Below are 57671 nucleotides of genomic sequence, written 5' to 3' on the forward strand. Positions count from 1 at the left end.
CCTCGTCGGAGTATCCGAACACGCCCACAACGTCCAACCGGGCGCGCGAGAGGAAGTCGTCGAGCTCGGCGACGTCGTCGTCGGTCTCGCCAGGAAACCCGACGATGACGTTGGAACGGATACCCGCGGTGGGGACCTGCTGGCGGATCGATTCGATCAGCTCCAGGAACGGTTCGGTAGACCCGAACCGGCGCATCCGCCGCAACACCGGGGCACTGGCATGCTGGAACGACAGGTCGAAGTACGGCACCACACCCGGCGTCGACGTCATCGCTTCCACCAGCGACGGGCGCATCTCCGCCGGCTGGAGGTACGACACCCGCACCCACTCGATGCCGTCGACGGCGGCCAAGTCGGGCAGCAGAGACTCGAGCAGCCGGATGTCGCCGAGGTCCTTGCCATACGACGTGGAGTTCTCGCTGACCAGGAACAACTCCCGACTCCCCTGCTCGGCCAGCCACCGGGCCTCGGCGAGGATGTCAGCTGGACGACGGGACAGGAACGAGCCACGGAACATCGGTATCGCGCAGAACGAACACACCCGGTCACAGCCACTGGCGAGCTTCAGCGGCGCCGTGGGACCACCGTCCAGTCGCCTCCGGACCGTTCTGGGCCCGGAGACCGGCGCCAACCCAGCGGGGAGGTCGGGCGCCGACGGAACAACCGTGTTGTGCCCCGGAACCGCCCCGGCGGCGTCCTGGCGCTCGACCGGAGCCACCGGCAACAGCTTGCGGCGGTCTCTGGGGGCATGCGGCACATGTGTGGTCCCGCCGAGAATGCCACGCAGCCGCTCGCCGATGTCGGTGTAGTGGTCGAAGCCGAGGACGGCGTCGGCTTCGGGGAGGGAATCGGCTAGTTCCTTGCCGTAACGTTCGGCCATACACCCGACCGCGACGACGGCCTTGGTGGTGCCGTCGTCCTTGAGGTCGGCCGCGGCCAACAGCGAGTCGACCGAATCCTTCTTGGCCTGCTCGATGAAGCCACAGGTGTTGACCAGGACGGTTTCTGCCTCGGCGGGGTCGTCGACGAGTTGAAAACCCTCAGCGTCGAGGCGCCCCGCGAGTTCTTCGGAGTCGACCTCGTTACGAGTGCAGCCCAGCGTGACGATTGCGACGGAGTGTTCGCTCATGAGAGTCACCAGGTTACCGGGATGAGGCTCGATGGGATTAACCCTGGTGCGCTGAGCGCTCGCCCCATCCACCCAAATAACGGTTTCCAACGAGCGTTCACCGCACCAGGCCAGAACGATCGAACGCGACGGACGGCACGCCGAACATCTTCGACGCGATCTTCGACTGCCGAACGATACGGTCCAGCACGGTCCGCGGCTGGTACATCATCTCGGCCGGCGTCCACCGCACGACGACGAACCCGGCCTCCTCGATGCGCATCTGCCGCTTCTTCTCCTCGACCAGTACTCGGTCCCGCGGCCCGTACAACGACTCACCGTACTTGACGAACCCGTCGACCTCACCGACCAGCCGGTGGCGCCGCCAGAGGAAGTCGGACCGGACACCGCCCCAGCCGTCGCCGATCACCCACGCGTTGCATTCGGGAAGCGGGAAACCGAGCTCGACGAAGACCGCGAAAGAGGCGGACTCGCCAGGCGACTCCCGCAGTCCAGACGCGTGTTCGGTCACCAGATGAACCTGCCGTGTGTTCGACCAGCCGGTCATCCTGTCTCCGACCCTGACCAGCTCATCCGAGTCGATGGCCTGACGGCGCAGTCCGGCGTCGGCAACGACCAGCCCGGCGGCAAACCCCTGATTGCGGGCGATATCCAGCGATGTTCGTGCCGGCGATGCGCAGGGCACGTTGCGTGCCACCACCATTTCACCTTCGCGCAGCCCGCTCGCGGTACGCACTCGGAGGCCGGGGTAGGAACGCTGGCCACGTGCCCGCGGGATCGCGGACAGCTCAGCCACGTCCGGTTGGCCTTTCGGCACCGGCAGGTCGTTCAGCAAGGCCGCCGAGTAGCCGCTGGCCCAGCCACGCTTGCCAATGGCGAGCCAAGCGGCATAGACCTCAATGGCGTGCCGGTCAGCCGGCGTGGTCGCGCTCTTCTCCCACATGGTCCGATCGCAGTAGACACCGCGGCGAACCCGCACGATGGCGCCGGTCCGGTAGGCATGCTCGATGGCGGCTTTGGACAGTCCGTTTGCGATCAGGTCCGCGACCTTGCCGACCCCGGCAATACCTATCATGCCCGCCGATCCTTCCCGGCAGAGCTCGACACCGCAAATGGCTATCCACAAGTTATCCACAGGAGCGCCGCGGCCAACTCCGCCGTCAGTGGGCAGGTGGCCAGCCTGGTGCGCTGAGCGCTCGCCGCATCCACGCAGAGAGCGGTTTCCAACGAGCGCTCACCGCACCAGGCACCAGACGTCGACGTCACGAGCCGTCGCGCTGGCCTACCGCGTCCAAGAGATCGAAATAGCCGTCGACCGCATTCCAGAGATGGTTCTCCGGATAGATGCCGTACCCCTTGTGCTGGGAACGCCATCCACGTTTCCAGTACTCATCACGCACGTGCCGGAGGTAGACCCGGCTAGCATCAAGTTCCAACGCAAGCTGAGCCGCTTCCTCCTCCGGCGACGGCGCAGGCAACCGGTAAGACTCGGCGTCACCAGCCGACAATGCCACCAGCGCTTCGGTCTCCGTCCCGTCCAGCGACCAAAACTTCAGTGGACGTCTGATGTGCTGATTCCACACCGGCCAAGCCGACGGCCTGAGCCGATATGACACCGGAGTCCGATCCAGCCGAAGCTGGTACTCAAGCCACGACGTGTGCTCCGGCGGGTATGTCCCCCACACCAGCTCGCTGGCCGGCACATCGAGCACGAATACGACGTGCACGAACTCGATCTCCGGCACCGCTTCGAGAACATCACCGGTTGCATAGGCGGCGATCAGCACCGGCTTCTCGACCGGAAACCTGCGGACCTGCTCGCAACCCTCGGCGAGCGTATACAGCCGGCGGATCGCTGTCGCACGACGCATACCGGCATTGTGCCCGACATTCGGTGGTCCGTCATTGGCCAGGTGCGCTGAACGCTTGCCGCCCCCACCCAGATAACGGTTTCCAACGAGCCCTCACCGCACCAGGCACCAATGGTTGGCGCGACAGGCCCTAGTCGCCGCGCAGCGTCGACAGCACCTCGGCGAGGTCGTCCGGCTTCACCAGCACGTCGCGGGCCTTGGAGCCCTCCGACGGACCAACGATGCCCCGGCTCTCCATGAGATCCATCAGCCGGCCCGCCTTCGCGAACCCGACCCGCAGCTTGCGTTGCAGCATCGACGTGGATCCGAACTGGGTGTTCACGACCAGCTCAGCCGCCTGACAGAGCAGATCGAGGTCGTCGCCGATGTCTTCGTCGATCTCCCGCTTGGCCGTGGTCGGCGCGGCGACGTCGTCGCGATACGACGCGGCCAACTGCTCCTTGCAGTGGTCCACCACGGACGCGATCTCGGACTCGGTGACCCACGCACCCTGCACGCGGATCGGTTTGCTGGCTCCCATGGGGAGAAAGAGCCCGTCGCCCTGACCCACCAACTTCTCCGCACCCGGCTGATCCAGAATCACTCGGGAGTCGGCCAGCGACGACGTGGCGAATGCCAGCCGCGACGGCACGTTGGCCTTGATCAGGCCGGTGACGACGTCGACCGACGGGCGCTGGGTGGCCAGAACCAAATGAATGCCGGCGGCCCGGGCCAGCTGGGTGATCCGCACCACCGCGTCTTCCACGTCGCGGGGGGCCACCATCATCAGATCGGCCAGCTCGTCGACGATCACCAGCAGGTACGGGTACGGCGTGAGGACCCGTTCGCTCCCTTCGGGCACCTTCACCTTGCCCGCACGGACCGCCTTGTTGAAGTCGTCGACGTGCCGGAAGCCGAACTCGGCAAGATCGTCGTAGCGCATGTCCATCTCGCGTACGACCCATTGCAGCGCCTCGGCGGCTTTCTTCGGATTGGTGATGATCTGGGTGATCAGGTGCGGTACACCCTCGTAGGCGGACAGCTCCACGCGCTTCGGGTCCACCATGATCAGGCGTACCTCGTCGGGTGTGGCCCGCATGAGGACCGAGGTGATCATCGAGTTGATGAAGCTCGACTTACCCGACCCGGTGGCGCCGGCCACCAGCAGGTGCGGCATCTTGGCGAGGTTGGCGACGACGAACCCGCCCTCGACGTCTTTGCCCAGGCCGGCGATCATCGGGTGGTGATCCTTACGCGCCACCGACGATCGCAGCACGTCGCCAAGGCTGACGATCTCCTTGTCGGTGTTCGGGATCTCGATGCCGATCGCGGACTTCCCCGGGATCGGCGACAGGATCCGGACGTCGGCGCTGGCCACCGCGTAGGAAATGTTCTTGGTCAGCGCGGTGACCTTCTCCACCTTCACGGCTGAGCCGAGCTCCACCTCGTAGCGGGTGACCGTCGGCCCACGCGTGTAAGTGGTGACCTCGGCGTCGATGTTGAACTGCTCGAACACCCCGCGCAGCGCCTCGACAACCGCGTCCGACGCCGGCGTGCGTGCTTTGTGGGCGCTGCCCTGGCGTAGAACGTCGCTGGACGGCAACGTGTAGGTGATGTCCCCCGAGAGGGCGAGTTGCTCCACGCGCTGAGGCACCGGAGTGTGAGGAGGTGGCTCTTCCACCACCGTCGCCGCGGTGTCCTCGGGCGCCGGATCCGGTGGGGGCGGCGGCGCCACCTGAGTAGGAGTCTCGGCCTCCGGCTTCTTCTTCGGCTTCTCGCGAAGCACCGGTGAGTCGTACGGCTCCTCGTCGGTGGGAACGAGGGCGGCTTCTTTCTGTTTACGCCGCCGTGGGCTGATCGGCCGCTCTTCCTCTCCGTCGAGACGACGGAACCCGAGGACGACGGAGATCCGGTCCCAGGCGACGGCAGCGTAGCTGGGAACCTCGTAGAGCGGGATGCCGGTGACGACGAGGATCCCGAAGAGGGTCAGGAGAATCAGCAAGGGGACCGCGACCCAGGACGTGAGTAGGTCGGCCAGCACCGTCGACGCGACGTACCCGACCGCACCGCCGGAGCGTTGCAACGCCTCCGCACCGTCGACCGGTCGAGGCATTCCGCCGGCCAGGTGGGCCAGGCCGAGCGCACCGAGCGACAAACACGTCCACCCCACCACCTGTTGGCTGGTCGGCCGGTTGACGTCGGGCCGGCGCATCGTCCGCCACGCGGCCATGACCAGCAATACGGGCACCACATACCCGGCGGTGCCGACCGCGCCGGCCACGGCATCGTGGATGACGCCGGCCACAGCTCCGTCGACCGACCACCACATCACCGCGGCGACAACCACCCCGACGCCGATGAGCGCGAGACCCGCGCCGTCGCGGCGCTGCTCGGTGGGGATGTCTTTGGCGGTGGACCCCAGCCGCCGCGCCACCCCACCGATGAGGTGGGCCAGGCCCATCCAGATGGCTTGGATGCCCCGCCCGATGGCGCGGAACAGCCGGATGCCGGCACCGGGCTGGGCCGGCCGGCGAGCCGGTGGACGGCGGGCCGGCGGCCGTCGCGAGGACGTGCCGCGCGATGCGGGGCGTTTCCGCGCCGCCCCGGCATTACCTCGCGATCGCGCGGACGCGGCGGGTGCGGTGGTGGTACGGGTCGCCATAAAGATCAGGCTACACGCGACACACTCGTATCTTCAGTCACACACGCCCCGGCGTGCCCGGTTTGCGTCACGTGCCCTCGGCGAACACGGCCTTTCCTGGGCACTAGCTTGGCTTAAGGTCCGGCTCATGGTGTTCATTCCCGTACACGGCACTCAACTCGCCTACGACGAGGCCGGTTCCGGCCCGGCCGTCATATTCGTCCACGCTGGTATCGCAGACCGACGGATGTGGGAGCAGCAGTTCACCGCACTCGCCGCCGGCCATCGCGTCGTCCGTTATGACTGGCGCGGCCACGGCGAGTCCGCGGACGCCACCGGCGCTGCCGCCCACCACGACGACCTCATCGGTCTGATGGATGCCCTCGACATCAACCGTGCGGCCCTGGTCGGATGCTCCTACGGGGGTGCGTACGCCGTCGACGCCGCCTTGTCCGCACCGCACCGCGTCACCTCCCTCACCCTCATCTGCTCGGGCCTGTCCGGGCACGTTTGGCCACCGGAAATGCAGAAACTGGCCGAAGAACATGTCTACGGCGCGGTGCCCGCTGAACGGCTACGCCAGTATGCCGACGGAACCGCCGAGCACGTCGACCCCGATGACGTCGAAGCGATGGCGCGGGCACAAGCCAGCCTGATGGTGGCCGGGCCGGACCGGAGTCCGGACGCCCTCTCCCCCGAGGTGTGGGAACTGGCGGTCGACATGTGCCGGGTTGTCTTCCGCCGCATGTGGAGCCGCGGCTCCGCGCTGGTCCCGCAGTGGACCGAACCACCAGCCGTAGGGCGCCTCGGCGACGTCGCGGCTGCGACACTCGTCGTTAACGGGCTGGCCGACATCCCACCGGTGCAGGAGGTGTCCGGGCTGTTGGCCAGCGGTATCCCCGGTGCGCGCCGAGTGGACCTACCGGACACCGGCCACCTGCCACCCGTGGAGCGCCCCGCCGAAACGACCCGGCTGATCGCTGATCACCTTGCCCAGCAGGGTTGACGCGGCCCAGTGACACGGACCCGGCCCCTGCGGCGATGCCTAGGATTCGACGACCACCGGAATGATCATGGGTCGGCGGCGCAACCTGCCGCCCACCCAGCGGCCGATGGTGCGACGCATGGTCTGCTGCAGCTGGTAGGTGTCGGCATTGCCACCTTCCGCAGCCTGCTCGACCGCCTTCACCAGCGCGGGCCGGATCTCGTCGAACACGCTGTCGTCCTCCGCGAACCCGCGTGAATGGATCTCGGGGCCACCGGTGACCTTGCCGGTGACGGAGTCGATCACGACGACCACCGAGATGAACCCCTCCTCGCCGAGGATCCGGCGGTCTTTCAACGACGCTTCGGCCAAGCCACCGACGTTGGAGCCGTCGACGTATACGTAGCCACAGGGAACCGCACCTACCACCCGGGCCCGGCCGTCGATCAGATCGACGACGACACCATCCTCGGCGATGGCCACCCGCTGCCGCGGCACCCCGGATTTGATGGCGATCTCGGCGTTGGCGTGCAGGTGTCGGGCCTCGCCGTGGATCGGCATCACGTTGCGCGGCTTGACGAGGTTGTACGTGTACAACAGCTCACCGGCAGCGGCGTGTCCGGAGGTGTGGACCATGGCGTTGCCCTTGTGCACAACCGTGGCGCCGGCGCGGGTCAACCCGTTGATCACCCGCGACACGGCGTTCTCGTTGCCGGGGATGAGCGAGGACGCGAGAATCACGACGTCGCCGTCGGTCACCCGGATCGCCGGGTGGTCGCGGTTGGCGATGCGGGACAACGCCGCCATGGGTTCGCCCTGCGAACCGGTCGACATCAGCACCAACTTGTCCGGCGGAACGTCGTCGATACTCTTCAGGTCGACCAGGGTCTTGTCCGGCACGGTGAGGTACCCGAGGTCGCGGGCGATTCCCATGTTGCGCACCATCGACCGGCCGACGAACGCGACCTTGCGGCCGTGTCGTACGGCGACGTCGAGCACCTGCTGGACGCGGTGGACGTGGCTCGCGAACGACGCGACGATGACTCGGCCCGGCGCGGCGGCGAACGTGCTGTCGAGCACCGCGGCGATGTCGCGTTCGTGTGGTGTGAACCCGGGCACCTCGGCGTTGGTGGAGTCGACCAGGAACAGGTCTACCCCGGCGTCGCCCAGCCGGGCGAAGCCATTGAGGTCGGTGAGCCGGCCGTCGAGCGGCAGCTGGTCCATCTTGAAATCGCCGGTGTGCAACACGACGCCGGCCTCGGTGTGGATGGCCATCGCCAGACCGTCCGGAATCGAGTGGTTGACCGCGAGGAACTCGACGTCGAACGGGCCGAATCGTTCCCGCTGCCCCTCCTTGACCTCCAGCTGGTAGGCGTCGATCCGGTGCTCTTTGAGCTTGGCCTCGATCAGCGCCAGGGTCAGCCGGGACCCGACCACCGGGATGTCGGCCTTCTCCCGCAGCAGGAACGGCACCGCGCCGATGTGGTCTTCGTGGCCGTGGGTCAACAGGATGGCCTCGACGTCGTCGAGCCGGTCCCGGATGTACTCGAAGTCCGGCAGGATGAGGTCGACACCCGGCTGGTGGTCTTCGGGAAACAACACACCACAGTCGACGATCAACAGCCGACCGGCATGCTCGAAGACCATCATGTTCCGGCCGACCTCGCCGAGACCGCCGAGTGGCACCAGCCGCAGCGCCCCCGGGGCGAGTGGTGGCGGTTCGGGCAGCTCGGGATGCGGGTGGCTCACAGGAGGCCCGCCTCGGCGAGGTCCGCGCGCAACTGCGCGACCTGCTCGTCGGTGGCGGGCGGAAGGGGCGAGCGGGTCTGCCGACTGGGGATGATCCCCAGGGCTTGAGCAGCGGCCTTGGCCATGATAGCTCCTTGTGTTCGGGTCATGATCGCGCGCACTGCCGGGATCAGCTGCCGGTGCAGGCGCAGGGCTCGAACCAGGTCGCCGGAGTCGACGGCGCGGGTCATCTGCGCGTATTCGCGGGCCGCGACGTGCGCTACGACGCTCACGACACCCACCGCGCCGTGGGTCAGCAGCGCCAGGTTGAGTGCGTCGTCACCGCTGTAATAGGCCAATCCGGTCCGGGCCATCACCTCGGAGGAGGCGAAGACGTCGCCCTTGGCGTCCTTGACCGCGACGATCCGCTCATGTTCGCCCAGCTGGTACAGGGTTTCGCTCCGAATGGCGACCCCGGAGCGGGCGGGAATGTCATACAGCATGACCGGAAGGTTGGTGGCGTCGGCCGCGGTACGGAAGTGGTGGACCAGCCCTTCCTGCGGCGGCTTGTTGTAGTACGGCGTGACGACCAGCAGGCCGTGCGCGCCGGCCTTCTCGGCCGACCGGGCCAGCTCGACGGTGTGGTGGGTGTCGTAGGTGCCCACCCCCGCGACTACCTTGGCCCGGCCTTTCACCGAGTCGACGACGGCACGGAGCAGCGCGTCCTTCTCCGCGTCGGACGTGGTGGGGCTCTCGCCGGTGGTGCCACTGATCACGAGACCGTCGCAACCACGCTCGACCAGGTGCTCGGCTAGCGCCGCCGCCCCGTCGAGGTCGAGGCTGCCGTCGTCATGAAAGGGGGTGACCATCGCCGTCAGGACCCGTCCGAACGGCGCCGACGCGGGCGTGCCGGTGGTCGCCGCGGCGAGGGTGAAGAGCTCGTCGGCCATGCACCGAAGGGTACCGCGTCCCTGGTACCCCGCGAGCGGCGCGTCCCTCAGCCCGGCGTGCCGCGCGGTGTTAGATTGCCAGGCGTGCGGCAGTATCTCGACCTCCTTCGGCACGTGCTGGACCACGGCACGCGCAAAGCCGATCGCACGGGCACCGGCACACTCAGTGTTTTCGGGCACCAGATGCGGTTCGACCTCGACGCTGGATTCCCAGCGGTCACGACGAAGAAGTTGCACATGAAGTCCGTGGTCCTCGAGCTGTTGTGGTTCCTCCGTGGTTCGACGAACGCTCACTGGCTGCGGGAACGTGGTGTCACCATCTGGGACGAGTGGGCCGGCGCCGACGGCGAGCTCGGGCCGGTGTACGGCTTCCAGTGGCGGTCATGGCCCGCACCCAATGGCCGGTCCGTCGACCAGATCGCCCAGGTCATCGACTCCATCCGCACCAACCCGGACTCTCGGCGGCACGTCGTCAGCGCGTGGAACGCCGCCGACATCGACGAGATGGCGCTGCCGCCGTGCCACACGCTGTTCCAGTTCTACGTCGCCGACGGCAGGTTGTCCTGCCAGCTGTACCAACGTTCGGGCGATGTCTTCCTCGGCGTTCCGTTCAATATCGCGTCGTATGCGCTGCTCACCCACATGGTGGCGCAGGTGTGCGGGTTGCGCCCGGGAGAGTTCGTGCACACGCTCGGTGATGCTCACCTGTACCTGAACCACGTCGAGCAGGCCCGCCTGCAGCTGAGCAGAGAGCCGCGGCCGCTGCCCACACTCCAGCTCAACCCGGAACGTCGCAGTATCGACGAGTTCGAGTATGACGACGTGCATCTCCTCGACTACCACCCGCACCCACCTATCAAAGCGCCGATCGCGGTATGACAACGGAGCACCCCGGGGCCACGGTGACGCTGATCGCGGCCGTCGCACGGAACGGCGTGATCGGCAGCGGCGGTGACATCCCCTGGCGCATACCGGAAGACTGGCGCCGGTTCAAACAGTTGACCATGGGGCACGTGCTGGTGATGGGCCGGCGGACGTATGACTCCATCGGCCGTCCGCTCCCCGGCCGCACCACGGTCGTGGTCACGCGGCAACCGGGATGGGTGGCCGACGGCATTCACGTGACGACGTCGGTGGCCGACGCGATGGAGTTGGCCGCCTCGATCGACGACACCGTGTACGTGCTCGGCGGGTCGCAGATTTATACGCAGACGTTGGGTCTGGCCGACCGGCTGGAGCTGACGGAGGTCCATGCCGAGCCGGCCGGCGACACGTTCTTCCCCGACGTCGATTGGTCGGAATGGGACGAGGTGTCGCGGGAGCCGCATGACGGATTCGACTTCGTCACCTACACCCGCAGCGCGCGGCGGCCAGTTCGTGCATGACCTCGGCATGCCAGCGTGGCGCGTCATGCCCGACCATCCCGCGCGAAATCCGGTCCGACAAGAAGGCAAGCTCGGTGACGACGGTCTGATAGGCCGCTACCGCGCGCACCGCGGAACGCCCGCCACGCGCCCCCGCGGCCAGCCGCCAGCGGCGCCGAGCCCGCATCGAACTCAACCACGCCACCTCGTCCGCGCCGATCCAGCCGGCCGCCGCGAACCGGGGCAGTTGCTCAGCGACGATGCGCCGTTCCCGACGCCGCTTCCACAACGCCAACACCACCATGCCGACGAACAGCGGCACCATCACCAAGAAGTAGATCGAGAAGAACGCACTGCCGTCATCCCACACGGCGGCCCCGTTCCACAACGCGTGCAGCGCCACCGCCACGACATAACCGGCCGCCGGTAGCAACACCGCGTTCCAGAAGCCACGCCGCCGCGCGGCCAGGCCGACCGCGACGCCGATGAAGACGGTGAACAGCGGATGCGCGAATGGCGTGACCACACCACGCAGCACAAAGGTCAGCCACGCGTCGGTGTAGACGGAGTCGAAGGCGCGGCCCAAGTACAAGATGTTCTCGACGAACGCGAAACCAGCCGCGACCATCCCGGCATACACAACACCGTCGACGATGCCGTCGAGCTGACGACGGTTGAACCACAACATGCCGACCAGGAACGCCCCTTTGAGGGCCTCCTCCACGACCGGGGCCGAGATCACCGCGGACGCCGCTGGACCGTAGGTGACACCCACCGCCGAGTTGATCAGCAGCGCACCCAGGGTGGCTACTCCGGCGCCCCACATGAAGGCGAACAGCAGGTTACGGCCGGGCTCCGGCTCCCATCGGTCCAACCATAGGAAAGTCCCGATGAGCAGCATCACCGGCAGCAACGCGAGCACGGCAGCGGTGACCACCGCGTCTCTGGACACCTCGGTAGCAGCAATGCCGATCACCGCCACCGCACAGACGGCCGCCACCACCATGCCGAGAATGGGCCAGAACACCCATCGGCGTTGCTGGACCACGAACGGCTCGTGGTGTCGCTGAACGGTTCCCCCCGTGATAACCACGCCGCAGAGCGTACACGGGGGGTGACGGAGGACTCCATATCCGCGGCGGCAGCCGGCGACGGCGGCCAACAAGGCACGCCGACACCCGGTGCACGTCGTCATCGTCGTCCCTGCCGTTGTGGCCACCGCGGCTGGTGCCGCCGGTCTGGCTGTCCCGGCCGTCGTGCACGTCGCGGCGGTGATGGTCCGCACCGCTGTCTCGTCCATCCCGGCCGGACAGCAACGACGACGCCATCGGCGTGCGCTGATAGAGCACGCTCCGGCCACGCCGGTGCCCTTCGACCAACCGGGCGGACTTGAGGATCCGCAAATGCTGGCTGACCGCTGCCGGGCTCACGTCGAGTTGGGCCGCGAGATCGGTGGTCGTGGCGGGGAGCACCAAGGTCGTCAGCAGCGCGGCCCGGGTCCGCCCGAGCAGCGCGTCCAGGCTCTGGGCGTGGTCGGTGTCGGGTAACGCGTAGAGCCCACCGACGCCACGGGGCGGGTAGCTCACGGTGATCCGGCCGGCGTCGTCACAGCCGGCGTTCAGGCCCGGCCAGGCGAAGAAGCACGGTATCAGCAGGATCCCACCGCCGCGCGCCTCCAACTTCCCGGTGACGCTGCCGGGTCTGCTGATCCGCAGCCGGTCCCGGAGCAGGCGGACATCGGGGTGCAGATCATCGAGCAACCGGGCGAGACCCCCCGTCGCGAACTGCTCCATGCGATACGACACGTCGGCCGCACACAACGCCCGTAGCCGCGCCCAGATCGCCTCGATGGCGTAGTCCCAGTAGGTGGCCATCTGCTCGACGAGTTCCCCGGTGAAGCCGACTGGGTCGGCATGGACGCGCCGCCATGGACGGGGGATCGATCCGGCCGGGAAAGACTGCTCGATCTGCTCGCGAATCAACCCACAGGGGGTGGTGGCCAGGGCGGACAATTCGTCGTCGATCGTTGGCCACGGGCGGCAGGGAAACGGGGTCAGGAAGCTGATCTTGGCGGTCCGCCAGCTCCAGGCCGGGTCGGTGACCACGGTGGTCAGGAGCGGCCACCGCTCCAGGCATTGCCGCGGGTCGACGCTGCGCAGCCATGGCACGAAGGGATGCCGGCGGCGGGCTTCGTGCAGGACACGCACGCTGGCTACCAGTTCCCGCACTGGCGAGTGCGCGAACCGGATTCGGGCCATGTCCGTCAAGCTCAGCACCACGTCGTGGACGTGCTTGCGGCTCGTGACCCGGCTGCCATGACCCTGGTACGGAGGGAGGTCGGAGAACGGCATGGTGCCCGTCCTTTCTGACAAGTTGTGCCATCGCCACACTTCCGGGCCTGCTGGCCGCCCGCGGTCCGGACTATGCCCGTCTCGCCCGCGGTTGAGCGGCTCGGCCCTGGTGACGACCTTGATTCGAGCGAGGCTCCGAGATCCGCGCCGTTATGTCGCACAACCGTACTACAACAGGCAGGTTCGTCGATCCATGGCCGCCGCCGCGCACGCGAACAGCCGTCCACCGTGGGCGACCCGAGAATTTAGGCCCGCCTTAAACGTTGGTCCCGACTTCCACCTCCCCCCACGATGTCGACCGGCAGCCACCGGCGAACACCCGCGGGCTCAAGCGGGCCCTCGCCCGCCGGCGGCTTGAGTGATCACCAAGAGAAGTCAGGAGAAACAGTTGACTGTGGATCAACGTGGTCGGCGCCTTCGGGTGTCGCGCCTCGCGGCCGGGATCGCCGCGACGGCGCTGGTCGGCCACACACTACTTGCCGGCGTCGCAACCGCTGACGAATCGATCGAGATGGAGGTAGGCCCCACCGCGGCCGAGCAACGCTTCGCGCAGGAGCCCCGGCCGCTGATCGAACTGACCGCCAGCAGCGGCGAAGGCCGCCTATACACCGCCGACATCGTCGAAGCACGGCGTGCCGTCGCTGAGTTCGGCATGACCGAAACCCCCGGCGTGCTGGGCTACCTGCCGCGCGCCGAAGCCGACGGCACGATCCCCGTGCACCGGCTCAAACCCCGTAGCGACGCCACCGCATGGCTATTGAGCGTCAACGACGACGAGCGCACCCGGCTGGTCGACAAGGGGTGGGTCGACGAAGGTGTGGGCGCCTACGTGTGGACCGAAGACACCGCCACCGACGACATGATCGCGCTGGCCCGATTCAGGATGCCCGACCGCGAAGATTGGCGGATCGCTCCAGCCTCCCGCACGGACGAGTTTCTCGATGCCGGCTACGAGCTGGACGGCACCCTGGGCTACGTCTACGACGACTGGATCAAAGCGGGCGCCATCTACTTCCCGATGTGGCACGAGGGAGGACACCACAAGGAGTCGCTGTGTGAAGCCGAGTACGGCCGCCGCGACTATTGGTGTGGCGTCCGCGACTTCTTCGACGGCCACCCGAACGGCGCCGACAACTGGCCCGACACCGATTTCGGCCACCTCAAGCCGTCGATCGGCTATTACGACGACTCCGACCCGCGGACCTGGGAAAAACACATCACCCAGGCCACCTCGGCTGGCCTCAGCTTCTTCAGCGCCTATTGGTACTGGAACGGCGAGACCCAGCAGGAGTACTCCAGCGACGTCGGCCTGGCCGCGTTCCTCCAGGCAGGCAACGTACACGACATCGACTTCACGGTAGCGGTGTGTGCACACCCCTGGGGGCCGCTCACGATCCCGGCCGACCAGTTCCCGGTGGTCGCCGAGACACTCGTGACGAAGTATCTGGCCCAGCCCAACACGTTGCGGGCCAACGACGGCCGCAAGATCCTGAGCCTGTGCGACACACGTGGACTGGGTAGCAACACCGACGCGGACATCGCGGCGTTCATCGAGGAGGTGCGGACGCAGGCACGGGACTCGCTGGGTGAAGAGATCTACGTCACCATCAGCCATGGGGCCACGGACGCGAACCGGGCGCCCGGACTCGGCGCCGACGGTGCGTACTGCAGCACCGACGGCCCGGCGATCGAGGACCCCGACCAGTCCTACGCCAAGTACGTGGCGAATCAGCGGGGCCTCTTCGGCGCCGTCTCGTCCGACCTCGACCTCATGCGCTGCGGGATGTCCAACTTCGACGAGCGCACCAGGTACGGCGTCGAGATCAGCCATGACAACAAGGACGAGGTGCGTTACTTCACCGACTACGCCAAAGACGACTTCCGCGGCGTGGTGCGCAACATCCGCGAGGACATGGCGGAGTCCACTCGTCCGAAGAACATGGACAACTACGCCCTGTTCTTCGCCTGGAACGAGTGGGACGAGGGCGGGAACATCGAGCCCAACGTCCGAGACGGCTGCTTCTACCTGGACGCCATCCGCGACGGGCTCGGCCTGAAGACGGGTTCCGGATGCGTCGAGACACCTGGGTCGTCTCTTACCGCGGACGACCAGCACGTCGAGACGCGGTCCGGCGAGCCGGTAGAGATCACGCTGACGGGCTCCGGCTTCGACGACGAGACCGTCACCTGGACGGTTGAGGCGGGGCCCGAGCACGGTGAGCTCACCGGCGAGGCACCGGAGTTGGTCTACACGCCGGCAGCCGAGTTCACCGGTGATGACCACTTCGCCTTCACCGTCGGCACCGACGGCGGTACGTCGGCTCCCGCCACCGTGACGATCACCGTCCACTCGTCCGGCGACCCCGAACCGCCAGAGGAGCCGGGTGACGAAGATGGCGACTCCGGCACCGAAAGCGGTGGCGAATCCGGCACCGATGGCGGCAACGACGACGGGAGCGAGTCGGCCGCCGAGGACGGTACCGCAGCCGGCGGCGACGACGGTGCGGAGAACGGCGACGCCGACGGAACGGAATCCGGCACCGATGAGGGCACCGAGAACGGCGACGACGAGTTGCCCAACACCGGCGCCGGCATCGTGGTCCTGGCCGGGGCCGCAGCACTCGCATTGATTGCCGCGGGCGCCGCCGGACTCCGGATCCGCGCCACGTCAGCACACTAGAGCTGCTGGCCTCGATCAGCGGCCGGGTTCCGCGTCGAGCCTCGACATGGAACCCGGCCGCGTCGGCGTGACCGTGGCCGCCTCCCCCAGCTGTGAGACTCACAGGGCGGCCACGGTCACCCCCACCTCGGCAGCCATTCACGGCATCTCAACCCCCGATCGGGCGAGGTTGACTCGTCCGTTTACCCGATGGGACGTCCGGTTACGGATCACGATAATTCGTGGCATAGTGATCATGGGCGGAGGGAAGAGTCATTTCCGGGGTTTATTCACAGACTCGACCTTCATTAAGCGTGGGCTGCCAGAGGGAGGGTCTGTGACAACCGATGGCCGACAGCGGGGCCTTCCTGTCCCGCCGCCACAACCAGTCGATCTCGACGAAGCCGAGGAGTTCTTCCGGCTACGGGCCGCCGAAGACCGTTCGGCACCTGACCCGTTCATCCGATTGGCCGCCGCGGTACGCGAGCACGACGAACGAGGCGTGTTCACCCACACCAGCGCGGAGTTGGAATTCGGGGCGCGGGTGGCCTGGCGCAACGCGAATCGCTGCATTGGCCGCTTGTACTGGCGCAGCCTCGTCGTCCGCGACCGCCGGCACGTGCGTTACCCGGACTCGATCGCCAACGAATGTGTCGAGCATCTCCGTCTGGCGACCAACGACGGCCGCATCCGTCCGGTCATCACCATCTTCGGGCCCGACGAACCCGGCCGGCCGGCACCACACATCCGGAATGAGCAACTCGTCCGCTACGCCGGTTACCGCCGCGACGACACCATCGTCGGCGATCCCCACTTCGAGCCGTTCACCCGCTGGGTCGAGAGCCTAGGCTGGGCCGGCAAGGGCACCGCCTTCGACGTGCTCCCACTCGTGATCGAGACCGCCAAAGACGGCATCACCCTGTTCGACATCCCAGAGGACGCGGTACTGGAGGTCGAACTCAGCCACCCCGAATTGTCGTGGTTCGCCGACATCGGGCTGAAATGGCACGCGGTGCCGGCCATATCGTCGATGCCGTTGCGTATCGGCGGGATCACCTACCCCACCGCGCCGTTCAACGGCTGGTACATGGGTTCGGAGATCGGCTCGCGCAACCTCGTCGACCCCGACCGCTACGACATACTCGAACTGGTCGGACGGCGCCTAGGGCTCGACGTCAGCGACGATCGCACGTTATGGAAAGACCGCGCACTCGTCGAGATCAACCGTGCGGTACTCACCTCGTTCGACCGAGCCGGGGTGAAGATCGCCGACCACCACGGCGAGTCGGAACGTTTTATGGCGTTCGTCGCCAAAGAACGTAAAGCCGGCCGGACTCCCACGGCCGAGTGGTCATGGGTCGTTCCACCGATGTCTGGTGCGTCGCTCCCCATTTACCACGAGTACTACGACGAATCGGTGCACCTACCCGGCTTCCTCCCCGCCAACCAGTGGGAACCACCCAGCACTGACTGGGGTGGCGGCTGTCCACACGCGGCGGACAGCTCCTGATCGTCGTCCGCCGGAGGTCTATCCCCCGGACCCCCCGGACCCGCCGGGCCCCCCGGACCCGCCGGGCCCCCCGGACCCGCCGGGCCCGCCGAACCCGCCGGGCCCGCCGAACCCGCCGAGCCGGACCCGCCGAGCCGGCCAAACGACGACTGGACGCCGCCCACATCCGCAAGATCGGTAAGGCAGGCCCTAGGGTAGAGGGGTGGATGAGCAACCCGTCGCCGACAAAAGTGTCCGTCTCGCGTGGGCTGCCGACGCCGACGCCATCGGCAGCGTCCAGGCCAGGGCGTGGATGCGCACGTACGGTGAGTTGCTTCCTCGCACGGCCCTCAATCACATCGACCCCACAACCTTCGCCCAGGCCTGGCGGCACGCGGTGACCCGCCCGCCAACCGCGCGGCACCGGGTTCTGGTAGCACTCAGCCATGGCGACGTCTCCGGGTTCGCCGCGACGGCTCCGTCGGACGACCCCGATGCGGCCCCTGACGACGGCGAGATCGTGGCGTTCCACGTCGACCCCAACGCGCTCGGGCAGGGCCACGGCTCCCGCCTGATCGCGGCGGTAGCCGACACGCTGCGTGCGGACGGGTTCACCAAGGCCCGCATGTGGCTCGTCGTAGGGGACGACGACATGCGCCGGTTCCTCGAGCCAGCGGGCTGGGCGGCCGACTCAGCGCACCGCACACTGGATCTCGCCGACGACGGCAGCGCCACCCTGCGCCAGATCAGGATGCACACCGATCTGACCCCCACATCCTGACGGTCGCGGCTAGGTGGCCCTGACTTACGGCATCCGTGGCAGCCGCGGGGTCAGTCGCCATAGGACCGTCCGTTCGCGCGCTCGGGCAGCATGAAGCGGATCGGTGCTATCGGTGATGCGTGAGTGGCGAGGAGCTGTTTCGTGTGTGCCGGCGACGGCGAGACCGGCGTCGGCGATCCGCGCGAGAAGCTCGTCACGGGTCCGGAGGCCGAGGTGCTCGGCGAGGTCGGAGAGGATCAGCCAGCCTTCGCCTTGGGGTGTCAGGTGATCTGGAAGCTCGGTGAGGAAGCGGTTCAGCACGGTGGACGCCGGGTCGTAGATCCCGAGTTCCAGCGTCGAGGTGGGGTGGCCGGGCAGCCAGGGCGGATTGCACACGATCAGGTCTGCACGCTGGTTGCCAGGCCACAGGTCGGCCTCGGCGATCCGGACCCGGTCGACAAGCCCAAGGTGCTGAACGTTCTCGCGTGCGCACTGCACCGCGCGAGGGTTGAGGTCGGTCGCCACCACTTCTCGGGCACCACGCTGGGCCAGGAGGGCGGCGAGCACTCCGGTTCCGGTGCCGATGTCGAACACGACGGGAGGGTCGACGCGCCGCGGGAAAGCCGCACCGGCAACCAGATCGACGTACTCGTCGCGGGTCGGAGCGAAGACGCCGTACGCGGGGTAGATCCGGGTGCCTAATGCCGCGACTTCGATACCTTTGCGGTGCCACTCATAGGCCCCGATGACACCGAGCAGCTCGGGCAGTGAAACAAGCGATGCCGCACCGGGACCGTCGTCCGTCGGCGCATGTACCGGAGGCCCATAGGCGTGCCTGCACGCCGCACACACGTCCGGTGCTCGGCGTAGGCGAATCGAGTAATCAGACTCCAGGGCGATCAGAATTTTCCCGAGGAGCGCGGCCCGTTCCGAACGTGCCTTTCTGTGTGCGCGAAAGACGTCGGCGGGTTGAGCGTCTCGTGGGGCACGCGATGGTCGCTGAACGATGCGGCGATCCATCGCACGCATGAGTTGCCGGGCGTTATGGAAGTCACCTCGCCAGAGCAAACCTGAACCTGACCGGGCGAGCCGGAGAGCCGCCGAGGCGGAAATCTGATCGTCGACGGCAACGATGCGGGCTGGCACCGACCCGCCATTCTCGGCGCGCCAGAGTGCGGTTCGGCGGGTGCCGTCCTCGCTCCAGCTGGCGGTCGTCATGGGGGGCTCCGGGGAACGTCGACGGTGGCTTCGGTGCCTCTTGGAAGGCCACCCGCAGCGCCACCTGCGCCAGGATCGGGATGCACACCGATCCTACCCCTGCATCCTGACGGTCAGCGCTGGGTCCGAAGGTACGCCGACCCGCGCGGCGAGAGCCGGTAGCCCACGTCCAGGCTCTCCGTCAGGCCCAGGTTCTTGAGCTTGCGCACGTCGATCTTAAATTCGGCGCGTTCCCGCCCGACCATCTCGGCGAGGTCCGCGGCCCGCCGGGCCGGATGCTGCTCGATGAGGCGAAGCGTCGGCCGGGTCCAGGCGCCATGCCTCGACGCTCGGTCCAACCGGTCCAGCCGTTGGCTTATCTCGGTGACGTCGGTGTTGCTGAGGTCCGCGGCGGCGGCCAGCTCAGCCCGCGGGTCAGGCCCTGACGACCGGCGGAACTCGATGCGGTAGGTGAGCCGGTCGGCGCCGTCACGGAGATCGGATATCAACGCGGACGTGTTCTCGTAGCCAGCCGCACGGGCGTCGGCGGCACCGATAAGCCTCGGATCGACGACGTCCACGGCGACCACGTCGATGATCCCGCCGGGTGTCCGGTACGAGCGTCCGGCCACCACCTGCGCTCGTTTCCATCGCCGGAACGTGACGGTGACCGACCCGTCGGCGATACCGGCCCAGAACCGCTTCGCGAACAGCACACGTCGAGCTTAATAGGCCGCGCCTCTAAGGCCGGGCGGCTCGGCCCGGACCAGCGGCGGGCTTTCCCGGCCGGTGCCGGAATGGCACGATTGGGCGGTGCCTGTCTCGCCTCTCACACCCCAGCTTCGCGACCAATACGTGCGGCGCCTCAACGTCGAGAGGACGGCCGCACCCTCCGTCGCGGGCCTGCGTGACCTGCACCGCGCTCACCTCGACCACGTGCCGTTCGAGAACCTCGAGATCCAGCTGGGCCGCGCCACCACCATCGATCCCGCCGAGTCGGCGACGCGGATCGTTAATGGTCGCGGCGGGTATTGCTTCCACCTCAACGGGGCTTTCGCCGCGCTGCTGACCAGCCTCGGGTACAACGTCACGCTGATCCGAGCCGCCGTACCCGACGGAACCGACACCATCGTCTGGGGCAACCACCTGGCCTTGCTCGTCGAGATCGACGGCGCCACCTGGCTGACCGACGTGGGGTTCGGCGACGGTTTCCGCGACCCGCTGCCCCTGCGGCCCGGCGTGGTGGAGCAGCCGCCGTTCACGTATCGGTTAGAGGACCGCGACGGGCAACGGTGGCGATTCGACCACGACAAGATGAGCAGTGTCGGCGGCTACGACTTCGACGTCACCCCTACCCAGCTGGCCGAGTTCGAGCCGCAGCACACCCGCCTGTCCACCGACCCGGAATCCGGCTTCGTGCAGAAACTCGTGGTGCAGTCCCGGCGGCCCGACCACACGCTCGTCCTCCGGGGTTGTGTGCGCACCCGCATCGACGGCGACGGCCGGACCAGCCGCGAGGTCACCAGCGCCGACGAGTGGCTCGGCATCATGACCGGCGAGTTCGGCCTCGACCTGACGAGTATCGGCGACGACGTCTTGCTCAAGCTGTGGCGCCGCGTCCGGGCCACCCACGACGAGTGGGTTCGCGCCGGCCGTCCCTGAATGGCCAGAGCTGACCGGTGGTTATGGCCGCCGGTACAGTCCGATCGCGGTGCGCGCCGCCTCACGGGCGCGGCTGCGGTCACCGGCGTCGTCATAGGCCAGCGACAACCGGAACCACGTCCGCCAGTCGTCCGGGGCCGCCTCCGCCTCGGCCCGACGTCGTTGGAACAACGCGTCGGCAGCGTCCCGGTCGGCCCGTCCACTCGGCCGCCGGGGCAACTCGTCGACGGGGAGCCCACCTTCAGCCTCCAGCTGCCGGGCCAGCCGCTGTGTCCACAGGCCGAACGTCACCGACCGCCACAGGACCCACACACCGACCACTGCGAGCGCGACGACAGCTACCCCCATGCCGATCCCGGCGGCGTCCCCGGTCTGGATGAGCAGGAACCCGCGCCACACCACGAGGGCGAGGAAGGCCGCCACCACCACCGCCATCGCGATGGCCCACAACCGGTCCCGGCCCGGCCGCGGTACGCCCCTCGGGGTGTCGCCGCTCGGCGTCTCGCCGCTCACAGGTCGAGCATGTGCTCGAGCCCGACGGTCAGCCCGGGCCGCCGGACCACCTGGCGCACGCCGATCAGCACACCCGGCATAAACGATGCCCGGTCGAAGGAGTCGTGCCGGATGGTCAGCGTCTCCCCCTCCGAACCGAACAACACCTCCTCGTGCGCCACCATGCCGCGCAGCCGAACCGCGTGCACCGGGATACCGTCAACGCGGGCGCCGCGGGCGCCGTCGAGTGCACTCGTCGTCGCGTCCGGCGCGGCCGGTAGGTCTGCTGTTCGCCGAGCCTGTGCCACTAGTTGCGCCGTACGCACGGCGGTGCCGCTGGGGGCGTCGACTTTGTCGGGGTGATGCAGCTCGACGATCTCCACAGACTCGTAGAACCGGGCCGCCTCAGCCGCGAACTTCATGGTCAGCACGGCGCCGAGGGCGAAGTTCGGTGCGATCAACACCCCGGTGCCGGGTGCACCGTCGAGCGCGGCGCGGACAGCCGCCAGCCGCTCGTCGGTCCAGCCAGTGGTGCCGACGACGACGTGTACACCACGTTCGACGGCGTGCCGGACGTTGCCGAGGGTGGCGTCGGGCACGGTGAAGTCGACCGCGACCTGCGCGCCGGCGAGGTCACCCAGCTCGTCGTCGACGTCGAACCGGCCGGCGAGCTCGAGGTCGGCGGCTGCCTCGACGGCCCGGCAGGTCTCACTACCCATCCGGCCGGCCGCGCCGATGACCGCCACGCGAATAGTCATGCGCATAGTCTCCCCGACCGGCCCCGGACCGCCCGCATTGCCCCCTCCCCTCCCCTCCCCTCCCCTCCCGGTGATCATTGGCTTTTGACTACCGGATCCGGTAGTCAAAAGCCAATGATCACCGGGAGGGTTCTAGAGTTGAGCGGCGTAGCCCGTCACCCACTGGAGTCCACGTCACGGTGTTCAACATCGTCTTCCACGAGCCAAAGATCCCACCCAACACCGGCAACGCGATCCGGATGGTGGCCGCTACCGGTGCCCACCTTCACCTGATCGAACCACTCGGCTTCGACCTCGACGACGCCAAACTGCGCCGCGCCGGCCTCGACTATCACGACCTCGCGAAGGTCACCGTCCATCCAGACCTCACATCCGCATGGCAAACGCTGCTGCCGGCCCACGTGTACGCCTTCACCACCGACGGCGCGGCGCCCTTCACCGACATCTCCTATACCCCGGGCGATGTGCTGCTGTTCGGCACGGAACCCACCGGATTACCCGCCGAGGTGCTGGCCGATCCGGCCGTCACCGCCCGGGTGCGGATTCCGATGCTGCCGGGGCGGCGATCGCTGAACCTGTCCAACTCCGCCGCCGTGGCCGCCTACGAGGCGTGGCGCCAGCACGGCTTCTCCGGGGCGCTCTAGGAGGCAACGCGGCGACCCCGCCTCGCCCCACTAGCCAACGGGTGGAGCCACGTGCGGCGCACCGTCGGTGAGTGCGACGATGACCTCGTGCATATTCGGCTTCCGCGCTGGCTGGCCCGGTTCAACCGGATCGGCACCAATCGGGTGATGGGCCTCTGGGCACCGTATCTGCCGCCGTGGGCCGTCGTCGGGCACCAAGGCCGCCGCTCCGGTGTGGCCTACCGCACGGTGGTGTTCGTCTTCGTCCGCCGGCGCACCGCTGTCATCGCCCTCACCTACGGCCCCACCGACTGGCAGCACAACCTCGAAGCCGCCGGTGGCGGCACTCTCACTCGGCTCGGCCGCACCTGGCAGCTCACCAACCCTCGGGTGGTGAACGGCGTCGACGCCGCGCAGCTGCCCGCCGGTACCCGGTGGACGGCGCGGGTGTTCGGTTCGGCGCTGGTCGCCACCCTCACCGCCCCATGATCATGAACACTTTGCCGTGTCATGACACGGCAAAGTGTTCATGATCATGGGGCGGTGAGGGTGGCGGAGAGCATGGGGGCGGGGTGCGGCGTCAGCGGAGGGTGGGCTCGAACCGGCTCGCGTCGTCGAACGGCCCCACCACGGCCAGCGCGGGCGGGCTGGTGAGCAGCTCGGCCGCCAGACTCCGCACGTCGTCCATGGTGACCGCCTCGATCCGGGCCAGCAGCTCGTCAACGCTCAACAGATCGCCGTACACCAACTCGGCTTTGGCCAACCGGCTCATCCGGGCGCTGGTGTCCTCCAACCCCAGAACGAGGCCGCCCCGCATCTGCCCCTTGCCACGGGCCAGCTCGTCATCGTCGAAACCCGACTCGGCGACGTCGGCCAGCACCGTCCGGGTCAACTCCAGCACCTGGGTCGCCTTCTTCGGCTGGCAGCCCACGTACACGCCGAACAGTCCGGCCGGCGCATGTTGAGCGGCGAACGAGTACACCGAATACGCCAGGCCACGTTCCTCGCGGATCTGCTGGAATAGCCGCGACGACATCCCGCCGCCGAGCGCGGCGTTGAGCACGCCGAGAGCGAACCGACGTTCGTCGTTGCGGGTCAACCCTGGCATCGCCAGGAGCAGGTTGGCTTGTTCGGTCTGCCGTTGGGCGAGGACCACACCGGTGTCGGCGGGCGGCGCCGGGCCACCGATGCGGGGTTGTGCCGGCGCCGCGTCGCCGGTGAGGAAGTCACCGACCGAGAAGGTGTCCAGCACCAGTTTGACGACCTGCTCATGGGTGACGTTGCCGGCGGCAGCGACGACGATGTTCGGCGCCCGGTAATGCTGCCGGTAGTACTGGTGCACCGTGTCGCGCCGCATCCCGGTGATGCTCTCCACGGTGCCGAGAATCGACCGGCCCAGCGGGGTGTCGCCCCACATCCGGGCCGCGATGAGGTCGTGTACGGCATCGGCGGGGTCGTCGTCGCGCATGGCGATCTCGTCGAGGACGACGTCGCGCTCGTTGTCAACCTCGGCGGCCTCGACCAGAGACGACGTCACCATGTCCGCCAGGACGTCTACCGCCAGCGGCAGATCGGCGTCGAGCACCCGCGCGTAATAACAGGTGAACTCTTTCGCGGTGAACGCGTTGAGGTCGCCACCGACGGCCTCGATCGAGGCGGAGATGTCCAACGCATTGCGCCGCAGGGTGCCCTTGAACAGCAGGTGTTCGAGGTAGTGGGTCGAGCCGGCCTCCGCGGGCCGCTCGTCCACCGAGCCGACCCCTACCCAGACGCCGACCGCCACCGACCGGACGGTGGGGACCGCCTCGGTGATAACCCGCAGGCCGCCGGGGAGGACACTGCGCCGCACCGGCGCATCGGTGTCCTCCCCCAGCAGCGTGCGGGTGGAGATGGAACTCACTCGGCTTCCGACGCCGCCTCGGTCGCTTCCTCGACCACCGGGGTCAAGGACAGTTTGCCGCGGTCGTCGATCTCGGTGATCTCGACCTGGAGTTTCTGCCCAACCTCGACGACGTCGTCGACGCTCTCGACCCGCTTGCCGCCGGCCAGCGCCCGCAGCTTGGAGATGTGCACCAAGCCGTCCTTGCCCGGCAGCAGGGAGACGAACGCACCGAAACTGGTGGTCTTCACGACGGTGCCCAGGTACCGCTCGCCCACCTCGGGTTGGGTGGGGTTGGCGATATCGTTGATCGCCTTGCGGGCGGCCTCGGCGGCCGGGCCGTCGGCGGCACCGATGAAGATGGTGCCGTCGTCCTCGATGGCGATCTCGGCGCCGGTGTCGTCCTGAATCTGGTTGATGATCTTGCCCTTGGGCCCGATCACCGCACCAATCTGGTCCACCGGGATGTTGACCGTGATGATCCGCGGGGCGTACGGGCTCATCTCGTCCGGCTCGGCGATCGCCTGGGACATCACGTCCAGGATGGTCAGCCGGGCATCACGGGCCTGCTCCAGCGCACCGGCCAGGACGTTGGCGGGGATGCCGTCGAGCTTGGTGTCCAACTGCAGGGCGGTCACGAACTCGCGAGTTCCGGCCACCTTGAAGTCCATGTCACCGAAGGCGTCCTCGACACCCAGGATGTCGGTCAGAGTCACGTAGCGGGCCTCGCCGTCGACCTCACCGGAGATGAGACCCATCGCGATACCGGCCACCGGCGCCCGCAACGGGACTCCCGCGTTGAGCAGCGACATCGTCGATGCACACACCGACCCCATGGACGTGGAGCCGTTGGAGCTCAGCGCCTCCGACACCTGCCGGATGGCGTACGGGAACTCCTCCCGAGTGGGCAGCACCGGCAGCAGCGCCCGCTCGGCCAGCGCGCCATGCCCGACCTCGCGCCGCTTCGGAGTGCCGACCCGGCCCGTCTCACCGGTCGAATACGGCGGGAAGTTGTAGTTGTGCATGTACCGCTTGGTTTTGTCCGGTGCCAGGGTGTCGAGCTTCTGCTCCAAGCTGAGCATGTTGAGCGTGCTCACGCCCAGGATCTGCGTCTCGCCACGCTCGAACAACGCCGAACCGTGGGCCCGCGGCACCGTGCCGACCTCGGCCGATAGGGTCCGGATATCGGTCAACCCGCGGCCGTCGATACGGACCTGGTCACGCAGCACCCGCTCCCGGACCACACTCTTGCTGAGCGACCGGAACGCGGCGCTGATCTCCTTCTCGCGGCCCTCGTACTGACTGGCCAGCGACTCCTTGACCTCGCCCTTGATGGTGTCGAGGCGAGCCTCCCGCTCGGCTTTGCCCAGAATAGCCATGGCTTCGACGAGCTGGGAGCGGGCAGCCGAGTCCACTGCCGCGTAGACGTCGTCGCCGTAATCGAGGAAGACCGGGAACTCGACGACATCCTTGGCGGCCTGCTTGGCGAGGCTCTGCTGTGCGTTCACCAGCGCCGTGATGAACGGCTTGGACGCCTCGAGACCCGCGGCGACGACCTCCTCGGTGGGCGCCGTGCGACCGTCGCGTACAAGCCGCCAGGTGTCGACGGTGGCCTCGGCCTCGACCATCATGATGGCGACGTCACCATCCGGCAGCACTCGCCCGGCGACCACCATGTCGAACACGGCCTCGGACAGCTGCGAGTGGTGCGGGAACGCCACCCACTGGTCTTCGATCAGAGCCACACGCACCGCGCCGATGGGGCCGGAGAACGGCAGCCCGGACAGCTGGGTGGACGCCGACGCGGCATTGATGGCCACGACGTCGTACATGTGGTCGGGGTGCAGGGACAGCACCGTGATAACCACCTGGACCTCGTTGCGCAGCCCGTGAGCGAACGTAGGCCGCAGCGGACGGTCGGTCAGCCGGCAGGTGAGGATGGCCTCCTCACTGGGGCGGCCCTCACGGCGGAAGAACGAGCCGGGGATCCGCCCGGCGGCGTACATGCGCTCCTCGACGTCGATCGTCAGCGGGAAGAAGTCGAGGTGTTCCTTTGGCTGGCTGGAGGCCGTGGTGGCGGACAGCAGCATGGTCTCGTCGTCGAGATAGGCCGACACCGAGCCCGCGGCTAGGCGGGCTAGACTGCCGGTCTCGAAACGGACGGTGCGGGTGCCGAAGCGGCCGTTGTCGATAATGGCCTCGGCGGATTGGATTTGTGGACCCGTCACGGGTCATCCTCCTGTGTGTCGCGGGCCACCGGTGTGCGGTGCCTGCTCCCCCGCGTCACTGCGCCGGTCTTCGATGGAGGCACCCGGCCATGACATGCCCGGGGACCACAACCGAGGACCGGCTCCGTTGTGCGCGGCGGCGAGCTAGCGGCCGGCCGGCAACCCTCTTGGTTCGTGTGTATTCAGTTGTCCCCACCCAGAGGCGGGGTATTCAGCGATACGGCAAGGGAGCGGCTCCCTCAGCGGGGCACCGCTCCCTCGGCCGGTCAGCTCATCGCCGCAATCCGAGCTTTTCGATCAGCGCACGATAGCGGGTGATGTCCGTCTTGTTCAGGTAATTGAGCAGCCGCCGTCGCTGGCCGACCAACAGCAGCAGCCCACGGCGGCTGTGGTGGTCATGCTTGTGCACCTTGACGTGCTCGGTCAGGTGGGTGATGCGGTGCGTCAGCAGCGCAACCTGGACCTCTGGCGAGCCGGTGTCGCCCTCGCTGCGGGCGTGCTCGGCCATGATCTTCTGCTTGGTAGCAGCGTCTGTCGACACGTGTCTCTCTCCTCGGGTCGTTGCGCGGCGCATCCGGGTCGGTCCACCGGAGCACTCTCAAGTCCGCGGCCGTTCTGACGGCAGGGCCAAGGGTACCAGCGACGTGCTGTCCAGGACGAATTGCACCCGACACCCGCGGGATCGCGTTCCCGGCGTGGCTAAGAGCTTCCACCGATCTATTGGCGGAAGCTCTAAGCGGGTGGGGCTTCACGAAGGATCATACGGGCGTTGTCTACGTCGGCCGTCATCGTCTCGACCAGTTCGTCCACGGACTCGAAACGGAGCGTAGGCCGTAGCCAGGCGGCGAATTCGACCAGCACCTCGTCGTCGTACAGCTCCAGATCGGTGCGATCGAGCACATAGACCTCCACCCGGCGGGTAGCGCCGTTGAACGTGGGGTTGGTCCCGACCGAGATGGCGGCCGGCATCCGTGGCGACGGCGCTGGTTCACGGCCCACGGTCCGGGTCAGCCACCCCGCGTAGACACCATCGGCTGGAATCATGCCGGTACTGTCCTCGGCCAGGTTGGCCGTGGGAAACCCCAACTCGCGTCCGCGGGCGTCGCCCCGCACCACCCGGCCACGGACCCGGTGTGGGCGGCCCAGAATCTCCGCGGCCTCGGCGACCTCACCAGCGCCCAGCGCGTCGCGGACCCACGTCGATGACCAGCGCCGGTGCCCGCCTGGGTCGTCGACGGGACTGGCGTCTTCGATGACCTCCACGGAGAACCCATGCTGCTCCCCCAGTTCCAGCATGGTGGACAGGTCACCGGAGTTCTGCCATCCGAACCGGACGTCTCGACCGACGACGACGGTGGCCGCCCGTAGGCCGTCGACCAGGTAGCGGCGGACGAACTCCTCCGGTGACTGCTTGGCGAACTCCCAGGTGTACCGCTGAAGCAGTACCGCATCGAGGCCGGTCTGGCCTAGTAGCTCCAGCCGGTCCTGCAACCCGACGATCAGCTCGAAGGCATGCTGGGGTTGATGCAACCGCCGCGGATGGGGATCGAAGGTGACGGCCACCGCCCGGGTACCAGCCACCCGAGCGTCCCGCACCATCTGCTTGAGCACACGCTGATGGCCGAGGTGAACGCCGTCGAAGTTACCTATGGTGACGACCGACGGCCCGAACCCGGACGGGACGTGACCGAGGTCGGTCCAGCAATGCACGTAAGCTCCCGAGATCTCGTAGCAGTTTCAGCCAGCGTGTCATTTTCCCCGATGACCGGGCCACGCCGCCACGGGGTTAGATCGTGGCGACTGTCACTGTACGAGGCGGGCGAGTCTTCAGCCGCATGTGGCTGTTCAGGTATCGGCCTCTGGTGCCAGCGCCGCCCCCAGTGGTGAGTCGGTTCCGCCGGAGCGCCCCGGGAGGATCAGGTTCAGGGTCACGGTCAGAAACCCGGCGGGCACGATGCCGGTCTCCAGCAACACCCGCAGCTGCTCGGGAGCGATCGCCACCAGCTCCGGCACCGCGGCCATGCCCTGGCCCACCCCGACCGACACCGCGATGATCAGCAGGTCCCGGCGGTCGAGGCGAGCCTCCGCGAGCAGCCGCACACCGGCGGCACCCACCATGGCGAACATCACGACGGCGGCGCCACCGAGCACCGCGGGCGGCATCGCCGCGATCACCGCGGCGAGTTTCGGGAAGAGGCCGGCGAGGATCAAGAATCCGGCACCAATGGATACCACGTGCCGGCTCATCACCCCGGTGAACGCGACCAGACCCACGTTCTGACTGAACGACGTGTTGGGCAGTGCGCTGAACACCGACGCGAATGCCGTCCCCACGCCGTCGGCCATCACACCACCGGACAGCTCCCGGTCGGTGACATCCCGGCCGGCTCCGCCCTTGGTGACCGCGGCGAGATCGCCAATGGTCTCGACGGAGGTGGCGATAGCCATCACACCCATGCCGATCAGGGCGGCCGCGGGAAAACTCAGCCCGAACTCCAGCGGCTGCGGAATCGAGAACCACGAGGCTTCGGCGATCCGGCTGGTGTCCACCTTGCCGAACGGAATCGCGACGAGATAACCAACAACCAATCCGATCAACACCGACGCCGCGCTGATCAGCCCCTTACCGATCGAATACGCCAACAAGATGATGACCAGCACTGTCCCGGCGAGGAAAAGATTGGTGGCGGACCCGAAATCCTCCGCAGCCGCACCGCCACCAGCGAGGTTGACCCCGGTGGGCAGCAACCCGATCCCGATGACCAACACGACGATGCCGCTGACCAGTGGTGGAAACAGCGACTTGAGCCAGCGCAGACATAACCCGAGCAGGAGCTGCACCCCGCCGGCGAAGATCGCGCCGCCGAAGATCGCCGCGATCCCATACTCCTGAGCCAGCGGGATCGCCACGACCAAGAAGCCGAAGCTGGTGCCCTGCACCACCGGAAGGCGGGCCCCCACCGGGCCCACGCCGATCGTCTGCAGCAAGGTGGTGATCCCCGCCACCAGGAGCGCCACCTGCACCAAGAAGGTCGTCTCACCGGTGGTAGCTCCGATGGCGCCGGCCAAGATCACTGGAATCGTCACGTTGCTGGCCACCATCACCAGGACGTGCTGCAACCCCAGCGGGATCGCCTTCCGCAGCGGAGGCATCTCGTCAACGCCGTACAGCACCTCTACGGAACGGTCTTGCGCCATGCCGCACTCCTTCTCTGCCATCAGCCGCGTGGGCGACCGGCGGATCCCCGAAGGAGCCAAAGCTAGCGGCGTAGGGAGGGGCCAGCCTCAGCAGGTATCTACGACGTCGAGCCCGCCGCTTTGGCAGGCTGTGACCAGCCGAAACCTGCTCGCAACCGGCCGGCCCGGCGCGAAACACCGCGGTGATCGTTGCCGCTTTCGTGTCGCTATAGCGACACGAAAGCGGCAACGATCACCGGGGAGAGGGGCGGGTGAGAAAGGCCGCCGTTTAGACGGCCTGCCTGGGCGTCGCCGCCGCACGGTGCGCGGTCAGCTCCGCCCCCAAGGCGGCGTTGAGCTGAGCGAGTAGTTCACTGAGCCGATCGACGTCCGCGGCTGGCCAGGTGTCCAAGGCCGCGTTGAGCCATTGCCCGTGAACGGTGCGCAACCGCAACACCCGGCGCCGGCCCTCGTCGGTGATGCGGATCATGCGGGCGCGTTTGTCTTTCGGGTCGACCACCCGCTCCACCAGGCCCAACGACTCCAGCCGGGCAACCTGTCGGCTCACCGTCGACTTGTCGAGACCGAACAGGTACGCGAGGTCGCCGGCCCGGACGTCACCCACGTCGAGAAACGCACCCAGGAGGGCATAGATCGACGCTTCGAGCCCGTCGTCCGCCTCGCGGGTCAGCACGGCGGACATCCGGCGCAGCCGCCGCATCAGCGTCACCAGCTGCGTCTCCAAGCTCTCATGGGCGAGCTGGCGCTCCGCCGGCGCTGTCACCGTGCCTCCGCGGCCGAGACGAAGACGGCGAGATACTTGGCGCGCGGCCCACGATCCTCAACCAGGGCGAGCAGAGCGCCGTCCGGCCCGAACACCGCCACCGGACCTGGCCCCACCCCGGTGCGCGGCAACGGCGCCCCGTGCACCACCTGGCGGGCCGACACCTCATCGACGTCCACCCGAGGAAACGCCACCGCCGCGGCGACATCCAGCGGGGTCAGCTCGAACTTCTCCTCCAGCCGGGCCAGCGTCCGGGCGTGATCCAAGCCGTACGGGCCAACCCGCACCCGACGCAGTGCGGTGAGATGGCCCCCCACCCCCAGCGCGGCGCCCACATCACGAGCCAACGCCCGGATATACGTGCCGGACGAACAGTCGACGACGACATCAACGTCCAAAAAGGCACCAGAGCGTCGAAACGCCGTCGCCTCGAAGCGGCTGACCGTCACCTCACGGGCCTTCAGCTCGACTTCTTGGCCGGAACGCACCCGATGGTAGGACCGCACACCGTCGATTTTGATCGCCGACACCGCACTCGGCACCTGCCGGATGGTGCCGGTCAGGACACTCACCTCGGCGTGGACGGCTGCCTCGTCGATCTCCGAGGCGTCGGCGCCGTTGGTGACCTCACCTTCGGCATCGTCGGTGACGGTACTAGCGCCCAACCGGATGGTGGCCTCGTACGACTTCTCGGTCAAGGCCAAGTGTCCAAGCAAACGCGTCGCCCGGCCCACACCGATGACCAGCACGCCGGTAGCCATCGGATCGAGCGTGCCGGCATGGCCGACCCGGCGGGTTCCGGCTAGCCGGCGCACCCGCCCTACCACGCCGTGGGAGGTAATCCCCGCCGGCTTGTCGGCGATCACCAGCCCGTCGCTGTGCTCCGACATCGATTCCCGTCGCCTCCTCGTGCCGCTCCACCCACCAGAGCTCACCGGACACCCACGAAGATGGGCCTACGCCCGGGCCCCGTCGTCGCCATCGCCGACACCGTCCTCATCGTCGGTCTCGTCGTCGCGATCGTCAGCCTCGTCTTCGTCGTCATCCGCCGCCCGGTACGGATCCGGGTCGCCGGCGTACTCCGCCGCGGCCGCCGCCTGAGCGACCTCGGCATCAGACTCGCGCGCGGTACGCAGGAGATCTTCGATGTGCGCGGCGTTCTCCGGCACGGCGTCGGCGACGAAGTCGATCGTAGGTGTGAAGCGGACACCGGTTTGCCGACCAACTTCGGACCGCACCAGGCCCTTGACCCGCTCCAGCGCTACCGCCGTGGATTTACGTTCGACGTCGTCACCGTAGACGGTGTAAAAGACAGTCGCCTCCCGTAGGTCGCCAGTGATCCGCGCGTCGGTCACGGTGACGAAACCCAACCGCGGGTCTTTCACCCGGCGTTCGAGTGTCTCCGCGGCGATCTCGCGGATCCGGTCGGCCAGCTTGCGTGCACGTCCCGGGTCAGCCATCTCGTCCTCCTCATGTCCTTGTCAGGACTCCCCTTGATGGTCGGCCTGGCCACCGTCACCGTCGTCGACGAACTCGTGTGGACCGGACGTCGGAGGCGGCCACGGCCCTTCGGCCCGTCCGACACTATCTCCGGGCCGCATGGACGCCGGCAACCGCATCCGGTCCGGCAGCGCCAGGGAATCGTCGTCGTCGGAACGCAACAGTTGCCGGGCGGCGAGCAGTTCTATCTCCGGGCGCCCGGCAACCAGCCGCTCGACGTTGTCCAGCACGGCGCGGCAATGGGCGGCGTCGGATGCCACCACCGCCACACCAAGCTCCGCCCGCCGGTGCAGATCCAGATGGCCGACTTCGGCTACGGCAACCTCATACCGACGCCTGATCTCGGCGATGATCGGGCGGACCACGGCCCGCTTCTGCTTCAGCGACCGCACGTCACCGAGCAGCAGGTCCACGCTCAAAGTACCGATGAACACTCGAGGGTGTCTCCTCGTGTCCGGGTGGCCCGGCCCGGCTGTCCGGGCCGGGCCACCCACATCCTCAACTGCGCGGCTTCTCCTTCATCTCGAAGGTCTCGATGACGTCGCCAACCTGAATGTCGTTGTACGAGCCCAAGCTGATACCGCACTCGAACCCTTCGCGGACCTCGGTCACGTCGTCCTTGACCCGCCGCAGGGAGTCGATGGCGACCTTCTCGGCTACCACCACGCCGTCCCGTACGAGCCGAGCCGAGGCATTGCGCCGCATGACGCCGCTGGTGACCATACAGCCGGCGATGTTGCCGATCCGGGACGACCGGAAGATGTCCCGGATCTCCGCCGTGCCGAGCTTGACTTCCTCGTACTCCGGCTTCAGGAGGCCCTTCAGCGCCGCCTCGATCTCCTCGATGGCCGAGTAGATCACCGAGTAGAAGCGGACGTCCACACCTTCGCGGTCGGCGAGGTCCTCGACCGTCCGGTTTTGCGGCCGGACGTTGAAGCCGATGATGATGCCCTCGTCGATCGACGCGAGGTTGACGTCGTTGGCGGTGATCGCGCCAACGCCGCGATGGATGATCCGCAGGTTGACCTCCTCGCCCACGTCGATCTTCGCCAGCGCGTCCTCCAACGCCTCGACCGAACCCGACACGTCACCCTTGAGGATGAGGTTGAGCGTCTGGACCTTGCTCTCGGCCAGGAAGCTCTCAAGCGTGACCCGCTTGCGGGCCCTGGCCAACGCGGCGTTGCGCTCCATCGCCTCACGTTTCTCGGCGATCTGGCGCGCGGTGCGATCGTCATCGGCGACGAGGAACTTGTCACCAGCTCCCGGCACCGCCGTCAGGCCGAGCACCAGCACCGGACGCGACGGCCCGGCCTCCTCGACCGGCTGGCCGTACTCGTCCAGCATGGCGCGCACCCGGCCGTAGGACTGACCGGTGACGATGGCGTCACCGGGCCGCAAGGTGCCACGCTGCACCAGGACGGTGGCCACCGGGCCACGCCCCTTGTCCAGGTGCCCTTCGATCGCCACACCACGGGCGGCCATCTCGGGGTTCGCCTGGAGTTCGAGCGCGGCGTCGGCGGTCAGCAAGACAGCCTCGAGCAGTTTGTCGATCCCCTGTCGCTTTAGTGCGGAGATGTTGACAAACATGGTTTCGCCGCCGTATTCCTCGGCGATGAGGTTGTACTCGGTCAGCTGCTGCCGGATCTTGTCCGGGTTGGCGCCTTCTTTGTCGACCTTGTTGACCGCCACGACGATCGGCACCCCCGCCGCCTGGGCGTGGTTGAGCGCCTCAATGGTCTGAGGCATCACGCCGTCGTCGGCAGCCACCACCAGGATGGCGATGTCGGTCACCTGCGCACCGCGGGCCCGCATGGCGGTGAACGCCTCGTGCCCCGGGGTGTCGATGAAGGTGATCGCCCGGTGCACATCGTCGTGCTCCACATGTGCCTGGTAGGCACCGATGTGCTGGGTGATGCCACCGGACTCGCCACTGACGACGTTCGCGTTGCGGATAGCGTCGAGCAGCTTCGTCTTTCCGTGGTCGACGTGACCCATCACGGTGACAACCGGTGGTCGGGGCGCGAGAGCGTCGTTGTTGCCTTCGTCGGCGAAGTCGATGTCGAACGACTCGAGCAGCTCGCGGTCCTCGTCCTCCGGCGACACCAGCTGGACGTCGAAGCCCAGCTCACCGCCGATGAGCTGGAAGGTGTCCTCGTCCACCGATTGGGTGGCCGTGACCATCTCACCGAGGCCGAACAGCACCTGTACGAGCTGCGCGGGGTCGACGTCGATGCGCTCGGCGAAGTCAGCCAGCGACGCACCACGCGGAAGCCGGATGACCTGCCCATTGCCGCGCGGCAGGCGGACACCACCGATGGTGGGCGCCTGCATGTTGTCGAGTTCCTGACGCTTCTGGCGCTTGCTCTTACGGCTCCTGGCCGGCTTACCGCCTGGACGGCCGAACGCGCCGGCCGTACCACCACGGCCACGTCCGCCGCCGCCGGGACGACCACCGGGGCCACCGAAGCCACCACCGGGACGACCGCCACCACCGGGGCCACCGAAGCCGCCACCGGGACGACCACCGCCGCCACCGCCACCGCCGGGACGACCACCGCCGCCACCGCCGCCACCGGGACGACCACCGCCGCCACCGCCGCCACCGGGACGACCACCGCCGCCACCGCCACCGCCGGGACGACCGCCACCGCCACCGCCGCCACCGCCACCGGGGCGAGACGGACGGGTCGGCATCATGCCCGGGTTAGGACGCGGGCCACCGGCACCGGCGCCGGAACCTGGCCGTGGGCCACCCGGGCCACCACCGTCACGACGGCCACCTGGGCGTTGCTGCATTCCAGTGGATCCGCCGGAGCTGAAGGGGTTGTTACCCGGCCGCGGACCGCCCGACGACCGCGGCCCTCCTTGACGTCCCATGCCGGTGCTCTCTCCACCGAATGGGTTGTTGCCCGGACGGGGACCACCGGAACGCGAGGCCGGCCCAGGCTTCGGCGCGGAACCGCCACCCGGACTTTGCCGGCCGGCGCTGGAACCGGAGCCCGGTTTGCCCGCCGGACCAGCCGGCTTGCTCTTGGGGCGGTCAGTGCTAGCCGGCGGGTTCGGCCGCGGACCAGGCCTTGGCCCCTGGGCAGGGGCCGGAGCCGGAGCCGGAGTCGGAGTCGGAGCCGGCGCCGGGCGTGGGCCCGGCTTCGGAGCGCCAGGCTCGGCGCCCGTGGCGGGCGGAGCCGGCGTGGTTGGTGTGGTTGGTGCACTTGGCGCGGCCGCCGACGGAGCGGCAGGCTGCGCGGGGGGTGGGGTGGGCGTTGCCTCGACCTTCGGGGAAGACTCGTTTGCCTTCCTGGCCGGGCCGCCCGGCCCCGGCTTCGCCGGCTTGGCGGTCTTCGCCGCCGTAGATTGGCTGGTGAACGATTCCCTCAGCTTGCGCACAACCGGCGCCTCGACCGTGGAGGACGCCGACTTGACGTACTCACCGAGGTCGCTCAGCTTGCCGAGGACGTCCTTACTCGAAACACCGAGCTCCTTGGCAAGCTCGTGTACCCGGACCTTTGCCACTGCTCTCCTTCTCGGTCCGGGCACCAGGCTCGAACCGGCTAGCTGGGGTGCGTGCTCATCGTTGCGTGCTCATCGAACGCTCGTGAGAGTCACGTCGTGTCTCCTTCTTCCTGGCCACATGGCCGTTCGGCTGGTGTGCCAACCGGCCACTCGAGCCGCTCAGGCTCTCGCTGCTGCTTCGAGCCACCGCCGCACCACACTAGCGTCTAGTGGTCCGCGCTGGCGAAACGCCCGCGCGAATGCTCGACGCCGTGTCGCGGTATCGAGGCACCCCGGGCGTGGATGAATGTACGCACCCCGCCCCGGGAGCCGACCTTCGGGGTCCGGCACCAGCCCCGGGGTGGGACCGGAGCCGTCGACGACGACTCTTAGCAGTTCTTGCTTTTCCGCCCGGTCACGGCAACCCACACACGTTCGAATGGGTGCGCGCGCAGCCGCACGGTCTTCCGACACCATAGTTTACCGTCTCCTCCGGCCGGCGTCCGAAACCGCGGCGCCGGGTCATTTCCGCCGCCGGGCTCGTGGCATCCGGCGTGGAAGAGACCGCGGCACCGCGGTGAGCTGGTCTTGGGTACTCGGAACCGAGCGATCAGGGCCGCCGATGGGCGGCGAAGCCCTGGTCAGTGGCCCGGCTGCACCGCCGCGACCGACCCCTCCGGCTGGGTGTCCGGGCGGATATCGATGCGCCATCCGGTTAATCTCGCCGCCAGTCGAGCGTTCTGCCCCTCGCGGCCGATGGCCAGAGATAGCTGGAAGTCCGGCACGATGACCCGGGCCGCCTTCGCGGACGGGTCGACGATCTCCACGCTCTGCACCCGGGCGGGCGATAGTGCGTGTGCGACGAGTTCCGCGGGGTCGTCCGACCAGTCGACGATGTCGATCTTCTCCCCATTCAGCTCCGTCATGACCGCACGGACCCGTGCACCCATCGGCCCGATACACGCCCCCTTGGCGTTCACCCCAGGCACGGTGGACTGCACCGCGATCTTGGTCCGGTGCCCGGCCTCCCGCGCGATGGCGGAGATCTCGACGGTACCGTCGGCGATCTCCGGGACTTCCAAGGCGAACAGCTTCTTCACGAGGTTGGGATGGCTTCGCGAGAGTGTGATGACCGGACCGCGCATTCCCTTGCGCACCTGCACCACGTAGCACCTGATCCGGCTACCGTGCTCGTACCGCTCACCCGGTACCTGTTCGGCAGCCGGTAGCGTCGCCTCCAACCGGCCAAGATCCACCTGGACCGTCCGAGGGTCGCCACCCTGCTGAATGGTGCCCGAGACGATGTCGCCCTCTTTGTCGAGATATTCGCCGTAGGTGATCTCATCTTCGGCGTCCCGGAAGCGCTGGAGGATCTCCTGCTTGGCAGTAGTGGCGGCGATCCGGCCGAAGCCGGCCGGGGTGTCGTCCCATTCCCGTACCACGGTGCCATCGTCGTCGACGTCCTGCGCCCACACGGTCACGTGGCCAGTCTTGCGGTCGAGAACGACACGTGCCTGCGGCTGAGCCGACTCCTCGCGTTGATACGCGAGCAGGAGCGCACGCTCGATGGCCTCTACCACCCGGTCAAACGGAATATCCTTCTCCCGTTCAAGGGCGCGAAGCAGAGCCAGATCAATGTCCACGTCAAGCTCACCCCGTTCCGGCGTCGCCGTCTGCGACGCGGTTGAACTCGACCTGCACGCGGGCCTTCGTCACTTCAAGGTACACGATTTCCCGCAGGTGACCGTCGATTTCGAGCTGTGCGGAGGTGTCCGCCGCCGACACAACTCTCCCGGTGACTCGTTCGCCGTCGACGAGGTCGACCCGGACCAGCCGACCGGTGGCTCGCGACCAGTGCCGAGGAAGGGTGAGCGGACGTGACACCCCTGGTGAGCTGACTTCCAGAGTGTAGGGCAACTCCCCCATGGCGTCGGCATCGTCCAAGGCTCGCGAAATACTCCTGGACACATCGGCACAGCGGTCGAGGTCTACCCCACCGTCGGCGTCCACCACGATCTGTACTCGGCTGCGCCGACCCGCCTGGGTCACGTTCAGCTCTTCCAGATCGAGACCTTCGTCCTCGACAACCGGCCCGACGATCTTGCGCAGGAGGTCATGATCTGCCGGACTCACACGTAGCCTCCTCTGTCGAGTTGTCCGGCGACCCTCGGCCGGTCATGGGGACCACCTTAGCGGACCCCTAGCCTCCGGCGTGGACGCAGCGCCGACGACGGCCGTGGCGCACATCGCACGTGAGGCCTCGTACCAAGACACCACACCTGGCAGGTACGGTGACCCGGTGAACGACACGCTCGACGTGCGGCGGCGCCGGCTTCTGGTCGCCGCCTTCGGCCTACCGGTCTTCGGCGTGGTAGTCGCTGGCTGCACCACGCCGCGCCAAGCAAAGCAGCCGGCTCCCCAACCCGCACCCGACGCGGACGCTCGAGTGCGGTGGCGGGCCGCCCGAGCCGAAGAGTCACTACTCATCCGACATGCCGCCACGGTGGAGCGGCATCCGGAGCTCGACGACGTCCTGAGTCCCCTGACCGCCCACCACCGCCAGCACCTCGTCGCCCTGCTCGGCGAGGGGCCCCTGCCACGACTGGCCACACTCCAGCTCACCAGCCCCTCCGACACCGGTGCGGCCGAGACCGAGGGTTCTCTCGTGGTCGACCTGGATGCGGTCGAGATACCGAATATCCCGGACAAGGCCGACGACGCGCTCGGTGCACTCCGCGACGCGGAGATCGACACCGCCGACACCCACACCGATGGGTGTCTACATGCCGCCGGCCCCCGGCTGGCCACCCTGCTCGCCTCGATCGCGGCTGCCGAAGCCGCCCACCACGTCGTCCTGGAGACGTCATGAGCACACCCGCACCTGCCACGACCGAGGTCGACGCGATACAGGCGGCGCTCGCCGGGGAACATGCTTGTGTTTACGGCTATGGTGTGGTCGGCTCACACCTCAGCGGAGACGCGCAGGCAACCGCCCGGCGTGCTCTGGGCGCGCACGAAGACCGCCGCGCTGAACTCCGCGAACACCTGTTGGCGATGGGCGCGGTACCCGAGGCGGCCGAGCCTGCCTACTCGCTGCCGTTCCCCGTCACTGACGCCGCCTCGGCCCGAGAGTTGGCCGGCCTGCTCGAACAACGACTGGCCGCGCCGTACGCCGACCTCGTCGGCGCCGCCACTGACACCACACTCCGCGGGCTGGCCGCCGAGGCACTGCGCGCGGCCGCCATGCGGGCGGTGCGGTGGGGCGTCGACCCTACGCCCCTTCCGGGCTTGGACGACCGGATCGAGCCCCACCCCCCACCCCCCTCCCCCTGATCATGGGCTTTTGACTCCCGGATCCGGTAGTCAAAAGCCAATGATCATGGGGAGGGGCGGCTGGTAGCTGCCAGCCCCATGGCCGCCGCCACGAGAACAGCGCCAACGACACCCGCCACCCCGAGCTGATCACCGAGCACCAGGGCCCCCAGACCCGCGGCGGTCAGCGGCTCCAGCAGGGCCACGAGCGCCGCCGTGCCCGGAGCAACGGTGCGTAATCCGCCGAAATACAACGCGTAGGCAAGTGCTGTCGGAACCAGGCCCAAGTAGACGACGAGGCCGACGGTGCCGGCGTCGACGTTCAGCGACCCCAGGTCGCTCGCGACGGCGGCCACCGGCAGGAGCAGCAGCCCACCGAGCCCGAACGCCAGACCGGTCAACGGCAATGTCCGCAAGCCTGGAACTGGCCGTGCGGCGAGCATGGTGATACCCGCGAACCCCGCACCGGACACCACGGCGCAGACCGTGCCGGCCACCACCGCTCCGGAGGCCCCCGCATTCGGCCCACCGACCAGCAGCACCAGGCCGACCAGGGCCACGGCCACCGCGGCCATCAGACGCCGCACCGGCCAGCACCGGGCCAGCAGGCTTTCGCCGACGATCACGAGGATCGGTGCCGAGCCCAGGGTGACGAGTGTCGCCAGGCTCACCGACATCAGCTCGACGGCGCCGAAGTAGCAGCTCTGGAACACGACGGCCAGGAGGGCGATGACGATCACTCGCCGCCGCCGGGTGTACGTGGTGCTCACGCCCTGGCGCGGCTCGCACGGGTCCCCCGCGTCGCCCGGCAGGGCCGGATAGCCGGGGCGAGCCGGACGTTCGGAGTGCTCGCGGCGGCCAGTGTAGAGCTGGCCGCGCAGCGCCAGCAAGGTGATCACCAGCGCGCCGCCAACCAGCAGCCGATAGCCGGCGACCGCCAACGCGCCGGCCCCGGTCCGCTCGGCCAGCAAGGCTCCCGCCAGTCCCCCGGTGCCCCAGAAGAGGCCGGCCGCGCCGACGGCCCATAGGCCGGCCCGGCGGATAGAAGGGGTAGATACGTCGACGAAACGAAAGTTGTCCACGGAGATGCTCCTGCGAATGAGTTAAGAGAATGAGATTCGCGGGAGCGGGGCACGCGGCCTCGCGGAAGGTTCAGGTCGCTGAACCTAGTGGTGAGGATCCGCAACCGTCGACGATCATCGACGGCGGACAACGACGCTACGACCAGGCCAGCTCAGCTATGGCGGCCCGATCAGGTCGGCAACGCGGCCCCGCTCAGGAGCGGGGCGGCGGGGTGATCGGAAAACACCGGTGCATGGCCTCACCTTAACACCGGCGCACCCGGTGGCCGCCGGCCACCGAGAGCGGCCCACGACGCGGGGCACCCGAGAGCGGCCCACGACGCGGGGCGGCCGGGATGACCCACGACGCGGAGCGGCCGGGATGACCCACGACGCGGGCGCCAAGACACAGGCAACCGAGAGACGCGGGACTCCACCCCGCCGTGGTCACGTCAAACAGCGGGGTGACGCCAATGGGTACACCGTCAGCTCGGCTCTGGCCGGGATGTGGTCAGCGCCCGCAGGTGCCCGACGGCCTGCGCCAACGCCACATCGGTGCGCTCACCGCTGCGGCGGTCTTTCACCTCGACGACGCCGTCGGCCAAACCGCGGCCGACCACGACGATGGTAGGCACCCCGATCAGCTCCGAGTCTTTGAACTTCACACCGGGGCTGACCCCGCGGCGATCGTCGTAGAGCACCTCGACACCGGCCGCCTCGAGGTCGCTGGCGAGTTGGCCGGCAGCGGCGAACACGGCGTCGTCCTTGCCGGTGGCGATCAGATGGATGTCGGCCGGAGCCACCTCGCGCGGCCAGATGATGCCGGCGTCGTCGTGTGAGTTCTCGATGATGGCCGCGACCGCCCGGGAAACCCCGACACCATACGACCCCATGGTCACCGTGACGAGTTTGCCGTTCTCGTCCAACACCTGCAGGCCCAGAGATTCGGCATACTTGCGGCCGAGCTGGAAGATGTGGCCCATCTCGATGCCACGGGCCAGCTCCAGCGGCCCGGAACCGTCCGGTGCGGGGTCACCCTCGCGGATCTCCGCGGCCTCGATGGTGCCGTCCGGAGTGAAGTCACGCCCAGCCACCAGATCAAGCACGTGTTTGCCGGGAGCGTCGGCACCGGTGACCCACCGGGTGCCTTCCACCACCCGGGGGTCGACGAGGAACCGGATGCCCGACGTGTCCTTCTCGCCCAGCACCCCGGGGCCGATGTAGCCCTTGGCCAGCATCGGATACGCCGCGAAGTCGGCGTCGGTGAACGCGTCCAGCTCGGCCGGCTCCACCTGGGCCTGGAGTCGTTTCTCGTCGACACCTCGGTCGCCGGGAACCCCGACCGCCAACGGCTCACGGGAACCGTCCGGCAGCTTGAGCATGACCAGCACGTTCTTCAACGTGTCGGCCGCGCTCCACGGACGGTCAGGCCGGGGGAACCGCTGATTCAGGTGGTCGACGAGTGTGTCGATGGTGGGGGTGTCCGGTGTGTCCTCGACGTGAGCAGCGGGGACGTCGTCATACGGCACGGGATCGGGCACGAGTGTCCGCACCGCCTCGACGTTGGCCGCATATCCACCCGCCGAACGCACATAGGTGTCTTCGCCGCTGGCGGCGTTGGCGAGAAACTCTTCACTGGCGGAGCCACCCATAGCTCCGGACATCGCCGCGACGATCACATAGTCCAGGCCCAGCCGATCGAAGATCTTGATGTAGGCCTCGCGGTGTGCGTTGTAGGACCGCGTGAGCCCGTCGTCGGAAACATCGAACGAGTAGGAGTCCTTCATCACGAACTCGCGGCCGCGCAGGATTCCCGCCCTCGGACGTGCCTCGTCGCGGTACTTGGTCTGGATTTGATACAGCGACAGCGGCAGGTCTTTGTAGGACGAGTACAGGTCCTTGACGAGAAGCGTGAACATCTCCTCGTGGGTCGGCCCCAGCAGGTAGTCCACTTTCTTGCGGTCCTGGAGCCGGAACAGAGTGTCGCCGTACTCCTCCCACCGGTTGGTAGCCTCGTACGGTTCCCTGGGCAACAGCGCCGGAAAATGCACCTCCTGGGCGCCGATGGCGTCCATCTCCTCGCGCACGATCTTCTCGACGTTGCGCAGAACCCGATACCCCAGCGGCAGCCAGCTGTAGATACCTGGTGCGGCCCGCCGGACATATCCGGCCCGCACCAGCAGCTTGTGGCTCACCACCTCGGCGTCGACGGGATCTTCCCGCAGGGTCCGCAGGAACAGGGTCGACATACGCATGACCACGGGCGTACTCCAGGGAATAGTCGATTCCAAAACTACGAGACCCGGACGAGGATATCCGTCGTCGCTGCCGCGCCGATACTCGATACCGTCGTCCGCTCCACACCGGTCACCGGGGCACTCGCGGCACCGGTCAGTCGGCGTCGATCATCACCAGGCCTTCGTCAGCCCCACCGCGGCTCTCGACGACGTCGACGGTGCGTTCCAGCGCCTCCTCCAACCGTGCCCGGCCCGCGGTGCCCGTCTCGCCACTAGCCAGCGCTTCCGGTACGTGCAGCACCTCGACCGGCGGCTCATAGGTCTGGTAGAGCGGCAGGTACTCGGCCGCAGAGGTGTGGAAAGTGCCGTCGTCGAGATCTTCGGTGAACGTCAGCCGGACGAGCAGACCCTCCGACCGTGGCCCCTGCGGCTGCGCGTGGTTGGCCATGAAGTTGCCCATTCCGTAGACGATCCACTGACCGTCGACGTTTTCCATCGGCTGCACGACATGTGCATGGTGTCCGAGGAGGACGTCGATGTCCGGCGAACCGATCAACGTCGGGGCGAGATCGAGCTGCTGCTGGTTGGGCTCGTGGACGTACTCGTCGCCCCAGTGCATGGAGACCACGACCACGTCGGCGCCGGCATCCCGAGCGGCGGCCGCGTCGGCCAGAATGTCGTCCTCGTCGATGAGGTTGCTGCGCCACTCGTCGCCGTTCGGGTACGGGATGCCGTTGAACCCGTACGTGTAGGAGATCAGCCCGATGTCGATGGTGTCGTCACCCACGTCGATCTGGACGATCGTCGGTTCGGTCGCCTCGGCTTCGGTGCGGGCGGCTCCGGCATGGGCGATCCCGTATTCGTCGAGCCCGTCGAGGGTGCGATCGACGCCGGCGGCGCCCTGGTCGAAGATGTGGTTGGAGGCGGTAGAGCAGGCCGTATACCCCGTCTCGGCCAACGCCGGAACGATCGACGGCGGCCCCGCGAACGTCGGATACCCTTCGCCGAGGTGGTCGTCTTCGGCCAACGGCACCTCCAGATGGCACAACGCGAGATCCGCCGCGCTCACGATGGGCTCGACATGGCGGAGCTGCGGCGCGAAGTTCCACGTCCCGTCCGGGTCGGCGTCGCGCTGCGCTTGCACCCAGAGACGCTCATGTAGCAGGACGTCGCCGGTGGCGACCAGCGTGAACTCGCGTGGTTCGGGCTCCGGCGTGGAGGTAGGCGACGGTGTGGGGGTGGCTTCCGCCGTGGGCGGGTGGGGTGCCGGGGTGGTGGCCCGATCCTCCGTCGTCGTCGAGGAATCGTCGCCGGTACATCCCGCCAGCAGCAAAGCGGCGACCGCGACGATAGCCACGCGGCGGATCCGCGTCGAAAATCTCACGGCGCCCAGTGTGGCCGGACCAGTGGCCGTCGCGCTACCTCGATCGGATGATGAACGACGATCAATGACGACGATCAAAACATGATCGTCGCAAACCTGGCGACCTCGGTGAAGCCGACGCGGCGGTACGTGCCGAGCGCGGCATGGTTGTAGTCATTGGCATACAACGACACGGCAGGGGCGATGTCGCGCAGCGCATGGGCGGCCACCGCGGCCATACCCCGCGCCGCCAACCCACGGCCGCGGCGATCCGGCCGCACCCAGACGCCCTGCACCTGGCAGGCATGCGGCGTCACCGCGCCAATCTCGGCTTTGAAGACGACGTCGCCATCCTCGAACCGGGCGAAAGCCCGGCCCGCACGGATCAACTCCACCAGCCGCGCCCGGTAATACGCGCCGCCGTCACTTCCGTTGGGTGAGATGCCGACCTCCTCGGTGAACATCGCCACCGCGGCCGGGTGTAAGACGTCGACCTCCTCGGGGTGGACCCGCCGCACCCATGGGTCAGGGGCCACCGCGGGCGGCCGGGCCAACGCCATCACTGGCTGCGACGCCCGCACGTCACGGGCGGGACCCCACTCCGGACGCAGGACCTCCCACATGGCCAGCACTGCCTCCGCAGGACCCACGATGGACGAACATCGCCGTCCGCGCCGAATGGCACGGTCGGCGAACGTCCGAGCCGCGGCCTGGGTGGCCTGGACAGGTACCAGGTTGGCGCCGACATAACACGCCGACATCAACTCGCCACGCTCGTAGAAGCCCCAAAGCTCACCGCCCAGGCGGCCCGGAGCCAGCTTGGAGGCATGCACGCGGGCGCCGGCGAAGACGTCGACGACGGGATGACGGTCGACGAGTTCCAGCGCGGACGCGACGTCGCCCGGCCCGAGCACACGTATCGAGGTCACACTGCCCAACACGGCCGTCGACCCCCTTCCGGCTTCACGTGAACCGCTACTACTGCACGATCGGCATGCCGTTGTGCCACGGACGTGCCGGAGCGCGACCGACGTCCGGCCGCGCGACCGACGTCCGGCTGCGCAACCGACGTCCGGCTGCGCAACCGACGTCCGGCTGCGCAACCGGCGAGCCGGAGCGCGACCGGCGAGCCGAGTCGGCCAGTGCACTGGCCGCGGTGCTTATCGCTGCGGTGACCTGACGACGTCGTGCGCTCCCGCGTCCGGACTCCGCTGCTACAAGTCAAGCAGGTCAAGGCCACTTGTGCACGGGAACCGGCCTACCTCGCCATCAAGTGCGCCTGGCAGCGGAAGTGCGCGATGCCGGATGGGGCTCCCGGCAGCGCGATCAGCGTCGTCGTCGGCGCCGCAAGCGGGTGCCGATCAGATGCACGAACAGCCCACCCGCGGCATCTTCGGCACCTGATCGTTTTTGTTCGCATCGTGAGACGCGATCAGATGCGTGAACCGTCGCCTGGCGTCCGGTAGCGCATCTGATCGCGTCGCGATGGCGCTTACCGGACGTGCTGGGCTCGCGGGTGCCCGTTGTGAACGACGGCAGGGCCGCCGGGCGAGGCATGGTGCGCTGACCGCTTGTTGGCGTGGGTGAAATGTCGCAGTTGTGGAGGCGGTCAACGCACCACCCCGGGTCCTGACGCCCCGGACTACCCCGGTGAACCCTGGACAAACCCCCTGGGGAAGTCGGCGGCACCGGCACCCCGCACGTCACCACCACGTCCGCCTCATACGCCCCCGCCGCATCCGCCCCCGCCGCATCCGCCCCCGCCGCATCCGCCTCGCAGGCCCCCGCCGCATCCGCATAGCACGGTGCCGCCTCGAAAGGATCAGATGCGCTACCGGCCGCCATACGACGGTTCACGCATCTGATCGCCACGCGTCTCACATCGTGGCGACGATCAGACGCCACCACCGCACGTCGACACTGGCCGTCGCCACCACCGCGCACCTGATCGTCGCCACAAGAACGATCAGGCGTCAAAACGGAGATCAGGTGCACAAGGGGGTTAGCTGACGGTGACCGTGGGAGGGCCCGACGCGGCGTCGTCGCTCTCCATCGACTCCGCGATCCGCATCGCTTCCTCGATGAGTGTCTCGACGATCTCCGCCTCCGGGACGGTTTTGATGACCTCACCTTTGACGAAGATCTGGCCCTTGCCGTTGCCCGACGCCACCCCGAGATCGGCCTCGCGGGCCTCCCCCGGCCCGTTCACCACACAGCCCATCACCGCAACCCGCAGCGGCACCTCCATACCCTCCAGGCCAGCGGTGACCCGGTCGGCGAGGGTGTAGACGTCCACCTGGGCGCGTCCGCAGGACGGGCAGGAGACGATCTCGAGTTTGCGTTCGCGGAGGTTCAGCGATTGCAGGATCTGCAGGCCGACCTTGACTTCCTCGACCGGCGGCGCGGACAGGGATACCCGGATGGTGTCGCCGATGCCCCGCGAGAGCAGAGCACCGAAGGCCACCGCCGACTTCACCGTGCCCTGGAAGGCCGGCCCCGCCTCGGTGACACCGAGGTGCAGCGGCCAGTCGCCCCGCTCGGCCAGCATCTCGTAGGCACGCACCATCACCACCGGGTCATGGTGTTTGACGGAGATCTTGAAGTCGTGGAAATCGTGCTCCTCGAACAGCGACGCCTCCCACACCGCGGATTCCACCAGCGCCTCAGCGGTTGGCTTGCCGTATTTCTCGAGCAACCGCGGGTCGAGGGAGCCGGCATTCACCCCGATCCGCAATGACACCCCGGCGTCTCGGGCGGCGGCGGCGATTTCGCCGACTTTGTCGTCGAACTTCTTGATGTTGCCCGGGTTGACGCGTACCGCGGCGCAGCCGGCGTCGATCGCGGCGAACACGTACTTCGGTTGGAAGTGGATGTCGGCGATGACCGGGATCTGCGACTTCTTGGCGATGGCGGGTAGCGCGTCGGCGTCGTCGGCACTGGGCACCGCGACCCGCACGATGTCGCATCCTGACGCCGTGAGTTCGGCGATCTGCTGCAGGGTGGCGTTGATATCGGTGGTGGGTGTGGTGGTCATCGATTGGACGCTGACCGGTGCGTCGCCGCCGACGTCGACCTTGCCGACCTTGATCTGCCGCGACTTGCGCCGCTCGGCGAGGACCGGCGCCGGCATCCCAGGCATCCCCAACGCAACGTTCATACCCTCATCCTCCCGCAATCATCCTCGCACCACGAAATACCCGGCTCGGCCCCGACGTCCGAGCTGTACGGAGAGTGCACAGCCCGGCGGGACCAGGCGGCCGAAGGACGTGGGGGTGGAGAATCCCATTCGGGTGCCGTCGGGCATCGGCAAGCGAGGAACGAGCGAGCCGCGGGCGAGAATGGGATTCTCCACTCCCCCGTCCCACGGACCGCCGCGCCGCCGCACCACCGCCGGTGCCATTAGCCGAACAGCTTGATCGGGTTGACGATGTCGGCGTAGATAAGCAACACGGCCATGCCGATGAGTACGAACGCCACCCCGTACGCGATCGGCAGCCCTTTGGCGACGTCGACGGGTCTCGGCGTCGGCCGGCGGGCGACCCGGGCGTAGCCACGTTTGATCCCCTCCCACACCGCGCCGGCGGCGTGCCCGCCGTCCAGCGGCAGCAGGGGAATCAGGTTGAAGATGGCGATGGCCATGTTGAACGTCGCGAGCAGCATGATGAAGGTGACGACGCGGTGTGCGCCGTCGAGTTCGGAGACGATCTCACCACCGATGCGGCCGGCGCCGACGACACTCACCGGGGTGTCGGGGTCGCGTTCGGCCCCGCCGAACGCGGCGTCCCAGACGTTGCCCATCCGTTCCGGGATGCCGGCCATGGCCTCGGCGACGCGGACGATGAAGTTTCCGCTCCAGGCCAGGACACCGCCGACGTTCTCGGTCTCGTAGCCGTCGATGATGGGCATGACCCCGAGGAAGCCGACCTCGCTGTACTGGGGGTCGTCGACGGTGCTGTCGAGGGTGGGCCGCTCGGCCAGGGCGAGGTCGGGGGTGAGAGTGACCTGCTGGCCGTCACGCATCACCCCGATCTGAACCGTACCGGCGCCCGCCGCCCGGATCTGCCCGGAGACCTGCTCCCACGACGTGACCGGCTGGCCGTTGAACGACACGATCTGATCGCCCGGCCGGAACCCGGCCTCGGCGGCCGGCGCTGCGGGATCGGTGTCGGTGCAGGTGGCGCGCTCTTCGGAGGCCGGGATGACACATTCGCTGACCTGGCTGACCGTGGGCGCCAGCACCGGTTTGTCGGGGTTGCCGAACGTCATCAGCACCCCGCCGGCCAACAGGAGAGCGAGGATGACGTTCATCGCCGGGCCACCCAGCATGACGATGAGCTTCTTCCACCACGCCTTGCGGTAGAAGACTCGGTCTTCGTCGCCCGGCTCGACCTCTTCACTCGCCGCTCGGCGGGCGTCCTCGACCAACGCTTGGATGGGGCCGGTGCTGGCGCGGCGCAGCCGGTTGGGGTCGCCGCCGGGCTCGGGTGGGAACATCCCGATCATGCGGACGTACCCGCCGAGCGGGATCGCCTTGAAGCCGTATTCGGTCTCGCCGCGTCGGCGGGACCACACAGTGCGCCCGAAGCCAACCATGTATTGGGTGACTTTGATGCCGAACAGCTTGGCCGGCACCATGTGGCCGATCTCGTGTAGTGCGATGGACAGCATCAAGCCGATGAAGAACAGCAGGATGCCGACGATGACCAGACCGTCCACCTAGCGCCCCACTCCCACACGCAGTTCCGGGCTCACTTAGGTCCTTTCCGATCCCATCAGCTCACGGGCGCGCACGCGGGCCCACTCTTCCGCCGCGACAACGTCTTCGATGCCCGTCACGTTCCCACCAGGGTACTCCGACAGCACCCGGGCGACGGTGTCGACGATGCCCAGGAAGTCCAGTTGGTGGGTGTGGAACGCCTCGACGCACTCTTCGTTGGCGGCGTTGTACACGGCCGGCGCCGTCCCGCCCCGCCGGCCGGCTTCGCGGGCCAGCGCCACCGCGGGGAAGGCTTCGTCGTCGAGCGGGAAGAACTCCCAGGTGGTGGCCGTGGTCCAGTCGCAGGCCGGGGCGACGTCGGGTATCCGTTCGGGCCACGACAACGCCAGCGCGATGGCCATCCGCATGTCCGGTGGGCTTGCCTTGGCCACCGTGGATCCGTCGACGAACTCGACCATCGAGTGCACGACCGACTGCGGATGTACCACCACGTCGATGGCGTCGAGAGGCACGTCGAACAGGAGATGGGCCTCGATGACCTCAAGACCTTTGTTGACGAGTGTGGCCGAGTTGGTGGTGATGACCCGGCCCATCCGCCATGTGGGGTGCGCCAGCGCCTGTTCCGGCGTGACGTCGGCCATCTGAGCGCGGCTGCGGCCACGGAACGGGCCGCCGCTGGCGGTCACGACGAGTCGGCGCACTTCGTCGGCGGAGCCGCCACGTAGGCACTGGAGCATGGCGGTGTGTTCGCTGTCGACCGGCACCAATTGTCCCGGCGCCGCGGCCGCCTTCACCAGCGCTCCGCCGGCGATCAGCGACTCCTTGTTGGCCAGGGCGAGGGTGGTGCCGGCACCGAGTGCGGCGAGGGTAGGGGCCAGGCCGATGGACCCGGTGATCCCGTTGAGCACGACGTCACACGGGGTGGCCGCCAGCTCGGCCACCGCGTCCGGGCCAGCGAGGATCTTCGGCAGGGAGAAGTCGCCCGAGCTGTAGCCGCGGTCCTGAGCCGCGGCATAGAACGCGAGCAGGAGGTCTTCGGCCGCGCCGGCCCGAGCGACGGCCACCGTCTCGACACCGAGGTCGAGTGCTTGCTCGGCCAGCATCGTGGCGTTGCTTCCGCCGGCGGCCAGGCCGATGACCCGGACCCGGTCTGGATGTTTCTTGGCCACCTCGATGGCTTGGGTACCGATCGACCCGGTGGATCCGAGGATGACGACGTCACGCGGCTGGCTCACGGTCCCATTCTCCACCGTGCCACGTCAGCCCATCAGCGCCATACCCCGCCGGGCTCACGACCTGCCCCGGCTCATAACCCGCCCGACGAGTGGCGATCGACCCGATGTGGCCGCACGATCGCATAGACCGCGACGACGGCGATCACCGTCGTCGCCGACATCACGGCGGCCATCGGCACCGCCGAACTCGTATCGAACGCTCCGACCAGAGGGGCGACGACGGCGGCGACACCGAAGTTCATCGCCCCCAGCAAGGATGCAGCGGTCCCGGCTGCGGCACCGTGTTTGGCCAGCGCCAGAACCGGCACGTTGGGCATGGTGAACCCAAGCATGGAGAGCATGACGAACAACGGGATCACCACACCGACGAACCCGCCCGCGTCGGTGATGGCCATGGCGAGAAGCACGAGGCAGGCGGTAGCGGCCACCAGGACCGCCGTGCCGAGCACCCAGTGCGGTCCGTAGCGCCGGACCAGCCGGGGGTTGATCTGGGTGGCGACGATGAGCCCGACGGCGTTGATCCCGAACATGACGCCGTACTCCTGCTCGGACAGCCCATAGACACCTTGGAAGACGAAGGACGAGCCGGCGATGTAGGAGAACAGGCTGGCCATCATGAGGCCGCCGGTGCACATGAGGCCGACGAACATACGGTCGCGGATCACGGGACCGTAGGCGCGTACGACCTCCCGGATGCCACCTTGCCGGCGCCGCTGCGGCGGCAACGTCTCCCGCAGGCCGAACACGACCACCACGACGAGCAGCAGGCCGATCAGCGCCAGCACCCAGAACACGCCGCGCCAGTCGGTGAAGCGCAGGATCTGGCCGCCCAGGCTCGGCGCCAGGATCGGGGCTACACCGGTGACGAGCATGAGTCGCGAGAGCAACCGGACGGCGGGCAACCCTGTGTACATGTCGCGGACCACCGCCATGGAGACGACCGCACCGGCGGCCGCGGCCATCCCTTGGAGCACCCGGAACGCTCCCAGGGTGGCGATATTGGGCGCGAGTGCGCAGAGGACGGACGACACGACGTGGACGATGACGGCGGCTACGAGTGGGCGCCGGCGGCCGAGCCGGTCCGACAGCGGGCCGATGATCAGCTGCCCGAGGCCGACACCGAGCAGCGTCCCGGTGAGCGTGAGCTGAACCAGCGATTCGGTGGCCCGCAGATCGTCGGAGATCGCCGGGAAGGCCGGCAGGTACATGTCGATGGTGAGTGGGCCGAGGGCGGTCAGGGAGCCGAGGACGAGGATGGTTCGCAGCATGGCCCGCCGGGTGCCGACCTTCGGCGTATCACCGCCGTCTCGGCCGCGGCGGCCACCCGGCGCTTCACCGGAGTCTCGCCCATGGCCGTCGCCGGGCGAATCGCCGGTGATCGGTGCACCGCCGCTGGCGCTGGTCGTGGCGGCACCGTTGCGGCGAGACCGTCGTCGGCGAGTGGCTGATGCACCGGCGGCGGGCGTGGCTGGCCCCGAGCTGGGTTCCGATGACGGCATGCGGGCGTGACCTCTTCTCTGCGGATCCGCTGTGGATCCCCTGCGGACGACGAGGACGGAACGGTGGCTCGTGGCAGCGCTGACACAGAGAGCCCGTTCAGCATCAAACCCATGGATGATGCGTGACATTCCCGACTGGCCGACGATCTTCCTGTGCCCAACATCACAGATCGTGTACCGGTGTCAACCTTGACGAACGGCCGACATCCTCCGGTTTGCGACCCAATCAGGAGATTGTCCTTTGGTATCTGATTGTTACAAAAATATTTCCGTGAATGTCTCAATTTGGTATAGACCACTGGGCATTCAGGGCCCCTGCCGCGCATGGCCATTGACGCGTCGTCACAGCCGGTGGTAGACCAACCGGTCAACAGGTCCACACAATGGCCCTGGGCCGGACTTCTCCGCACTTCGACCGGGTAGACCACATTCCGGACGACAGGGCGGCCCCGCATGTGCTCCTCGACGCGATTGCGAGGTACTCGCATCACCATGACAACCACACCCGACATGCGGCGGCCGTTCAGGCTCGCCGCCGTCACGCTGGCCCTCACCCTGCCGGCGAGCGTTCTCGCCGCCCCGGTGGCGCTCGCGGACTCCGACGAGACACACACGCTCATCGTCGGCACCGCCGGGCTCGACAACATCCCCCACATGAACCCCCTGGACTCCGGCTGGTTGATCCAAGGCGAACTCAACAACCTCATGTACGACCCCATGATCCGGTGGAGCCAGGACGACTACAGCCCCTCCCCTGGCCTCGTCACCGAATGGGACTTCTCGGATGATGGGCTGACCTGGACCTACACGATGAACCCGGACGCCACCTGGTCCGATGGTGAGCCGATCACCGCCCACGACGCCAAGTTCACCTATGACCTGCTCATGGAGAACCCGGTCTTCAACGGCCGCCATGGTGAGCTGGTGAACAACTTCACCTCCGTCGAGGCCACCGACGACCACACCCTCGTCATCGAGATCGAGGAGCCGAGCGCCCTGATGGCGCACCTCAACGGCACCTCGATCATGATCATGCCGGAACACGTCTGGGGCGACATCGAAAATCCCGACGAGTATCACGGCGAGCCGGGGCAACCGACCTCCGGTGCGTTCGAGCTGGCCGAATGGCGCGAGGGCGAATTCGTCCGGCTGACCGCCGTGGAGGACTATTGGGCCGGACCGGTCGCCTATGACGAGTTCATCCTGCAGAACTTCCAGACTCCGGAGGCGATGGTCCAGGCGCTGCAGGCCGGCGAGGTCGACCTGATCGGCAACCTCAACCCGCAGCAGTACGCTGCCCTGGAGGCCGCGGACCACGTGACCACCAGCACCGGGCCTGGCCGCCGGCTGCAATCCCTGAACTTCAACGTCGGCGCTCGGACCCAGGACGGCGAGGAGATCGGCGACGGACACCCGGCGCTGCGCGATCCAGCCGTCCGGCTGGCCATTCACCACGTCATCGACAAGGAACAACTGGTCCAGGTCGCTATGGACGGGCATGCGATCCCCGGTGTGAGCCTGGTGCCGCCGATCTTCAGCGACTACTACTGGGAGCCTGGCGACGAATTCATCGAGGTCAGCGCCGACATCGGCAACCAGATCCTCGACGATGCCGGGTACGACGAGCGCAACGACGCCGGCGTCCGGATCGACCCGGAGAGCGGCGAACCGCTCGAGTTCCGGCTGCATTACCACTCGGATCGTCCGACGTACGCGATCGTCAAGGACTTCATCGTCGACTGGGTGGCCGAACTGGACATCGTGCTCAACGACATCGCGATGGACACGACCCCGCTCAACGAAGCCGGAGACGCGGGGAACTACGACATTGAGTTCGGCACCTGGAACCCCGGCCCGGAGGCGACCGGCACACTCGTCTATCACACCTGTGACCGGCTGCCGACCGAACCCGAGCCGACCGACCTGACGTTCGCGTTCTACTGCAACGAGGACTACGACGCGCTGTTCGAAGCCCAGCTGGCCGAGTCCGACCTGGAGGCCCGCTCGGAGATTCTGCGCGAGATGCAAGCCCTCCTGTACGAGGAGACGCCGAGCATCCAGATGTACTACGAGAACCAGCTGGAGGCGTACAACTCCGAGCGCTGGACGAACTTCGGCACCCAGCCGTCGGCCGGCGGGATGATCCGGGAACAGCAAGGTGCGTTCGGCTACGAGGCCGCCACCCCGGTGTCGATGGACGGTGGCTCTGGCGACGACGCCACGGACGACGACGCGACCGACGACGACACCCCGGCCGACGACGGTGAGCCCGCCGCGGCGTCCGACGACGATGGCGCCGGAGCCACGCCGTGGATCATCGCCGCGGTGGTGATCGTGGTGGCGGCTGGTGTGCTGCTGTTCGTCCGCCGGCGCCGGACCGCTGACGAGCGGGAATAGGGTCAACCGGCCACGATGGCGATCGACCCCACCGCCCGCGTGCCGGCGGCACCCACGGGTGCCGCCGGCACGTCCGGCAACCACGACACCCCGCCCGGCGTGGGCCGACCCGGCTCGGGCTCGCGCCGCGAGTTCCTGCGCTTCCTGGGCGTGAAGGTCTCCGGCGCGGCCGTCTCCCTGGTTTTGGTTCTGTTCAGCGCCTTCTTCATCTTCCGCATGATCGGCGGCGACCCGGTCCGGGCGATCGGCGGCGACGCCCCCATGACACCGGAGCAACGGGCCGAGATCGAGGAACGGCTCGGCCTGAACGAACCGATGACGGTGCAGTTCTGGGAGTATGTGCGCTCGCTGTTCACGTTGGACTGGGGTACGTCCTACGTGAACAACCAGCAGGTCACGACGTTGATGTGGGACCGCCTGCCCAACACCCTGTTGCTGACCGGCACCGCTTTGGTGCTCGCCGCCGGGCTGGGTATCTGGATCGGTGCTCGCGCGGGGTGGCGGCCGGGCAGCTTCTTCGAGAAGAGCCAGGTCGGGATCTCGCTGGCCCTATGGTCGGCGCCGACGTTCTGGCTGGGCATGATCGTGATCATCGTCTTCTCGGTCCAGCTGGGTCTTTTCCCGGTCAACGGCATGCGTTCCGGGCGGGGTGTCGCCGACGGCTTCTGGCCGCAGTTCCTGGATGTGTCACATCACCTGGTCCTGCCCGCGTTGACCATGGCCGCGGTGATCTACGCGCAGTACGTGCTGATCATGCGCTCGTCCATCCTGGAAGAACGTGGAAACGACTACCTGACGGTGGCCAAGGCCAAGGGGTTACGCGACGACGTCATCCGGCGCCGCCACGCTGTTCCCAACGCCCTGCTGCCGACGGTGACCCTGATCGCCTTGCAGTTCGGCGCCATCTTCAACGGGGCGCTGCTTACCGAGACGATCTTCAGCTGGCCGGGTCTGGGCCTGCTGTTCTATCAGGCGATCCGGGTACCTGACATCCCGCTGCTGCAACTGCTGTTCGTGTTCTTCGCGGGAACGACGATTCTCGCCAACCTCTTCGCCGACATCATCTACCGGTTTCTCGACCCGAGAGTCCGAGGTACATCATGAGCGGCGACGGGCTGAACGAGCGGAGTGGCCGGGGCGAGGAACGAGCGCCGTCCGCGGAGAAAGCGAAGGCCGGAGCGCGACCAATAAACCCGAGCGGCGACGGGCTGAACGAGCGGAGTGGCGACCGCCCCACCCTCAAGTCGGGCCGAGCTATCGCGTGGGCGCGCCGGCGTGCGGCGCTGGCCGACTTCGTGCGGCTGTATAGCAAGCAGCGAGCCGGCGTGGCCGGTCTGCTCGTCTTGATCGTCATCACGGCGGCCACCGTCTTCGCGCCGTTCTACACCGACGAGTCCGAACTGCGCGCGGTTAATGCGCCGGGTGGGCGGCTCGAGTCGCCGAACAGCACGTTCTGGTTCGGCACCGACGAGGTGGGCCGTTCGATCCTGCTCCAGGTGATCTGGGGGGCTCGGGTGTCGCTGCAGATCGGCATCGTGGCCGCCGTGCTCGCGGTCGGACTGGGCACCCTCATCGGCATGACCGCGGCGCATTTCGGGGGCTGGCCGTCGTGGTTGCTGATGCGGCTGACCGACTGGTTCATCGTGCTGCCGAACCTGGTGCTGGCTATCGCACTCGTCGTCGCTCTTGGTGCTAGCCGTTTCACGATCATCGTCGCGATCGCCTTGACGTCGTGGGCGGCTACGGCCCGGTTGGTCCGGGCACAAACCATGGCTATCGAGGGTCGACCGTATCTGGAGCGCGCCAAGGCGTTGGGGGCCGGGCATTGGCATCAGATGTCGCGTCATGTGCTGCCCAACTTGATGCCGTTGATTCTCGCCGCGGCCACTTTGCAGGTGTCCAGCGCGATCCTGGCTGAGGCCGCGTTGTCCTTCCTCGGCCTCGGGGACCCGAGCCAGATCTCCTGGGGCACTTTGCTGGAGCGGGCGTTCCATGCGGGTGCGATCTCCTATGGTGCATGGTGGTACATGCTCCCGCCCGGCCTGGCGATCCTGTTCGTCGTGCTGGCGTTTACGCTGTGCGGCCGCGCCATGGAGACGGTTTTGAACCCGCGGCTGCGGGGCAGCCGATGAAGGGCGGGCGATGATGCCTTTATTGGAGATCGACGACCTACACGTCACCTATCGAGGCTCTCGTGGGGCGATCCCGGCCGTCCGGGGTTTGTCCTTCAGTCTGGAGCCCGGTGAGACGCTGGGACTGGCCGGCGAGTCCGGGTGTGGCAAGTCGACCGTGGCGGCGGCCGTGCTGCGGCTGTTGCCGGCCGGCACCGAGGTGACCGGACGCATCATGCTCGACGGCGACGACGTCCTCACCATGACGTTCGGGAAGCTACGTGCCGTGCGCTGGGCCGGTGCCTCGATCGTGTTCCAGGGCGCGATGCATTCGCTGAACCCGGTCCATCGGATCGGCCAGCAGATCGCCGAGCCGATCATCTTGCACGAAAAGCTGTCTCACGAGGCGGCGGAGAAACGTGCGGTGGAGTTGATGGCTCAGGTGGGCCTTCCCACTTGGCGGGCACGCAGCTACCCGCACCAGCTCTCCGGCGGGCAACGCCAGCGCGTGATGATCGCCATGGCGCTGGCGTGCTCCCCCAAGCTGATCATCGCCGACGAGGCCACCACGGCGCTCGACGTCATGATCCAGGCCCAGGTGCTGAAACTGATCAAGACGCTGGTCGCCGAACGCGACATCGGGCTCGTGATGATCAGTCACGACCTGTCCGTGCTGGCCGACACGTGCCGCCGGTTGGGGGTTATGTACGCCGGCAAGCTCGTTGAGCATGGCCCGTCGCACGAGGTCTTCGCCGCGGCCCGGCATCCGTACGCCCAAGCACTCTCGGCGGCCTTCCCCACCGTCGGCGATCCCGCGGAACGCCGCAACCCCCACGGCCTGGCCGGTGATCCGCCCGACCCGGCGGACCTGCCAACTGGTTGCCCGTTCCATCCCCGCTGCCCGGTGGTGATGGCCGAGTGTGACTCCACGACCGTCGAGCTACGGCCGGCCCGGCCCGACTGGCAGGCCGCGTGCTTGCGGGTCGAGGACAACTCCGCACCAACGTCGACCACCGCGATGGCTTTGGGAGAAACGTGAGCGACGCAAACAACGGGCCCATTCTGCGGGCGGAGGGCCTCTCGGTCCGCTTCACCGCACCCGGCGGCCGGGTGGCGCGCGCCGTCGACGGCGTCAACATCGATCTGGCGCCAGGAGAGATCCTGGCGTTGGCTGGCGAGTCCGGATGTGGCAAAACGACGCTGGCCCGAACGTTGCTCGGTCTGGAACGCCCCACCGAGGGAAGCGTGTCGTATGAGGGGCGGCCACTGCGCTACTCCGCTCGCGCTCTGAAGGCGCATCGGCGGGCGGTCCAGCTGGTGCTCCAAGACCCCACCGGGGCGCTCAACCCCCGGCATACGGTGTACGACGCGGTGGCCGAGGGGTTGCGTATCCATGGCATCCACGACAACGAGCGCGATCGGGTGGCGGCGGCGTTGTCGCGAGCCGGGTTGCGCCCACCGGAGAAGTTCTTCCTGGCCTACCCGCATGAACTGTCGGGCGGGCAGCGGCAGCGGGTGGTGATCGCCGGGGCGCTGGTCCTCGACCCCCAGGTGATCATCGCCGACGAGCCGGTCGCCTCGCTGGACGCGTCCGTGCGTGGTGAGATCCTGGCGTTGCTCCTGCGGCTGCGCGACGAGCTAGGCCTGGCTGCCATCGTCGTCACCCATGACCTGGGCCTGGCGTGGAACATCGCCGACCGGATCGCCGTCATGTATTTGGGACGGGTGGTAGAGGACGGCCCGGTCGACGAGGTGCTCATCGACCCGCGGCACCCCTACACACGAGCGTTGGTCTCCGTGCTGCCGAACTCGACGATCACCGAGTCGATCGTGCTGGCCGGCGAACCACCGGACGCCACCCAGGTGCCGCGCGGCTGCCGGTTCCACCCCCGTTGTCATGTGCTGGCCGGTGGGTCAGCCGCCGAGGCCGGCGTCGCGGATCAGTGCCGAACGGAGGACCTGCCGGCGCTGATCACATCGGACCAGCGGCAGGCGGCGTGCCACTACGTAGCCGCCCACATCCCGACCTCAACGACTCCCA

49 protein-coding genes and 1 pseudogene (2 of these 50 only partly in view) are annotated in these 57671 nt (G+C 67.9%); 16 read left to right on the forward strand and 34 right to left on the reverse strand.

Annotated elements, in window-relative coordinates:
- The 4 genes from rimO to G8760_RS12855 all read right to left on the reverse strand — a co-directional run.
- Nucleotides 1-1129, reverse strand: partial view of a 30S ribosomal protein S12 methylthiotransferase RimO gene (rimO, locus tag G8760_RS12840; protein ID WP_166351579.1) — the 5' portion only. Its footprint begins 338 nt before the window's first position; 1129 of the gene's 1467 nt are visible here — the first part of the coding sequence; its start codon is at nt 1127-1129; the stop codon falls past the left edge of the window.
- Nucleotides 1130-1226: 97 nt separating this feature from the next.
- Entirely contained in the window at nt 1227-2204 is a 978-nt protein-coding gene (locus G8760_RS12845) for a type IV toxin-antitoxin system AbiEi family antitoxin domain-containing protein (protein ID WP_166351581.1), read from the reverse strand.
- Nucleotides 2205-2391: 187 nt separating this feature from the next.
- Nucleotides 2392-3000, reverse strand: coding sequence for a DUF7711 family protein (locus G8760_RS12850; RefSeq protein WP_166351583.1), 609 nt, complete (start codon nt 2998-3000; stop codon nt 2392-2394).
- Between the two features lie 130 nt (nt 3001-3130).
- Nucleotides 3131-5641, reverse strand: a complete 2511-nt coding sequence (locus G8760_RS12855; protein WP_166351585.1) for an FtsK/SpoIIIE family DNA translocase — start codon at nt 5639-5641, stop codon at nt 3131-3133.
- Nucleotides 5642-5768: 127 nt separating this feature from the next.
- Here G8760_RS12855 and G8760_RS12860 point away from each other — a divergent pair, with 127 nt between their 5' ends.
- Complete coding sequence (locus G8760_RS12860) at nt 5769-6626, forward strand: alpha/beta fold hydrolase (RefSeq protein ID WP_166351587.1); 858 nt, start codon at nt 5769-5771, stop codon at nt 6624-6626.
- A 39-nt stretch (nt 6627-6665) separates the two neighbouring features.
- Here G8760_RS12860 and G8760_RS12865 read toward each other — a convergent pair whose 3' ends face one another.
- Together G8760_RS12865 and dapA are read right to left on the reverse strand one after the other, a co-directional pair.
- A complete protein-coding gene (locus G8760_RS12865; RefSeq protein WP_166351589.1) occupies nt 6666-8354 on the reverse strand; it encodes a ribonuclease J in 1689 nt (562 codons plus the stop codon).
- Entirely contained in the window at nt 8351-9283 is a 933-nt protein-coding gene (gene dapA, locus G8760_RS12870; protein ID WP_166351591.1) for a 4-hydroxy-tetrahydrodipicolinate synthase, read from the reverse strand. The genes G8760_RS12865 and dapA overlap by 4 nt, the downstream gene beginning before the upstream one ends.
- A gap of 84 nt (nt 9284-9367) precedes the next feature.
- Here dapA and G8760_RS12875 point away from each other — a divergent pair, with 84 nt between their 5' ends.
- Both G8760_RS12875 and G8760_RS12880 read left to right on the forward strand, forming a co-directional pair.
- Nucleotides 9368-10162, forward strand: coding sequence for a thymidylate synthase (locus G8760_RS12875; RefSeq protein ID WP_166351593.1), 795 nt, complete (start codon nt 9368-9370; stop codon nt 10160-10162).
- Nucleotides 10159-10668 (forward strand): dihydrofolate reductase, encoded by a 510-nt coding sequence (locus G8760_RS12880; RefSeq protein WP_166351596.1) that lies wholly within the window; start codon nt 10159-10161, stop codon nt 10666-10668. Before G8760_RS12875 ends, G8760_RS12880 begins: the two co-directional genes overlap by 4 nt.
- On the opposite strand, the gene G8760_RS12885 is transcribed toward G8760_RS12880, so the two are convergent.
- Nucleotides 10628-11599, reverse strand: a complete 972-nt coding sequence (locus G8760_RS12885; RefSeq protein ID WP_166351598.1) for a PrsW family intramembrane metalloprotease — start codon at nt 11597-11599, stop codon at nt 10628-10630. The two genes, G8760_RS12880 and G8760_RS12885, sit on opposite strands and share 41 nt — an antisense overlap.
- On the reverse strand, nt 11490-12998 hold the full coding sequence (locus tag G8760_RS12890) for an ArsR/SmtB family transcription factor (protein WP_166351600.1): 1509 nt from the start codon (nt 12996-12998) through the stop codon (nt 11490-11492). Before G8760_RS12890 ends, G8760_RS12885 begins: the two co-directional genes overlap by 110 nt.
- A gap of 394 nt (nt 12999-13392) precedes the next feature.
- Here G8760_RS12890 and G8760_RS12895 point away from each other — a divergent pair, with 394 nt between their 5' ends.
- From G8760_RS12895 to G8760_RS12905, 3 genes are all read left to right on the forward strand, one after another.
- On the forward strand, nt 13393-15678 hold the full coding sequence (locus G8760_RS12895; protein ID WP_246222547.1) for an Ig-like domain-containing protein: 2286 nt from the start codon (nt 13393-13395) through the stop codon (nt 15676-15678).
- A gap of 316 nt (nt 15679-15994) precedes the next feature.
- Entirely contained in the window at nt 15995-17167 is a 1173-nt protein-coding gene (locus G8760_RS12900; RefSeq protein WP_207782300.1) for a nitric oxide synthase oxygenase, read from the forward strand.
- 202 nt (nt 17168-17369) lie between these two features.
- On the forward strand, nt 17370-17927 hold the full coding sequence (locus tag G8760_RS12905; protein WP_207782301.1) for a GNAT family N-acetyltransferase: 558 nt from the start codon (nt 17370-17372) through the stop codon (nt 17925-17927).
- 24 nt (nt 17928-17951) lie between these two features.
- On the opposite strand, the gene G8760_RS12910 is transcribed toward G8760_RS12905, so the two are convergent.
- Nucleotides 17952-19124, reverse strand: a complete 1173-nt coding sequence (locus G8760_RS12910) for a methyltransferase (RefSeq protein WP_166351606.1) — start codon at nt 19122-19124, stop codon at nt 17952-17954.
- Nucleotides 19125-19237: 113 nt separating this feature from the next.
- On the reverse strand, nt 19238-19819 hold the full coding sequence (locus tag G8760_RS12915; protein ID WP_166351608.1) for a hypothetical protein: 582 nt from the start codon (nt 19817-19819) through the stop codon (nt 19238-19240).
- A gap of 97 nt (nt 19820-19916) precedes the next feature.
- Between G8760_RS12915 and G8760_RS12920 the strand changes: the two genes are divergently transcribed.
- On the forward strand, nt 19917-20765 hold the full coding sequence (locus G8760_RS12920) for an arylamine N-acetyltransferase family protein (protein ID WP_166351610.1): 849 nt from the start codon (nt 19917-19919) through the stop codon (nt 20763-20765).
- 21 nt (nt 20766-20786) lie between these two features.
- Here G8760_RS12920 and G8760_RS12925 read toward each other — a convergent pair whose 3' ends face one another.
- Together G8760_RS12925 and dapB are read right to left on the reverse strand one after the other, a co-directional pair.
- Nucleotides 20787-21278 carry a hypothetical protein gene (locus G8760_RS12925; protein ID WP_246222531.1) on the reverse strand — a complete coding sequence of 164 codons (492 nt, stop codon included), beginning with the start codon at nt 21276-21278 and terminating at the stop codon, nt 20787-20789.
- Nucleotides 21275-22021 carry a 4-hydroxy-tetrahydrodipicolinate reductase gene (dapB, locus tag G8760_RS12930; RefSeq protein ID WP_166351612.1) on the reverse strand — a complete coding sequence of 249 codons (747 nt, stop codon included), beginning with the start codon at nt 22019-22021 and terminating at the stop codon, nt 21275-21277. The genes G8760_RS12925 and dapB overlap by 4 nt, the downstream gene beginning before the upstream one ends.
- 173 nt (nt 22022-22194) lie before the next feature.
- Here dapB and G8760_RS12935 point away from each other — a divergent pair, with 173 nt between their 5' ends.
- A complete protein-coding gene (locus G8760_RS12935) occupies nt 22195-22659 on the forward strand; it encodes a tRNA (cytidine(34)-2'-O)-methyltransferase (RefSeq protein WP_166351614.1) in 465 nt (154 codons plus the stop codon).
- A 51-nt stretch (nt 22660-22710) separates the two neighbouring features.
- Complete coding sequence (locus tag G8760_RS12940; protein WP_166351617.1) at nt 22711-23127, forward strand: nitroreductase family deazaflavin-dependent oxidoreductase; 417 nt, start codon at nt 22711-22713, stop codon at nt 23125-23127.
- 91 nt (nt 23128-23218) lie between these two features.
- Here G8760_RS12940 and G8760_RS12945 read toward each other — a convergent pair whose 3' ends face one another.
- The 13 genes and pseudogenes from G8760_RS12945 to rimP form a co-directional block, all read right to left on the reverse strand.
- Nucleotides 23219-24529, reverse strand: coding sequence for a M16 family metallopeptidase (locus tag G8760_RS12945; protein ID WP_425502321.1), 1311 nt, complete (start codon nt 24527-24529; stop codon nt 23219-23221).
- Between the two features lie 5 nt (nt 24530-24534).
- Nucleotides 24535-26745: a polyribonucleotide nucleotidyltransferase gene (locus tag G8760_RS12950; protein ID WP_207782303.1), complete on the reverse strand. Its 2211-nt coding sequence runs from the start codon at nt 26743-26745 to the stop codon at nt 24535-24537.
- 271 nt (nt 26746-27016) lie between these two features.
- Entirely contained in the window at nt 27017-27319 is a 303-nt protein-coding gene (gene rpsO / locus G8760_RS12955) for a 30S ribosomal protein S15 (protein WP_207782304.1), read from the reverse strand.
- 158 nt (nt 27320-27477) lie between these two features.
- Nucleotides 27478-28455, reverse strand: a complete 978-nt coding sequence (locus tag G8760_RS12960) for a bifunctional riboflavin kinase/FAD synthetase (protein WP_166351625.1) — start codon at nt 28453-28455, stop codon at nt 27478-27480.
- A gap of 135 nt (nt 28456-28590) precedes the next feature.
- Complete coding sequence (locus G8760_RS12965) at nt 28591-29943, reverse strand: uracil-xanthine permease family protein (protein WP_166351627.1); 1353 nt, start codon at nt 29941-29943, stop codon at nt 28591-28593.
- A gap of 268 nt (nt 29944-30211) precedes the next feature.
- Entirely contained in the window at nt 30212-30706 is a 495-nt protein-coding gene (locus tag G8760_RS12970; protein WP_166351630.1) for a MarR family winged helix-turn-helix transcriptional regulator, read from the reverse strand.
- On the reverse strand, nt 30703-31596 hold the full coding sequence (truB, locus tag G8760_RS12975) for a tRNA pseudouridine(55) synthase TruB (RefSeq protein WP_166351632.1): 894 nt from the start codon (nt 31594-31596) through the stop codon (nt 30703-30705). Before truB ends, G8760_RS12970 begins: the two co-directional genes overlap by 4 nt.
- A gap of 66 nt (nt 31597-31662) precedes the next feature.
- Entirely contained in the window at nt 31663-32166 is a 504-nt protein-coding gene (gene rbfA, locus G8760_RS12980; protein ID WP_166351634.1) for a 30S ribosome-binding factor RbfA, read from the reverse strand.
- A 183-nt stretch (nt 32167-32349) separates the two neighbouring features.
- Nucleotides 32350-32640 (reverse strand): annotated as a pseudogene (locus tag G8760_RS30820) (DUF503 domain-containing protein); the annotation flags it as partial.
- Nucleotides 32641-32704: 64 nt separating this feature from the next.
- Nucleotides 32705-35719, reverse strand: coding sequence for a translation initiation factor IF-2 (gene infB / locus G8760_RS12990; protein WP_166351639.1), 3015 nt, complete (start codon nt 35717-35719; stop codon nt 32705-32707).
- Between the two features lie 159 nt (nt 35720-35878).
- Nucleotides 35879-36175 (reverse strand): YlxR family protein, encoded by a 297-nt coding sequence (locus G8760_RS12995; protein ID WP_166351642.1) that lies wholly within the window; start codon nt 36173-36175, stop codon nt 35879-35881.
- A 164-nt stretch (nt 36176-36339) separates the two neighbouring features.
- A complete protein-coding gene (gene nusA, locus G8760_RS13000; RefSeq protein ID WP_166351644.1) occupies nt 36340-37341 on the reverse strand; it encodes a transcription termination factor NusA in 1002 nt (333 codons plus the stop codon).
- A 7-nt stretch (nt 37342-37348) separates the two neighbouring features.
- The gene (gene rimP / locus G8760_RS13005; RefSeq protein ID WP_166351646.1) at nt 37349-37831 is read right to left on the reverse strand and encodes a ribosome maturation factor RimP; all 483 of its coding nucleotides are present in this window, start codon (nt 37829-37831) and stop codon (nt 37349-37351) included.
- Between the two features lie 166 nt (nt 37832-37997).
- On the opposite strand from rimP, the gene G8760_RS13010 reads away from it, so the two are divergent.
- The gene (locus G8760_RS13010) at nt 37998-38567 is read left to right on the forward strand and encodes a hypothetical protein (protein ID WP_166351648.1); all 570 of its coding nucleotides are present in this window, start codon (nt 37998-38000) and stop codon (nt 38565-38567) included.
- Nucleotides 38564-39031, forward strand: coding sequence for a ferritin-like domain-containing protein (locus G8760_RS13015; protein ID WP_166351650.1), 468 nt, complete (start codon nt 38564-38566; stop codon nt 39029-39031). Before G8760_RS13010 ends, G8760_RS13015 begins: the two co-directional genes overlap by 4 nt.
- Before the next feature lie 44 nt (nt 39032-39075).
- On the opposite strand, the gene G8760_RS13020 is transcribed toward G8760_RS13015, so the two are convergent.
- The 9 genes from G8760_RS13020 to G8760_RS13065 form a co-directional block, all read right to left on the reverse strand.
- Nucleotides 39076-40092 carry a DMT family transporter gene (locus G8760_RS13020; protein ID WP_207782305.1) on the reverse strand — a complete coding sequence of 339 codons (1017 nt, stop codon included), beginning with the start codon at nt 40090-40092 and terminating at the stop codon, nt 39076-39078.
- Between the two features lie 464 nt (nt 40093-40556).
- Entirely contained in the window at nt 40557-42332 is a 1776-nt protein-coding gene (locus G8760_RS13025; protein WP_166351652.1) for a proline--tRNA ligase, read from the reverse strand.
- Nucleotides 42333-42462: 130 nt separating this feature from the next.
- The gene (locus G8760_RS13030) at nt 42463-43692 is read right to left on the reverse strand and encodes a CapA family protein (protein WP_207782307.1); all 1230 of its coding nucleotides are present in this window, start codon (nt 43690-43692) and stop codon (nt 42463-42465) included.
- Between the two features lie 74 nt (nt 43693-43766).
- Entirely contained in the window at nt 43767-44600 is an 834-nt protein-coding gene (locus G8760_RS13035) for a GNAT family N-acetyltransferase (RefSeq protein ID WP_211198968.1), read from the reverse strand.
- A 1073-nt stretch (nt 44601-45673) separates the two neighbouring features.
- Nucleotides 45674-46828, reverse strand: a complete 1155-nt coding sequence (gene ispG, locus G8760_RS13045) for a flavodoxin-dependent (E)-4-hydroxy-3-methylbut-2-enyl-diphosphate synthase (protein ID WP_166351654.1) — start codon at nt 46826-46828, stop codon at nt 45674-45676.
- An 18-nt stretch (nt 46829-46846) separates the two neighbouring features.
- Nucleotides 46847-47071 (reverse strand): hypothetical protein, encoded by a 225-nt coding sequence (locus G8760_RS13050; RefSeq protein WP_166351656.1) that lies wholly within the window; start codon nt 47069-47071, stop codon nt 46847-46849.
- Nucleotides 47071-48387: a M50 family metallopeptidase gene (locus tag G8760_RS13055; RefSeq protein WP_207782308.1), complete on the reverse strand. Its 1317-nt coding sequence runs from the start codon at nt 48385-48387 to the stop codon at nt 47071-47073. The genes G8760_RS13050 and G8760_RS13055 overlap by 1 nt, the downstream gene beginning before the upstream one ends.
- A gap of 36 nt (nt 48388-48423) precedes the next feature.
- Nucleotides 48424-49623: a 1-deoxy-D-xylulose-5-phosphate reductoisomerase gene (dxr, locus tag G8760_RS13060; protein ID WP_166351658.1), complete on the reverse strand. Its 1200-nt coding sequence runs from the start codon at nt 49621-49623 to the stop codon at nt 48424-48426.
- Nucleotides 49624-49694: 71 nt separating this feature from the next.
- Nucleotides 49695-51122 carry a Bcr/CflA family multidrug efflux MFS transporter gene (locus G8760_RS13065; RefSeq protein WP_207782309.1) on the reverse strand — a complete coding sequence of 476 codons (1428 nt, stop codon included), beginning with the start codon at nt 51120-51122 and terminating at the stop codon, nt 49695-49697.
- Nucleotides 51123-51614: 492 nt separating this feature from the next.
- Here G8760_RS13065 and G8760_RS13070 point away from each other — a divergent pair, with 492 nt between their 5' ends.
- The 5 genes in view from G8760_RS13070 to G8760_RS13090 are tightly spaced (at most 15 nt apart) and all read left to right on the forward strand, a layout consistent with a single transcriptional unit that may run on beyond the window.
- Nucleotides 51615-53519, forward strand: coding sequence for an ABC transporter substrate-binding protein (locus G8760_RS13070; protein ID WP_166351660.1), 1905 nt, complete (start codon nt 51615-51617; stop codon nt 53517-53519).
- Nucleotides 53520-53534: 15 nt separating this feature from the next.
- The gene (locus G8760_RS13075; protein WP_166351662.1) at nt 53535-54623 is read left to right on the forward strand and encodes an ABC transporter permease; all 1089 of its coding nucleotides are present in this window, start codon (nt 53535-53537) and stop codon (nt 54621-54623) included.
- The gene (locus G8760_RS13080; RefSeq protein ID WP_166351664.1) at nt 54620-55651 is read left to right on the forward strand and encodes an ABC transporter permease; all 1032 of its coding nucleotides are present in this window, start codon (nt 54620-54622) and stop codon (nt 55649-55651) included. Before G8760_RS13075 ends, G8760_RS13080 begins: the two co-directional genes overlap by 4 nt.
- A 13-nt stretch (nt 55652-55664) precedes the next feature.
- A complete protein-coding gene (locus G8760_RS13085) occupies nt 55665-56669 on the forward strand; it encodes an ABC transporter ATP-binding protein (RefSeq protein WP_166351666.1) in 1005 nt (334 codons plus the stop codon).
- A protein-coding gene (locus G8760_RS13090; protein ID WP_166351668.1) for an ABC transporter ATP-binding protein crosses the window boundary here: on the forward strand, nt 56666-57671 show its 5' portion. It continues 20 nt past the right edge of the window; the window shows 1006 of its 1026 coding nt (coding positions 1-1006); it begins with the start codon at nt 56666-56668; its stop codon lies off the right edge, out of view. Before G8760_RS13085 ends, G8760_RS13090 begins: the two co-directional genes overlap by 4 nt.

Origin of the sequence: Phytoactinopolyspora limicola (assembly GCF_011320225.1) — a bacterium.
Classification (GTDB): Bacteria; Actinomycetota; Actinomycetes; order Jiangellales; family Jiangellaceae; genus Phytoactinopolyspora; species Phytoactinopolyspora limicola.

Bases quoted from the DNA above. Each gene is read 5' to 3' on its own strand.
- G8760_RS12845 (WP_166351581.1), bottom strand. From the start codon at position 2,204: ATGATAGGTATTGCCGGGGTCGGCAAGGTCGCGGACCTGATCGCAAAC.
- G8760_RS12850 (WP_166351583.1), bottom strand. From the start codon at position 3,000: ATGCGTCGTGCGACAGCGATCCGCCGGCTGTATACGCTCGCCGAGGGT.
- G8760_RS12855 (WP_166351585.1), bottom strand. From the start codon at position 5,641: ATGGCGACCCGTACCACCACCGCACCCGCCGCGTCCGCGCGATCGCGA.
- G8760_RS12860 (WP_166351587.1), top strand. From the start codon at position 5,769: ATGGTGTTCATTCCCGTACACGGCACTCAACTCGCCTACGACGAGGCC.
- dapA (WP_166351591.1), bottom strand. From the start codon at position 9,283: ATGGCCGACGAGCTCTTCACCCTCGCCGCGGCGACCACCGGCACGCCC.
- G8760_RS12880 (WP_166351596.1), top strand. From the start codon at position 10,159: ATGACAACGGAGCACCCCGGGGCCACGGTGACGCTGATCGCGGCCGTC.
- G8760_RS12890 (WP_166351600.1), bottom strand. From the start codon at position 12,998: ATGCCGTTCTCCGACCTCCCTCCGTACCAGGGTCATGGCAGCCGGGTC.
- G8760_RS12910 (WP_166351606.1), bottom strand. From the start codon at position 19,124: ATGACGACCGCCAGCTGGAGCGAGGACGGCACCCGCCGAACCGCACTC.
- dapB (WP_166351612.1), bottom strand. From the start codon at position 22,021: ATGCGCATGACTATTCGCGTGGCGGTCATCGGCGCGGCCGGCCGGATG.
- rpsO (WP_207782304.1), bottom strand. From the start codon at position 27,319: ATGCGCCGCGCAACGACCCGAGGAGAGAGACACGTGTCGACAGACGCT.
- G8760_RS12965 (WP_166351627.1), bottom strand. From the start codon at position 29,943: ATGGCGCAAGACCGTTCCGTAGAGGTGCTGTACGGCGTTGACGAGATG.
- truB (WP_166351632.1), bottom strand. From the start codon at position 31,596: ATGTCGGAGCACAGCGACGGGCTGGTGATCGCCGACAAGCCGGCGGGG.
- rbfA (WP_166351634.1), bottom strand. From the start codon at position 32,166: ATGGCTGACCCGGGACGTGCACGCAAGCTGGCCGACCGGATCCGCGAG.
- G8760_RS12995 (WP_166351642.1), bottom strand. From the start codon at position 36,175: ATGGTGTCGGAAGACCGTGCGGCTGCGCGCGCACCCATTCGAACGTGT.
- G8760_RS13015 (WP_166351650.1), top strand. From the start codon at position 38,564: ATGAGCACACCCGCACCTGCCACGACCGAGGTCGACGCGATACAGGCG.
- ispG (WP_166351654.1), bottom strand. From the start codon at position 46,828: ATGAACGTTGCGTTGGGGATGCCTGGGATGCCGGCGCCGGTCCTCGCC.
- G8760_RS13050 (WP_166351656.1), bottom strand. From the start codon at position 47,071: ATGGCACCGGCGGTGGTGCGGCGGCGCGGCGGTCCGTGGGACGGGGGA.
- G8760_RS13065 (WP_207782309.1), bottom strand. From the start codon at position 51,122: ATGCCGTCATCGGAACCCAGCTCGGGGCCAGCCACGCCCGCCGCCGGT.
- G8760_RS13070 (WP_166351660.1), top strand. From the start codon at position 51,615: ATGACAACCACACCCGACATGCGGCGGCCGTTCAGGCTCGCCGCCGTC.
- G8760_RS13075 (WP_166351662.1), top strand. From the start codon at position 53,535: ATGGCGATCGACCCCACCGCCCGCGTGCCGGCGGCACCCACGGGTGCC.
- G8760_RS13080 (WP_166351664.1), top strand. From the start codon at position 54,620: ATGAGCGGCGACGGGCTGAACGAGCGGAGTGGCCGGGGCGAGGAACGA.
- G8760_RS13085 (WP_166351666.1), top strand. From the start codon at position 55,665: ATGCCTTTATTGGAGATCGACGACCTACACGTCACCTATCGAGGCTCT.